Raw genomic sequence first — 57,671 nt, forward strand, 5'->3', positions numbered from 1 at the left:
GGTAATGTTGTTGTCGTATGTCGAGTGGTTGTAGCTGATCGAGTTAAAGATCGAGAGGCCATGCAGCGGGCGCAGGGTCAGACCGGCATCCACGCCGTTCATTGTCACACCGCCGAGGTTTAAAACCGTCGTCTGAGGGTTGGTCTGACTGCCCTGAACCAACGCACCCAGGCGGTTCGAGAAGTTCACGCGATAGGCATTCACTGAGAAATCCACGCGACGCTGTGTGAAGCGGTAGCCGACCGAATAGGCCCAGCTGGTCTCGGGTTTGACGGAACTGCGTGACAGATCAAAGGCGTCCTGCGAGACGGCAAATGGCGATGCAGACAGGTGATAGCCGCTTTGCGGATAGGCGCGCATGTTCTTGGCGATATCGAAATATAGCTCATGATGTGTCACGAAATGCCAGTCTCCGCTGAAATGCGGTAGGAACGCCCCGAATGTCGTCAGGCCTATGCCGCCAGCGAGGGCACTGGTGCCGGTATAGGGTTCGTAATTCCCGGTCTGACTGACACGGGTCGTGCTCAGCATGGATTTGAAGCCTGCATGAAGCGAAAGGTCTTTGACCGGACGCCAGATGTCTTCGATGTAGGTCTGCAGTGTGTTGGTGTTGTAGGTCTGTCCCCAGAGCTTTGCGAAAGGATCGGACCATTTGCGAAAAGGATTGGGCGTCAGGGTCTGTCCTGTTACAAGAAGGGGGTCGTTATAGGCGAACATGTTCGAGATATATTTGTTGTTCTCGTACCAGATGCCGCCATGAATTTCGTGTTTGCCGAGATCATACGTCATGCTTGAGGTGAGGCCGAAACGCTGGATATCAGGCTGCTTGACGATTTCGGAGAGAGGGGCGCCGTTTGCGGAGGCCATCCACGGATCGGACCACTGGGTATTAGCCTTCTGGTTGTGGCCGTACACAACGGAATCCCATCGCAGGTGATCCGCCAGTTTCAGATGGAAATTCAGGCCTCCCAGTAGGTCGCGTGAAGCCGTTGTTCCGGCGTAGTAGGAGACATCCTTCGGGTCGCTGGTCATGTTTTCGCCATGGGAATAGATCCCCTGTGCGGCTTCATAGGCCAAACGATAGTTCGGGTAATAGTTGGAAACGCCGTAGCCAAGCTTCTGAACCGTTTCCAGCGTTTCTGACTGGTAGTTGAACTGCTGCACATCCGCCCAGTCGAACAGGAGCGAAGCACTGCTTTCATTACGGATCGGCTGCACCAGTTTCAGGTTGGCCTGCTGGAAGAACTGGGTGCCATAGCCTTTCCATAGTTTGGTGTCGTTCCGCATGTAGGACACATAGAACTTGGTCCCGGTGGCGTTCAGCTTGCCGCTGTCGATACGGGTGAAAGCGTGCGTAGTAGCATTGCTTCCGCCGGTCGCGGCCAGCGTACCGCCGAACTTGTCCTTGGGGTTCGAGGACGAAATCATGATGGCGCCACCGAGCACATTAGTGCTGGGCATGTCCACGGCGCCCGCGCCCTGTGACATCTCCATATGACCGACATTCTCGGAAGACAGCGCTGCAACGGCATTCAGGCCGTTATAATTGCGATAGACGGACTCACCGAGCGGAATACCGTCCAGTGAAAAGCCAATCTGGTTTTGCGAAAAACCGTGGATATAGAGTTTGACGCCGCCCGTATCGACGCCTTGCGCATCGTCAGATTGAAACAGGACACCCGGTACGTTCTGCAACGCCTTCATTACGGATGTTCCGGCAACGGCGTTTGTAAAAACCTGCTGTGAAATGACGGTCAGTGCGCCGTGGGAGACATGTCGGCCCTGGACTTGCATGAGTTCCGGTTGCATGGGGCGGGTCAGGGTGTGTCGTGCGGTAGGTGTCTGGGAGGCAGACACCGTATGAAGTGGGGGCACCTTTCCTTTGCGAGCATATAGGGGTTTTTCTGCTGCCGATCCGCATGAGGGAATGACGGCCAGCACTGTCGAAAGCAGGGCCATGTGGCGTAACGCGAGTTTGTTTTGTTGGACGATACGCAATGAGATCAATCCTTGCCTTTACACGGGTCTGACGGAGCGACAATCTGGATAACCGGAAAAACGCTACGTTGCGATTTTATAACGTATAAAAGACAATATGAACGACGTCGCTGGGGACTTATATTGAAATCCTGAAGGCCGCCTGTATCGCGGCGGTTCTTGCGAAGGGATTCCTGATGATGCGGGCGGTGCTCTCCAAGCGTTCCTTTAGTATTTTACGTCCTGTCGTGTCGTCGAAATCGCACATCTCAACCGTGTGATCTAGGTCTTATATGTTACATATTCGATATTTTTTTGGACGGTTTTTCAGATTGGTCTCGTTGCTTCGCATCAAACATGATGGGCGAGCCAGTTCCTTTGCTTCGTAACTGGCAAAATCTCCAGGGAAATCGAGAATGAATTCCGCCAGCCGCCGTTCAGCATCCGGGGGCGTCGGCCTGTTATGATACGCCTTCCGGGGCGTACGCCCATTTAGATCCCGCAGAAGGTGCTGGCATTTCTGATGGTCAGGAGGTGGCGCTGTCGTGCACAGTTCTGAAAGTGTTGGCTTACCTTTAATGCCCTTCAGGTCTTTCGAGATAATGATCGAAAAAGCGAATGGTCCAGCCATATGCTGTTAACCAGTCCTGTTGTCGAAGAAATTCATGTCGCTCGCCTGGGAACGTATGGTCTTCGTGCGTTACACCTTGCGCAGTTAATGCTTTTGACAGCACGACTGATTGTTCAAATTCCACGTCGTGATCATCATCACCGTGAACAAGCAACACAGGCGCCTTCCAGCGCGTGATATCTGCCAGAGGCGACGACCGCCATTCGGTCTCATGTTGTTTGCGGTTTTCTTCGGGAGACAGACCGGGATGATCTGGTTCGGTCATGTCGTGAACTCCGTGGAAATCCACACCCGCAGCAAATAATCCGCTATCGCGCGCGAGTGCCAGACCGACAAGATAACCGCCCCAGCTTCCGCCCCAAATCCCGATATGTTGAGGCACGACATCTGACCTTGCCCGCAGATATTGTGCTGCAGCACGAACGTCCTGGTACTCACTGGCTCCAGCGCTTCCAATCCTGTTGGTTTCACGAAACGACTGTCCGTAGCCCGTACCGCTGCGATAGTTCACAGACAATACGACATAACCGTGCGAGGCCAATGTCTGGTTCATCAGATACGCGTTGGAATAATAGCCCATGGCATTGAAGGCAGGAATCATCTGCCGATTGGGTCCGCCATGGACGAACACTAGTGCTGGATGTGGTCCGTGCATGTCTGTCGGTGGCAGGAAAAGCTGTCCGTGAATGTTGGTTCCGTCTTCGCTGTGGAACTGTACGCTTTGTGGCGCAACGAAGTTTATTCCTTTGGGGAGTGCAGGTACGACCGGGACTTTCCATTGGCCATCATGGTGAAGAATGGGGTGGGCCGTCTGCGTGGGACTTGTCATCATAACGGCCAGATCATTTCCAGCCATTGCGAGTGAGCCTGCTTCTGTTGTCTCATCCGTCAGAGCGGTTGCATTGCCGTTCAATGGCCGAGACCATACGCGCCAGTGATCGGGGTTACCGACATTCGAAGTATAGAAAAGGGATTTGCCGTCAGATGACAGACGGTAGGATGAGACCTCTGCTTTTTCGGGTGTCAGACATTCTGGTGTGCCACCGCCCGCAGAAAGGGCGCAGACCCGAAGCCAGCCGCTTCCTTCCCAGGGAAACAGAATCCGGCCATCTGGCGTCCACGTAAGGTCGAGTTCGTCTGCGGCCCAGAACCTGCTTCCCGGTCCTTTGGGGGGTGTCCAGAGGAGTTCTTCCATACCGCTCGCCAGATGGTAGCTGTGGAGCGACCAGAACGTCCCTTTTTCTGGGGATGCCAGTAAAGGAGGCTGCTGCGTCCGGACGAAAGCGAGGCTCTTCCCGTCCGGCGAGAATGTCGGGAGGCGGTCAAAGCCTAAACCTGGTGGAATAAAGCTTAGAACGCTGCGTTTCGTGTTCCATAATGCGATCACGCCGTGTGAGCCACGATTGATCTCCAATGCGACAAACGCGCCATCAGGGGACCAACGGAGGGCTGTGATCATTCCATCTGTCGTCATGACTGCATGGGCAGAAGAACTGGCTGTCCCGAGGAGCAGAGTCCCTCCTTGCGCAAAAGCAAGCTGTCGTCCGTCCGGGGAGAACTCTGGAAGATATCCAGTTCCTGCAATGGTATTCTGTTTTCCATCACGCACAACATGCACTGTGGCTACAGGGCGTTTTGCGTCATTGTCAGGGTTGGGAGCAGGGGCTGCGAGGGCTTCTGGATCTCCTCCTTCTACGTAAGCTAAAGTCTTGCCATCCTCGGTAAGGGTCAGGCCCCAAAGGGAAGTTCCGTCATCCTTCGAGTACGTTGTCGCCTGATGGGGCGTGTTTCCTTCTTCGGAGATTACGACGTTCCTAATGCCGCTGCGTTGTTCCACCCATGCCAGACGGGGTGCCTGTTTTGCCCCTGTCATATCCGTTGCAAAAGGCATGGCCATCAGTTTGGAAAGGCGTGACGATGGCGAACTGTCATCCTGCGCGAGCGCTGTCCATGATGTGCACGAGAGAAGCGACACGACGATGGCGCAGGCGCGGCTTTGAGAGATTGTGATCTTCATTGAACCGCTCCTGAAATTGAGCCTGCGTTTGACAGTGCGTTGAAAATTTCTTCTTCGACATTGGTAAAAGAAGATATTTTTCCCGGTTTTTCTTGGCCGTCCTCAGGAAAGCCGTTGGCAATGAACAGATAACCATCGCGCGTCATGGGATCGAGCCAGAACCCGGATCGCAGGCCGTAAGCATCCCCGAGATGGCCAACCAGTCCACCCTGATAGCCGCGCCATGGTGTTGTCGGATGTCCGGAAGGATCGCGTGCACCAGTCAGTTGAATGGTCGCTAGACCGTAACTTGCGATGGGGTAAGATCCTTCACCATTCTGGCCATCGTAATGCCAGTCCGAATGCAGCATGGTCTGGAGGGACTTGGGTGAGAGGACAGTTACGCTTGCAAGCGTTCCATTTCCGAATACGAACTGTGACAGGCGATAGAGACCGTCAAGAGAAATGCGAAGACCGCCTTGTGGGGAAAAGATCGTTGCGTTGGTTCCGATTCTGTACTGGTCTGACGCTTCCGGAGCGATATGCGCGTCGCTGTCTTTGGCAGGTTCATAACCGTTGACAGTGTGATGATAGAGCGTCGCAAGGCGTTCGGAGTGAGAAAGACGGGCAGGATCATAGCCCCCATCAATGCCAAGAGGCGCCAGAACGTGCTTTTGCTGGTAAAGATCGAAACGCTCTCCGCTGACTCGTTCGATCATGGTGCCGATCAGACCGTAACATAGATTGCAATAGCTGAACCACGACCCCGGTTTCCGATTGGGCAGGAAATGGTAGTCTGCGGCCCCTGGACGACGGGATGCATCGAAAAATTCAGAGACTGCGTGATCTGCCGGTATCACATAATCGTCTGCATCTGCGATGCTTGCGGTGTGGCTGAGCAGCATGCGCGTTGTGATTGGCGTATCAGGAAACGCGGGATTGCGAAGCAGAAAGCCAAGATAGCGAGAAGCATCTGCGTCCAAATCGATCCGACCTTGTTCTACCAACTGCATCAGACCAATCGTTGTGACGAATTTCGAGACGGATGCGATACGAAATAAAGTGTCTGAATGGACTGGAGTGATGTCAGCGCCATTCCTGCGCGCAAAACCACCCACATACCGGTAGGATACAGTGCCGTTATGGATGCGAAGGGCTGCGAGTGCCGCCAGAGGCCGAGCGTCTCCATGCTGTAAGGTCTGTGTCAGCAATGTGTCTGTCGTAGAAGAAGGAACGGCATATGCGGTCGCAACGCTTGTTGCGAGGAGGAGTACAGAAAAGTAATGACGAAAATATACATTCATTTCTGAACCCTATCGGTCTGATCTGTGGCAATTAGCTTGGTGATCCGTGCAGCTGAACCTGCAGCGAGTGTGAAGCCTAATGCGCCGTGGCCTACATTGAGGAGAAGATTGTCATAGCTGCTCCGGCCGATGATCGGAACCCCGGTGGGGGTAGCCGGACGCAGTCCAGCCCAAGGAGAGTCGGAGCTATGATCCGTGTTTGCCTCTGGTAACGTTTGCCGGACGAGACTGCGGAGTGAGGCGAGGCGTTTCGGGTTTGGAATTGTATCTTCCGCTCCGATATCGACCATTGCGGCGACGCGGAGTGTATTGCCAAGACGCGCATACACTACACGGTTGTCATAATCGGTGACGCTGACAGTTGGTAATGTCTCGGCTGGGGGACGGAGCGTTAAACTGTAGCCCTTGAGACCATAGAGTGGCAGATGGATGCCAAGCGGGGCCGCGATCTCACGTGAGTTCAGACCTGCAGCGAGTACAATCTGATCTGTCTTAAAATGTCGACCGCCGACAGTGAGCGTGCATTTGTTGTTCGTGTCAGGTAGGAGCGTGGCTTTTTCCTGAAGGTATTGAAAGCCAGAGGCATTCAGCAGGGCTATTTTGAGGGCCCTGCAAAATAAATGGCTGTCCGCGACCTCGTCTTCAGGAGAGAAAATACCTCCTGCAAGATCAGGAACAAGATGAGCGAAAGCCGGTTCGACCTCGGCACATTCAGCAGGCGAAAGAGCTTGCTCCAAAGTTGTATTCTGTATCCCTGCTACCGCTTTCATGAACGTGGCTGCATTTCGATACAGAACAAGCTTTCCTGGCTGACGCCAAAGGAATCCGCCCAGTCCTTCCGTGCGCCATATTTCCATTTCCGCCTGCCCCTCAAGGCCCAGATGCAAGAGAAATTTGGCATTTCGGCGATTGGTTGTGCGCGTGCAGGCAGAGAGAAAGGAGAGCATCCAGCGCCATTGTCTCGGATTGGCGCGGAGGCGAAGTGAGACCGGAGAGCTGGGTTTCAGCATCCAGCGTAACGCCTGAAATGGAATGCCTGCATCTGCCAAAGGCGTGACATAGCGATAACTGAGTTGACCGCCATTGGCATAGCTTGCACCCAAGCCAACATCCGCATTTTGTTCGATTAGGGTGACGTCATGGCCTGCCCGGATAAGAGCATAAGCTGTCGAAAGACCAATAACGCCGCCGCCGATAACTGCAATATGCTGTTTCACGGGTGTGCCTCGCCGGGCAATGCGTCTATTTTGCGGGGGTGCAGGTCCTGCGCATCGAAACTGAAGTCAGACCCTAGAAGCTGCATCTTCAGACCGGTGACCTTGCCCGTAACATCCCGTTCAAACTGGACGTAAGCATCGTCTTCGCTATCTTCTTCCCGATTGTCCCAGCGCACGACGAAGAGGTCATGCGGAAGAGCGTTCAGTGTCCCGGTCAAACCATCAGCCTTGGAAAATGTGAGTCGTAGATCCTTGCCGTGTTCAGTGACGAAAATTGGTCCGCGCCAATTGTCCTGATAGCGACCCAGGTAGTCCTTGAGCTGTGATGAGGAGAGCGTCACGAAAGGACGAACAGAAGAGCCAGGTCCGGTTGAAATTGCAGCTTTAATATCTTGAGCCTTTGCTTCGTCTTCCTTGTGTTTCCAGTAGCTGATCCAGTCATCGCTATGGCCGGTCGCGATGCGCGCGCTCAACGTCGTGGCCAAGGCATAGGTCGCGTTGTGATCATCATGATTGGTCAGGATCACAACGGCGCTTTTCAGTTCAGGCAGGAACGTGACGTAACTGACCATCCCTCCGATGGTGCCGGTATGCCAGACGCGCTTGTGCCCAAAAAAGTCCTCCATGAACCATCCGTAACCGTAGGCGCGAAAATGCGTTCCGGTTAAAGCTGCCATGTCCGGCAAAGGGAGAAGGGCATGGGGTGCCCAAAGTGTGTCGCGACTTTCGTTGCTGAAAATACGCTTTCCTTCAGGCGTTTGCCCACCTCCCAGATAGATCTGGGCCCATCGTGCCATTCCCTCAGTGCTGCACCATATGCTTCCCGCTGGCGCTACTGCAGGGAAAAGACGTGCTGCTTTTTCGGGGAGGGGCGTATGATCTCCCTGACCGGTCGCAACATCTGTTTCGCCTTTGTAAGGCGGTGTTGACTGACATGCTGCCAAGCCTGATGCGTCAATCAGACGGGTCTGAACCACGTCTTCCCAACTACGGCCTGTTACCCGTTCTACAAGTGCTCCTGCGACGACATAGAGTACGTTATTGTAAGCATACTCCTTCCGGAAAGGGGCGGTGAAAGGCATATACTCAAGTCCCGCCAGTACGTCTTTGCGCGTCAACGTGCTGTGGGAGAAAAGCATCAGGTCTCCTGCGCCGAGGCCCATGCCACTATGATGGGTCAGCAGATCCGAAATACGGAAGTCGCGTGTAATCCATGGATCAGAGACACGAAATTCCGGTAGATGATCAATGACGTGATCATCCCATTTCAGTTTTCCAGCATCTACCAGTTGTGCCAGAGCGGTGGCTGTAAATTCCTTCGTATTTGATCCGATAGCGAACAGTGTTCGGCTATCTACAGGCGCGCTATGGGCATCTTCAGAGCGTCTCCCGTAACCGCGGTTGAAAACAATTTTTCCATCCTGAACGATTGCTATGGCAATACCGGGTACGTCAAAAACCTTGCGTGCCTGTTCTACAGTTGCATCAATATTCTGCGTCGTTTACCCTGAAGGTAGTTCTGCGGCTTCAACGCTATGCGTTGGGTGAAGCATCAACATCCCTGCGAGAAAAGCAGTTCTATACAGGGCACGATGCTTGTTCATAACTGTTCGAAAACTCTCATCTTATGTTGATCAAGAAACGAAATTCTGTGTCAGATGAGAGAAATAAAGCATGGAATTGGGTGAGTGTCCCATGACGAGATATACGTAGGTGATAACCTGAAGCTAAACCATTGCTTCCAGTTCTGCCAGATCGCTATCGAGTTCGTGTCGTAATATGGCGAGAATATCGCGCGAAATATGCGAAAGAGCGTAATCGGCACGGTAAAGGACTGTGCATTTTATGCTGAGAGGTGGCGACAGGATGCAGGGGCGGGGTAGCCCTGGATGATGTAGTACCGTGAGGGCATCAACGATCGCGCAGCCAACACCCAGTCGAACAAGTTCTGCCGCCATGAAATGCGTTCGCACACGAATGGCAGGGGTCGCTGATATGCCTGCTTCGTCAAGCGCCATGTCGAGTAGATCAGCAGTCGGATCTTTTTCGGATAGACCGAGATAACGGTTCTGATCAATGTCCGTCAGCGCTATGGGGCCCTGGTCTTTTTCTTTATCGATCAGGACCAAAGGGATATCACCAATATGCTGAGCCGTTAGACCTTCTCGTAAGTAGTTTCCAAATACAACTCCGAGATCAAGATCATGGTTGAAAATTCGTGACACGATTTCTGAACCATGAAGCGCATCAATCGTGACTTCTGTATCGGGATGATCGGCGCAATAACTTCGAACCACGCGGGGGATCAGGCTTAGGCCAAGGCTTGGGACGCAGCCGATGCTGATGGAATGTCCTGCCCGGGCATAGCGCAGATTATGCGTGAGGCGCCGCAGGTCAGAAAGTTTGCCAAAAATGGCATTCACATGGGGAAGCATGATTTGAGCCTCCCGCGTGGGGACTAGGCGACCGCCTTTGCGCTCGAATAAGGCAAAACCAAGTGAGTGTTCAGCGTAACGCAGAACCTTGCTGGCGGCTGGTTGCGAAACATTCAGGACTTCCGCCGCCTTTCGGAGCGATCCTGTCGTCATGATCGCGTAGAAGACTTCGATCTGACGTAATCTCACGGTGCATAGTCTCCTGAGTGCGAATGGGTAGCGACATTTCCCACTGAAGGGGGAGAAGACCTTACATATCCCTCTTACGAAGGTTTGGAAAATATTGTGCCAAGAGGGCGCGCACGATGCTGGGGATTTAGAACTCGTTGGTATTCTTTATTTCTTAAGGGGTTTCGATGGTGATCGAGAGTTAACCTTAGTCTATCAGATACAAAAATAAAGCAATATAGACGTATAACATATCGTACACGTAACGTGATTTGACCGAAATTTTCTCAGGAGTACGGCGGATGCGTGTTGTGAAATCGTCAGGTAAGCTGAGAAGAAGATCTCGTTATCTGCTCACGACGAGCATCCTCAGCATGGCTGTCGCAAGTGCCGTATCCAGCGGAGCGGAAGCTGCAACGAAATCGCACCATACCGCTAAGGCCCGACCCGCCACGTCACGCTCCGCAGCACAAGTTGTTTCGAAATCTCCGGGACACCACACGGTTGAAGGAACCGATGCGGAATCAATTTCGGTCAAGGTGGCTCGTGTGCGCAGTCACGGACCTGAAATTGCTGTGACACGTAAAGTTATGGACAGATTTGTTGAAGGGACAAACCCGATGCAAATTCTTGCGATGACTACGCCGGGCGCGAATTTTACATCAACCGACGCCTTTGGCCTCGATACTTATGGCAACACGTTCTACGTGCGCGGATTTACCCAGATGCAGATCGGCGCGACGTTGGATGGTATTCCGTTGGGAACACAGGGTTTTGCTAACAATAACGGCGTGTCCATCACACAGGCGATAATCCAGGACGATATCGGTGGCATGACCATGTCTCAGGGCGCAGGGGCATTGGATTCATTTTCTGCTCAGAACCTCGGAGGTGCCATGACATACACGTCCTCTGATCCTAAGGATAAGGCGGGTGGCAAGGTCAGCCAGACTTTCGGTAGTTACAATGCCTATCGCACCTATGTTCGTGCAGACAGTGGTATCCTGAATCCGACAGGTACGAAATTTTATGCTTCTTTTGCTCGTACTGATACCGACCTGTGGAAAGGGGCAGGGGGGCAGAACGAATTACAGGCGGATGCAAAGATTGTGCAGCCTGTGGGGCAACACGGTAAAATCACCGGGTTCTTTGGTTACGGTAATTTTCAGCAAATGAACTATCTGACGCTCACCAAAAACATGTGGCGGCAGATGGGACGCAATACGACTTACCTGAAGCCTGATTACGAAAAGGCTAAACAATGGGCCTATTATGCTCAGTACACCTCCAATGTTCCTCCGGGTTACGAAGGGAAATTGTCGAATGATGAAATCGGTGATTACGCTTGGGATTCTTCCCAGGTGCAGAGAACTTATCTCTCAGCTGTAACGGGTCATTTTGATCTGTCGGAGAAAATCCATTCGGATACGGTTGCATATGGAAATGTCAGCAGCGGTTTGTATGGTGGAACTAATAATTTTGTGACATCACCTAGCTACGGCACACCATCACTGCAGGCCGACGGGTCAGTCACAGGGGTTCCGATGGCGTTGGGTATGTCGCATGCTGATATGCGACGGTTGGGTTTTACGCAGAAGTTCTCGTATGAGGCGCCACATAATAATTATATTGAAAGTGGTTTCTGGTATGAAAATAACCGTTGGATCTACGACTCAATGCTTTATGAAGATGGCCTGACAACTGGTCATAATCCGCTGTCTGGCTTTAAAAAGGGGACTGGCAGCACGTGGTATAATGACGCCTATAATAGCAACACTTTTCAGTTCTTTCTGCAGGATCGCTGGAAGATTATGTCTGGCATGACGCTCCTTGCCGGCTTCAAGTCACTGACACAGACGACTCATGGCGGCACGAAGGCCGACTATACAGACCAGCTTACTGCTGAAGGATGGAATACATATTACCGTCACGCAGCAAGTGGTACGCTTGCGGCTTCCGGGGCTTTTCTGCCCCATTTTAATTTTGACTATCATTTTCTCGATCATCATGAAATTTACTGGGATATTGCCGAAAACCTGCGTGCTTACGACTACTATTCGCAAACATCCAGCACCACCCCGTGGGGAGGCTTAGGTAATTCGTCTCAGCCTGCCCAATCAGTATTTGATGCAAATAAAAAAGTCCTTAAGCCGGAACGGACCTGGAATTATATCGTGGGTTATCGGTACGATTCCCGTTTTTTCTCGGGGAGTGCAGATTTTTACCACACCGATTATTACAACCGTTTGGCATCTATTACGGAAGGGAGCACTGCTACTGCACACAGTGCTTATTTGAACGTCGGGCGCGAAACCATGAATGGCGCTGACGCCATCGCTACAATCCGCCCGTTTCGCGGACTGGAAATTACCAACAGCTTTAGTTGGAATGACGCAGAGTATCAGACGCCTTCAATTAATTATAGCGGTAAGAATTATAGCCTGAAGGGAAGGCACCAAGTTTATTATCCTAAATTTATGTACAAAGCGAATTTAAATTACACTTGGCACCAAGCAATGTTTAATTTTAACGTCAACTACGTTGGCGCGCGTCCGATAACTTATCTTAATGACCAATATGTTCCGTCTTATTGGCAGGCAAACCTTAATCTGGCCTATAATTTCGGCAAGGTTGGCTTCGCGCGGAATTTGAAGGCGACCTTTGGAATTACCAACCTGTTTGATACGAATTATATTGGCGGGATTTACGGGGCGGCGTCAGTATCGGGAGATAACAATGCCAATCTCTTTGTCGCAGCACCACGTCAGTATTTCGGATCGGTCTCGGCTGAATTCTGACAGGATATGATGATGCAGGATTTTCAAGCGTAATATATATGCTGTTTGCGCCGCGCACGCCTTCTTTCTTGGAACGATGATGAAAAAAATTCTTATGATGTCGGCCTGTGCGCTGGCTTTCTCGCAGCCTGTTCTGGCTCAACAGTCTGATAAGTCAGTCTACACGGACATGCCTGTTGATTTTCAGGTTTCTGACGCCAGTTTCGATTATACGCGCCAAGATGTCATGATTCCGATGCGAGATGGCGTGAAGCTACATACTGTCATCCTTGTTCCTAAAGGCGCGCAAAACGCTGGAATGCTCATGACGCGCACGCCCTACAATGCTGCGCACATGGCGTCCCTCGGCTCAAGCAACCATTTAGCGTCGATTTTGCCTGGTTATGACAACATGCCTGATGTCATAGCGGAGGGGGGATATATTCGCGTTCTTCAGGATATTCGCGGCAAATACGGTTCTGAAGGGGTATTTGTAATGAACCGTCCGATGCGGGGTCCACTCAATGGTACTGCAGTCGATGAAAGTACCGATACGTGGGATACTATCGAATGGCTAGTTCATAATGTTCCAAAAAGCAATGGAAAGGTTGGCATTCTTGGTGTGTCATATGATGGATACACGGCGATTACAGCTCTGTTCCACGCGCATCCTGCACTAAAGGTGTCCGTGCCGATGAACCCAATGGTGGATGGCTGGATGGGGGATGACTGGTTCCATAACGGCGCGTTTCGCGAAGAAATGCTCCCTTATATTTACGATCAAGGGGCGACCCGGGGAAACGCGGTCGAATGGTGGAATAGTGCTTATGATTCATACACGCTTTTCCTGAATGGTGTTTCGGCAGGAGCCGTTGGTAAATCCCGTGGAATGGATCAGATTGGCTTTTTCAACCAGATTTTGGCTCATCCTGCATATGATTCATGGTGGCAGTTGCAGGCCCTTGATCGACTTTTGCCAAAAGAAGGGCTGAATGTTCCGACTATGCTGGTTCATAGTCTGTGGGACCAAGAAGATAACTATGGCCCTATCGCGATGTACGAGGCATTGCACAAGAATGCCGAAGCACGATCCAATCTCTGGCTTGCAATGGGACCGTGGAATCACGGTGGTGAAATTCATGCCGCTAGTATGCTCGGGGCGATAGACCTTCACTCGGATACAGGACTGTATTTCCGGAAACATGTTCTGAGCCCATTTCTGGCACATTACCTTAAGGATGAAGCAATACCGTTACCTGCGCGCGTGACGGCCTATCGGTCTGGCGAAAACGAGTGGGAGACGATGGATGCTCTCCCGTCTCCTGACTGTGACAGTCAATGCTCGATCCTGCGTTTTCAGCCGGATCATGGACTTGGTTTTGGCAAAACACCGATTAATGCGGGTCAGTTGACCTATGTTTCTGATCCCGAACATCCTGTTTCCTATGTTCCTCGCCCCGTAATTTCAAAAGGGCAGGCGGGTTCAGAATGGCGCTGGTGGTTGGCAATGGATCAACGTAACGCAGCTTCACGGCCAGATGTACTTTCCCTGACGTCTTCTGCGCTGACAAAACCCTTCACTGTAACGGGTGAGCCTCTCATGCACCTTACGGCCACTACGACAGGGACAGATGGAGATTTTGTTGTCAAACTAATTGATGTTTATCCGGATGAAGTAGCGCAGCAGCCAGCGATGGGCGGTTACCAATTGATGGTTGCCGGAAATATTCTCCGCGGTCGATACCGGAAGAGTTTTGAGCATCCTGAAGCGATTCCCGCCAATGTAAAGCAGGTGTATCCGGTGCGTTTACCTATGGTTAATCATACGTTTCTACCGGGACACCGGATCCAGATTCAGATTCAGTCGAGTTGGTTTCCGCTCTATGACCGAAATCCTCAGACCTACGTAGAAAACATCATGCTAGCGCCTAAAGAGGCATATAAGTCAGCAACGATTTCGGTAGATATTGCGGGGAGTTGGCTGGAAATACATGGCGAAACAAAGCCAGCTTTGTAAATTGAAGAATGAGAAAATTATATTTTATGATATCCTGATTGTGGACTAAATGAGCAGGTATTGATGATTTTTGTTATTTATCTGGAGTAGAGCGGAGAATTCTCCGTAGCACCGATTCTCTTGAAAGAGAAAGATCGGCGTATGATGTGGACAATATTGTCAATTCCGATCTTTATACAGGCTCGGATACTTTTCACTATCCGAATGAACACGCTTTTTCGGATCAGAACGAAAGAACGCTTTGTTGTATAAATAGTGTACGGGGATTCTGATTTTACGTTGAGTTTGTTAGCTGGGCGCGATGAGACAAGCGAAGGCTATTCACTACCGCACGACGAACTGACCCTCCTATAATGCGGCGCTGAAGAAGCGTGGTTCTCTGAATGTGTGGTTTGATCTGTCCGTGACGTGGGAGGGTCTTGCGACGGAGCGTCGTGGACGGTCGGCTTTCTCTTTTGATCGATAGCACCGGGATCAAGATTGAGGTTGAATGGCACACCCGCAAACATGGTGGTTCGAAGCGTCGGATCTGGCGTAAACTCCATATCGGGATCGATGAAGGATCAATGAAAATCAGGGCCGTATTCCCGGGGCGCATCACGCCAAGGCATAACATTGCGGTTAACAAAAAGTGATGCCGCTCAGCACGCGGCGTTCATCAACGCGAGGTTTGCCGTGGCTTTTAGGAGCTAACGGCTGCAGACGCTCCATCTGTTCATCCGTTAGCCAAAACAGGCCGCTTCATCTTCCGTCCCCTTGCAGAGCCTGAAACAGGTTTTTTCCCTCAAAGCAATAGGTCCCGAGCCTAGACTTAGCTATCCAAGTGCACGATATCCAACAGAACCACAAAAACGCTAAGGCGAGTGGTTTCTTTGTGAATATAAAATATTTTAATCAACTAAAATGGGAGTTAACTAATAAAAATAAAAACACATAAAGTAAATATATAGATATATTCTATAAGTTTAAAGACGAAGCACTGAAAATATAAATTTGAATGAATTAATATCAGCTACATACTTCCATTTTTATGTCTGTCTGATCTTCTCTTTCTAACAAGTATGGTGTCCTGTTTCTTCATGCGCTCAGGGAATTCAATTCTCATGCCTTGAAGACGCTCCAGCAAAGCCAGAACAGCAGAAGCATCCTCTGCACTGACAGCAGGTTTTCCATTGGTAGCCCCCAAGGTTTTCCTTGCATTAATGTCTTGTTTGATTTTTTTTCGAAATAGCTAATGTCTGCCACTCTACGGCTTTCATGCCCTGCTTCTGACTCTGTGTAATGACAGTTTGCCGTACATCAGCAGAAATTCCCACGATGTTCCATGTTTTTCGTATTGTCTTCCATATGTTTCCTTCACTGTTCAACCAGTATGACAGCAGCGCAGGCAAGGAAGACTGGACGTTACAAGGAATGGGAAGCCTACTGGTAGGATTACGAGAAAGAATTTTCTCTAGGCTCAGGACTCATTCTTTGAGGTAGAAGATGAAGGTTGCTGCGATATGGATTGCGGACATGAAGATATGAGCGCATCGGTCGTATCTGGTCGCAATACGTCGCCAGTCTTTGAGTTTCGCGAACATGTTTTCGATGAGGTGGCGCTTTTTATACAGATGCCAGTCGTAAGGCAGCTTTGATTTCCGGTTCTTTTTCGGGGGAATACAGGCAGTGATATTGCGTTCTGCAAGCGATAACCTGATCCGGTTGCTGTCATAGCCTCTGTCCCCGATGACTTCTTCTGTCTCTTCGGGGAGATCTGCCAGCAGCACGTCTGCGCCTTTGAAGTCACTGACTTGTCCTGCTGTCAGATAGAGGCGAACAGGCCTGCCCTGACTATCGCACACGGCATGGAGTTTTGAGTTCAGGCCGCCTTTTGTCCGTCCGATATGGCGGGGAAAAGCCCCTTTTTGAGTAGAGACGCCGCCGTTCTGTGTGCCTTGAGGTGTGTTGCATCGATCATCAGGCGCTTTGAACGGCCAGCCTGTTCTGTCAGGGCGACAAAGATCCGGTCGAAGACACCCAGGCGGCTCCAGCGAATAAAACGATTGTATAAAGTCTTGTGCGGGCCATACGCTTTCGGAGCGTCTTTCCACTGAAGCCCGTTGCGGATCACGTAAACGATTCCGCTCAAAACACGCCGGTCATCCACACGGGGCACTCCATGCGGCAGAGGAAAAAACGGCTCAATCCGCTCCATCTGGCGTTCAGACAGCAAAAATACGTCACTCACAGCCTTACCTCCATCGGTAAGCCTGTGAATCACAACGTCTCGCTCAGTTCAATATTTTAATAGGTCCTGAGCCTAGAACAGACCTGTATTTCAGGAGGCAGAAGGCCTCAAACTGCCCTGTCAGTCCCTTCTTCATGCTCTCTTGCGGGAGAGGTATTTCCTGGAACGCAGCAGGATTTGCCACAAAATACGGCGCCCCCAAAGTGCAACCCGATTCGACGGGACAAACAACTGGGAGCGTAAAGCGATGAATCTCTGATGCTTGCGGACAAATGGACGCATCCAGGCTTCAAACATTTGCAGCGCACCATCGATGTCGCGGGGACAAGCTGCAAGGGCTTCACCGAGAGCCTGTCCTCCCATCATTCCAGCCGAAGCGCCCATGCCGGAATACAGGGTCGGACACCACGCTGAATCCCCAAGCAGCACAACACGATCTTTCGACCATCGAGGCATTTTGACCATCTGAACGGAATCAAAAAGGAAGTCGTCCGTTGCTTCCAGATCCTCAAGAGCTTTGGAAATAATCCCGTCCACATCCAGATCGGCAAATATCTGGCGCAGCGTGGGAAGCGGGTCTTTTCTCGAGGCTCGTTCCGGATTTCCGGTTCGGTATGAGAAAAGTGCAGTCGACGGACGTCCTTCCAGCGGAAACACGGTCAAAGTATGCCTTACATCCGCGACCATAAGGCCATCGCCAGTTCTGAAGCCCTCAACGGGCTGTGCCAACGGAAAAGCACACAGCATCGTGCCAATTGAATGGAAGAATGCTTTATCCGGACCAAAGACCAGTCTGCGCACCGTCGAACGGACGCCATCAGCCCCTATCACAAGATCATAGGTTTCCGTCGTTTCCTCACTGCCTTCTGTCCGGAGTGTAACCTGAGCCTGCATGGCGCCATTCACGATCGCCACGGGGACAGTGCTGAATCGGACGTTTAACTTTCCTTCAATTCCGGACCAGAGAGCTTCTTCGATATCCCCTCGCAGCACGGCAATCGGCGCATTTGTCTCTTGCGTCAGATCGGCAATGCGTCTGCGGGTGCCATCCTTACGCACATCCCAGAAACGAATGTTTTCCGGGGTTCTCTTTTCCATGACATCCAGCACACCCAGAGCTGCGGCGGCATTTTTGCCTTCATCGCGCAGACCGATGAAATAACCGCCTTTCCGCCGCTCGGGAGCACGTTCAATAATCACAGGCGTCCAGCCCTGACGCTTTAAGGCAATGGCAGCGGACATGCCGCCAATGCCGAGGCCTACGATCAGTGCGCGTTGTGTCATATAACGTATCCCAGTGGAGTGGCTATCTCCATCTGAACATTGCATAGATAGCGGCAATCATCAATCTGAACGATGTTTATATCAACGCCAAGGAGACGGCATGAGCGCGGCCACACGGAGCAGCTACCATCATGGGGATCTGAAAGCAGCGCTCATTGAGGCGTCGGAAGAGATCATTAGGGCCGAAGGCGTCGAAGGATTTACTTTAAGGAAGGCCGCCAAGTCTGCGGGCGTCTCTCCCGGAGCCCCATCGCACCATTTCAGTGGCACCAGGGGGCTTCTGACAGCCGTGGCCATCCGGGTTTTCAAGCATCTGGGGAGCGAACTGAATGTCCTTTCACACTCTGGCATCCCGGCTCAGGATCTTCGGACTCAGGCTTTGGGGTATGTGAAATTCGCGGCGCGTCATCCCGGACTGTTCCGCCTGATCTGCCGCGTTGACCTGATCGACTTCAAAGACCCTGAGCTGATGCAGGCTTCCTTTGAGGCAATGGCATCATATGGCTATGCCGCTGCCGCATACTTTGGGCACGAACCACCAGATCCGCAGAAACGGATCTTTCATCCACACATGGCCAGCGCGATGGCGACCGCCCACGGGCTGGCGCATATGGTGATAGAAGGGCGGCCTGCGCTCTTATTCGAGACACCCGACCCGATCGGCACCTTTATCGAGACGGCGCTACCCTCAATTCTGCTGGCAACATGGCCAGATCGATATGTCAGGCAAACATAAACTTGTTCGAAACCAATGAAAATTATCGTTTCCATCCAGCGGCAGTAAAGTATGCCGGCGAAAAGCGACTGCCATGGTTTCTTCGGTTTTGTCAGGTTTGTTGAACGAGGCTCTTCAGGGCCAGTTTTCTGATCTTCAACAGTCTGGCGCTTGCGCCATTTTGCAACGCTTTTCGGATCGATCCCGAACTCCTCGCTCAGTGCCGCGAGCGAAGCCTGCGATCGCTGTATTGCTGCTCGCACAACGTGCGTGGTCGTGGCGCTGCCATGACGTATCTGTCCCATAAGGCTTCCTTCCACTCACGTGAAATTATCACGCCATCAAACCCCGGGACCAAACATCTAGCCATTCTGTTGCGGTCTATACGTCGCAAACCTAGCGGATGACGAAACGTCAGGATTTCGACTCTTCTGCAGCCAGACACTACATCATGACATTCTGGGAGAAGTCCGAAAATGACCTAAAGACGCTCCGCCACTTCCCGAACACAAAAAACTGGCGCATGCGACCGGACTGACCGGCGACGGGAAGCTCATGTCACCGAGACCCGGGATGGAATGCTGATCGGATCATTCACACGATTGACCAAAGTCCGCATGAAAGATTTCCGTCTCTTGCTGGAAGAAGAGGCGTCCAAGCCATCACCTATAGATCTTCGACCTGTCGTCAAACGCCTTGAACAACAGGAAACTTCGCATTGACAGTGGGAAGAGCGGAAACGTGTCGTGGAGGACCTGAGCTGGAGTACGCCAGTTCCATTGTCCACACTAGATCGACGGAGGCTTCAGTAGCATGGACGAAGAGAAGTGGGAGATATCCGAAAGTGGCTGCTGACCATAGGCTCACCTTGATACCCTGAACAGTTCAGCGAGGGGTTCCAGATCTATCTGAAAGACTGGAAACAGGAGATGCAGGCTGCCCGAACTGTCCTGAACGCACGACATTCCCTCGAACGGCGTTATGGTCCGGAAAGTCCTTTGGATATCCAGACGGAGTGTATCCTACGGATGATGAGAGACGGGTGGACCATACTGAAGAACGCCAATCAGGCCGTTGACCGGGCGCGACAGGATCCGAATGAACTGGAAGCCCGGAAAAGCCTGTTCTCTCGGAAGAGCAGCACTTCCCAGACAGAGGAACAGTACCGCCAGGTTCTGATCCAGATCCTGTGCTAGCTTGTGCAGTTCATCTTGTATCAGTCGGGGACTGGGCAACCAGAAGCCTGACCCTATCCAGTGTCCGGTGCCGACAGAACGCGAAGCGACATTGCAGGACTACCTGCATGACAGGCGCGAGTTGCTCCAGACCTTGTTGAATGAGAAATTCTGTCGCGTCTGGATCAAGGATCGCTGCCGGGAGGTGGAACACAAACGGGCCCAGAGTATTGCCCAATGGCATACACAGCGTGTGCCGGACTGTGAGCAGGCACAGCAGACCGTTGCTAGGCTTGAGCCTTGAGCGCGTGGCCCGGCTTTGCATGGTAGCTTCCCAAGGATGTTCGCATTGCAGTCAGGGATCTGAAACGGCAGGGGCTCTTGAGGCCTTGAGAGGACTGGATCGCTTTTACGACACGAACACTTCAGCCTCTCTGCCGTTCGACCATCATGCTGACGTCAATCGATAGTCTCAGCCCATGGGGTTAGGGAAGATGCCGTCATGCAGCCTATCGGACGTTGATGAAATACTTTTCATTTCCTGAAACCGGACGTAGTCTGTCGCATGCAAGAGTTGGTGCACTTTGATCCCGATGCTGTTCAATGCCCGCCCAATCAACATATTAAGAAAGGGCATCACAAGGAACGCTTTAAAACCTTGTATTTTTTGAGCCCTCCAGATCACAGCACGGCACCGTCGCAAGTCCAATTTCTCCAGCATATTGTAACCGGTACAGGCGATACCCGCCACTCGTAACTGTTCGCGCACTGGCGGTTACCGCCCGAATAAGCTAACTGTTGCGTCTAAGCCAATCAGGGCAACGTCGGCGCATGAACCCTTCCGAACGTCGGAGCGACAGATAAAAATACCTCACCCCAAGAGATGCGGAAGGCAATGTTTTTCTCCTGTCGGAGTAGTGTGGCCGTCCTGAAGGAAACATTTAAAGCGCCGAAAGGGCACCCCCAAATTCGCGTCAGCCTGACGATCGAAACGGGTTCAGGATCACCAGTCAGAAGTCGAGTAGTTTACAGGAGAAAACGTGTCGCTTTCTGAATACGGTGGGGTCGCCCCACGACAGTTTCTGATTAATGCATTGTGGAACATTTTCGGGCGCGTCGCGCCCGTCTTCGTGGCCATCGCCACCACACCGAAGCTGATCCACATGCTTGGGCTCTCGCGCTGGGGCGTGTTCACCATTCTCCTGACCTTCATTGGCACGTTCGGGATATTCGATCTCGGTCTGGGGCGAGCGCTGTCGCGTGCCGTCGCCACTGGCGATCATGATAAGGAGATGGACGTTGATACGAAGGATCTCGTTTACACCGGGATGGTAACGCTAACAGGGATTGGCGTCATTGCGGCCATCGTCTGCTCCATCATCAGCAGGATTTGGGTGGAACACGGGATGAAAATCCCCGATAGTCTGAAGCCGGAAGTTCTTCACGCCTTCTATGCGTTTAGCGCAACCGCTCCTTTGGTCATCATAAACGCGGTTTTATGGGGTATCCTGACCGGTCGTCAGGCCTACAAGCAGACGAACCTCATCAACATACCTATTTCTATCATGTATTACGTTGGCCCGTTGCTGATGCTGTATGTCTGGAACAGCCTCGTGGGTATCGTCTTTGTTCTGGCGCTCTGTCGGATCTGGATGGCAGTTGCCTATCTTCGCCTGCTCAACCGCCTATTGCCCGAGCTGCGCACTGCCACCTTCCGGGCGCGTCTGCTCAAGCCATTGCTGGAATATGGCGGCTGGATGACGGTCTCGAATATCGTTTATCCGCTACTGGGGTATCTGGACCGGTTTGTCATCTCGATCGTCATTCCAGCCGCGCGGGTCGCGTTCTACACGACGCCATCCGACGCGGTTTCACGCTTTAACATGTTCAGCGGCTCCATCAACGCATCAGCCTTCACGGCCATTTCGTCGAACTATGCCCGTAACCCTACTCGCACCTGCGATCTCTACAAAACCAGCGTCATCTCGATCAGCATCATTCTCATGCCGCTATGCCTGATGACGGCCATGTTCAGCGAGACGATTCTGTCGCTCTGGATCGACCCCGCGTTCGCCGCGAAAAGCGCGCTCGCCATGACGATCCTGTGCCTCGGCGTGTTTCTCAGCGGTGCCGATTCTATCACTGCGACGTTTTTGGAGGCCATCGGCCGGCCGGATATCGGCACTAAGATATCTATCGTCGAGATTCTGCTTTACATTCCTCTGCTCTACATTATGGCTTTTCACTTCGACATCGTGGGCGCATCTGTGGCATGGAGCTTCCGCTACGTTCTTGATTACTTGATACGTCTTTTTATCTGTATGAACGTATACCCTGTCTTGCGACATAATTTTTCGCGCATCTTGGTCACCGTGATCTTGTGCAGCGCAACTATCCTATCCGCACTCATCCCTGCATCGTACTGTTGGCGCGTGGTGCTCAGCGTCAGTGAACTCGCATTCTTTGGTGCCTTCGTCTGGTTTTACGCCCTGACAGTAGATGAACGGGAACACGTCTCAGGCCCGATCGCGACACTGCTCGCTCGCGCACGACGCATCATTAAGCGTGCGTAAGTCGTCTCGACAGTCTTTTTCAAAACCATCATCTGTGAGTCGTTCGGTACATGTCCAGTTTTGTAAACATCGAAAATTGCACCGAGGTAGCATCGGAATATCCGGACTTCGACTTGATCATCATCGGTTCTGGTGCGGCAGGTTTGACTATTGCGCGCGAGCTTTCGGGACCGAATATCCGCATCGCGCTGCTTGAAAGCGGTAGCCGGCAGGAAAGCCTAGAGCACGAAACCCTGAACGCGGTCGAGGCGTCCGGCACGCCCGAGGATGCGGCAGTTCAGAGCGCGCGGCATACTGCCAATCACATCCAGCTCGCCGTTTGGCAAAACATGACGCAGACATTCGGCATCCGCTGCCGAGTTATTGGCGGTTCGACCGCTGCTTGGGCCGGCAAGGTCGCTCCGTTTGATGCGATTGATTTCGAGACGCGACCGTGGATCGAACATTCGGGCTGGCCGGTCACGATCGACACGCTCGCACCTTATCTCAACCGCGCGGCCAGGCACCTCGACCTTGGTCCCCTAGTTCAGGGCGATGCGTTCTGGGCCGCGTCCCAGAATGAAAAGCCCGCAGTCCTTGGGGCTTTGAATAGTTTCGATCCGTTTTTCTGGCAGTTCGCGCGATCGCGAACTGCCTTGACGGACGTGATGCGTTTTGGCCCCGATTTTCTTCACGAGCACCACGAAAACGTCACAGTGTTCCTCAACGCCACCGTCGATCGGATTGTGATCGATGACGGCGCGGCGCGGGGGGTCAATATCTTGCGCTCGCTGAGTGGTGGGTCGTTCGGCACGCTTCGTGCACGGCGGATCGTGGTCGCCGCCGGTGCCATCGAGAATGCGCGTCTGCTGCTACTCTCGCCGGGAGCCGATCACGGGCCGGTCGGTCAATACCTGACCGATCACCCCAGCGTGCCGCTCGGCACGTTCTCGTCCGAGACGATGTATGAGGCTGCTCGTATCTTTGGTTTTTACCCCCTTCGACAGGGCTATCGCTCCTTCATGTATGCCATCGGTCTTGCACTTAAGCCGGAAAGGCAGCGTGCGGACAAGCTGCCCAACATGGCCGCGTTCATCACGTTCGACATCGCGAAGGACGACCCGCTGGAGGCGTTTAAGCGCCTCACGGGGCGTAGAAGCACGGCCCTCCTTACGGATGTCGGGCTCGTAGCGCGTAACGCTAACCTCGTCATATCGGCAGTCGGTAAAAAAATTCTCAACTTTCACCGCATCCCCGAGCGGATACGACGCCTCATGGCCGATATCGCCGTTTTTCTGCAGCCGAACATGGTCGCACGCGAATTCGTCGGCAAGGGACGCGGCCGACGTCTTAATTCGGTCGGGGTGCGCGTAATCGTCGAACAGCCGCCGCTACCCGAAAACCGCATTACGCTGTCGGCGCGCAAGGACCGTCTTGGCATCCCACTCGCGCATGCTACGTGGACGATTTCGGATAGCTTGCGTGCGTCTATCGTTACGTTCGGCCAAGAGTTGGCAACCGATTTCCAGCGTGCAAAAATCAAAGGCTTTAAGCCTGACGATGCCTTGCTGCGCGACAACGGCCGCAGGCTTCTCATTCACGACATGGCCCACACGGCGGGCACCACGCGCATGGGCATCGACCCCGCGACAAGCGTGGTCGATGCCGATCTCGCAGTGCATGGCGTGCGTGGTCTGTATGTCGCGGGCGCGTCCGTGTTTCCCACTAGCGGCCATGCCAACCCGACCCTCGTCATCGCGGGGTTCGCGATCCGGCTCGCCGACCACCTGAGCCGCGAGATTTTCTCCGAAGGTATCGCAGCCATGCCCCACCCCGAGGTCGATGCCAACCGCAAGCTCGCGGTCATCACCGGTGCCACCGGCAATCTCGGGCGTGCGCTCGTTGAACGTTTCATCGAGGCTGGCTACCGCGTGCGCGGGCAGTTTCGCAGTACGTTACCGCGCGACACGCGTGTCGAATGGGTCCATTGTGACTTCGCCGATCCCGCCCTAGAGGTCGGGACGCTGGATCGCCTCGTAAGCGGCGCTGATGTGGTGATCCATATGGCGGCATCTACCAACAAAGTTGTCGAAATGCAGGTTGCAAATGTGACCAACCTCGAACGTCTGGCCCAAGCCTGCACCAGACAAAACGTGCGCTATTTCGGACAGGCGAGTTCAATGGTCGTCTATGGATCGCCTACCCGCGCCGCTGTAGACGAGCGAGCGCCGCTTATTGACCTCCAAGCCCCTCTGGAGCGGCAGTATTTCGCCGAACCTTATATGCGCGACTACGCCGCCTCCAAACTTTGCGGCGAGATGCTACTCCAGAGGTTCGGCGAACGGATGCATGTCGATCTCTACCGGATCGCGGTCGCGGGCAACCCGCCGGAGGATGTCCTGCAATGGGGGTGGGTGAGGCGCATGCTCGTGCTCTATCGCAACACCCACTACATCGCCCCAGACGAAGTCGCCCGGGCCGTTGTCCACCTCGCAACTTTGGCCCCGGACGTTCGAAGTGGTGTCGATGTCTTCAACATCGCCGACAGCAACGCACCGACCTATCTGCAAGCCTACCGCAAGGTCGGTGGACGCCCCCAGTTTCACATCCCATTGTTGTTGGATGTCGTCAAGAATTTCATGATCGCCCGCCGCCCATCCTGTCGTCGCCCGATGGGTGCGTTCCGCCTTGACGATCGCAAGTTGCGCGAAACCGGCTTTGTGCACCGCCGCTGAAAGAAACTCTCGTTCATTCGGACAGTTTTTATGACGCTATTGCAAAGTCGAGCGGCCCTGTTCGAAACTCCTGCCGGTTTTGGTATGAGAGATGGTGGACGTGACGTATGTCAAGTTGAAGGGTGTGTGGAGGTATTTTTATCGGGTGGCCAATAGAGACGTCGATACGATTGATTTCTACCTGTCGCCTATCTGGAACGCCAAGGCTGTCTAGCGCTTTCCGAACAAAGCGGTGCACGCCTTAGGCTCAGGACTTATAGCCAGAAGATGACGGTTGCGGCGAGGCAGATGGCTGAGAAGAAGACGGTCGGGCATCTGTCATAGCGTGTTGCGACCTGCCGTTAGGCCTTGAGTCTCCCGAACATGATCTCGATACGGTGCTGCTGGCAGATCTCCCCGAAGAGACAGAAGAAGTCATCGGGGACAGAGGCTATGACAGCAACCGGATCAGGTTATCGCTTGCAGAACGCAATATCACTGCCTGTATTCCCCCGAAAAAGAACCGGAAATCAAAGCTGCCTTACGACTGGCATCTGTATAAAAAGCGCCACCTCATCGAAAACATGTTCGCGAAACTCAAAGACTGGCGACGTATTGCGACCAGATACGACCGATGCGCTCATATCTTCATGTCCGCAATCCATATCGCAGCAACCTTCATCTTCTACCTCAAAGAATGAGTCCTGAGCCTAGAAAGTCAGCCTGCATATTCGTGGATTCCGTGGTTGTACTTAGTCTGTTTGGGAGCAGCAATACGGAGCGTTGCCACTTACAGCCCCCTTGAATCATGCCCTTGCGCATTTTCTCTTTGGATCGATACTCCTGAACGCCCAAGAGTCCAATACCTCGAGCGTTAGCATGAAGATTATATCAATGAAATCAATATATTTTGGAGAAGCCTCACCGTGCACGCCATCCACTCTAACCAGTTTAGGGCACATCTTGTCTTCATTGATGCGTCGTGACGACGCCAACCACTTGTAAAGGGAGGCTTAAGACACCCCATAACGGTGTACTGCCTTCGTATAAGGTGACAGCAGACGGTTAAGGTTACTTGGATATACGCTTGGCCTACGGCGTGTCGTCAGTTAAACAGGATGATGAGTGATGCGAACTGCATGGCAGCGATGAAAATAGATTTGAGCTTATCGTAGCGGGTTGCGATGGCACGGAACTGTTTGAGTTTATTGAAGAACCGCTCGATAAGATTACGCTCCCTGTAAAGAGCGAAGTCTGTTTTCCGTTGTGTTGTTCTATTGCTTTTTAGCGGAATGATCGGGGTAAAGCCGCGTTGTATCAACCGGTCGATCAACCTGTTCGCGTCATAAGCTTGGTCGGCCAGAACGGCATCCGGATCGATGTTTTCCAGCATCAGCTCCGCCCGGTTGATATCCGCATCCTGACCCGGTGTGATGTCGATCTCCACCGAATTGCCCAGGGCATCGCAAATGGCATGGATATTTGTGGTCAGTCCGCTCTGGGATCGTCCGATGACCTGATCCGCGCGCCCTTTTTGAGGGCTTCGACGCTGTGCTGATGCGCCCGGGCAATGATGTTGCCGATCATCATGTATTCATTGTCATGATCGGCGGCGAGATGGCGAAAGATACGCTCAATCACACCGTTTTCACACCAGCGGCGCAAACGTTGGTGCACGTTTTCCCAGTCCCCGAAACGGCTCGGAAGATCACGCCAGGGGATGCCTGTACGATAGCGATACAGCACAGCTTCTACGAAAAGACCGTTGCCTGCAGCAGTGCCTCCGACATGCCCCCCACAACCCGGAAGAAGGTCTTTTATCCGCTCTCACTGGTCGTTACGTCAGCCATAGCGCCGCATCTGTTTCTCTCCCTCAAAACCGGGAAAACAGTCAGCACAGGGCAACAGAAAGACAAACCTCACGGCACACGCTCAGTGCTTAACTGACGACACGCCGTAGAACCAAGAATTTTTATGTGTCCGACTGTCGGCTTTCTGGACAAAGAAACAGGGTTTGATACGTCTGACATGAAGGCGAGTGCCGCCTGTCTGGTTTCATATTACTGAGCAGACAGGCAGTTTCAGGGGAAAAGCGGCTGTCAGAAGCAACTTGCTAAAAGATATTGTGAAGCTGACGTTCAGGCGGGCACGCGATCAGGGGCTAGTATTGGTTTCTAGCTTTTTGCGATTAAGGAAATCGCTGGCTAAATTGCATGTCCAAAACATGATACCCCCTCCTATAGCGCCAAAAATTTCGGCAATATATGGATAATTACGCATCGGTAACTCTATTAATTTGTAAAATAAAACTCCGAAAAATGCAGGAAGAAAAGCCTTTTTTTATCATAATTGAATTCTTTCTTGCGAGATATGTCCAGACATTAAGAACTCTGACTATGTGATCAATTTGATATACTTCGTAGAGAAAACATAAGGATGAACGACGACTGAATTGCCCCGAGTTTTGTGAAAACTTTTTTATCTGATTAAAGCGGCTAATGCATGTGATTTCTGTTGTGCATAAAAGCCAGCCTTAGCTTCTGCTGAGAGGATGTTTCCAATGGATGCTAGGATGCGTCGATTGTTGAACCCGTCGACCCATCGAAGCATTGCCAGTTCGACAGTTTCCCTGCTTTTCCGTTGGCCCTGCCGATAGATGTCCGCTTTCCCGGCTCCATTCTCTCAAAACTGTCAGACGATTAACAGCCCAGAAGGAGCGCAAGATCGAGTTACTCACGTCCACTATGCAAAAAGGTGTCGACAAACATGCATGTCCGAGATGAGGGCGTATGCAGCCGTCAATCGTGCAATTCTCGGACGCTTACTGTCATTCTCGACCTTGAGGACAAAAAGCTCCCGGAAAACCGGATGCATAGTGCGATCACCGCTTCCCCATCGCTTCTAGGTCAGAGGTGTGACGTGAACAAGAGACGCAGCACTCACCTGTGTCAGGCCCGCATCGAGACGGGCCTGACGGATGGCCTGAGGAGGAATTCCCTCGACGCCGGCCTCCCTCAATAACCCAGCCATGCCCGCGTCAAATGACCTGCCTGCTCCAGTCCGGCCTTTGTCCGGTTGAGGCGTGCTATCAACGTAGCGTCGGCCCGTCTCTGCGGGGAGCGTCAGTCACACACAGCCCCTCGTCTCTCCGGTTTTCTGCGAAAAGCCGGTCTGCAACCCCAGCCAGAAATTTGAGGGAAGATGCTTCCGACGGGGCTGCGTGCGCTGCGGGTGGGAGCGGGAGTGGCATCATGGCATATCGTTCCGAAAGCTGAGAGTACGGGAAGAAGCAGGGGACTGGCCAGGGACTGACTGGTACCCCTGAACGGGCTGCGCGACGCTGCGACGAATGGCGAGCAGATCATCGAAGAAGGTGGTCGCGTGCCTCACCAGGTCAGGATCAAACGCACCACCTGCCTGCTCGTGGAGAAAGGCCTTCACCTGACGCGGCGTCTATCCTGTTTTATAGGCGCGGGTGGAGAGCAGGGCGTCGATCACGTCCACGAGGCCGATGATGCGGGCGGCCAGAGGGATGGCTTTGCCCTTCAACCCGAAGGGATAACCATCACCGTCATAGCGCTCGTGGTGCAGGAGTACGGCTTCATGAACGAGGGTCGGGATATCGGCTGACAGATGAAACAGCGCTCCAAGGCCAAGCAAGGGATCGGGCGATTTGATGTCCCATATTAGGCGGAAGCAGAGGTCCGCTTCCCTTAGGGACTAAACGGACAGGGATTTTGCGCGATAAGCTGGCTTATCTCCTGCTTAATTCTGGAAGGTGCAGGCGGCCATTCCAGTCTTTTATTTAAGCGGTAGAGATAGAGAGCCGCGGTTTCCAGATCGTCGGTATGACCTACGACCTGCAAGACGGCACACCTCCCGCCTGGAATGGTGCTGGACACAATGTCCTCATTGCCTGCTTCGAAGACCCGCTCAGTCCCAACGCATAAATCCAGTCTGTAATCGTTTGGGTTTGTGGTCCGCGGGTCGCAACGGAATATGTTGAACGTCTCGCTACTCCGCGGCACAAGCCCTACCGTTTTTCGCCATCTGATGAACCGTTGAATGGTCGTCCCGATCATGGCGGGAGGCCCACGATGCTCCATGATCGCCACCCGAATGGGTGACACCTCTCGAATGGTCACATCACTTGTGTTGAAAATCTGTTGCATGAGCTTATTCCTCGCATTCATGAGAGGCCCGAAGGCCGTAAGCCACGTCTTCCAGTCAGGAGATTTTCGGAACGATGACGGCGACTGCCCGAACCGTTGCCGAAAAGCGCGGGCAAAAGCATCCGGGGCGTCGTAACCGACATCCATAGCGATCTGCGTGACACTCTGATCATCACGATAGGCCAGCCGAAACGAAGCGCGCTTCATTCGACTAAGTTGAATGTAACGATGAACTGACAGTCCGAAGAACGCCGTGAATTGCCGGTGGAAATGGAACTTCGAGAACGCTGCGACCTTACTTAATGCTTCTAGGTCCAACTGATCTTCGAGATGACATTCGATATGATCGAGCACCCGCCTCATTCTGGCATGGTAGGTTTGGAATGCTTGCGTCACTGTCGGCTCCATCGTGGCGACAGTATCTAGACATGTGGCCGCAAAGTCCGCTCGACCGATCTTGCGGTTTCTGCATTCATGAACAGCGTATTCTCTTGATGGGGTAGTGATCCATTTGCCCGTCTTCCGAAAGGAATGTAGCGTGTTCAGCTTGCGCCTGCGCTATCAGGAGATGGTCAAACGGATCACGATGATGCAGAGGCAAAGACATCAGGATCTGCAGGTGTTCAGGCTGTATTGGCAGCAGAGAGAAACCTTCCACAGGGATGGCTGCCAGAATATCATTCATATCCGCATCCAGCTTTCCGATACGGATTTTGATCGCAATCTCCCACAGTGACACGATACTTACCAGAAGATCGTGGGCCGGATCTGCAATGATCTCCCGTGCATTCTCACCCAGTCGGTCGGAGTCCGAAAGCCACCAGAGCAACGCATGCGTATCGAGCAGAACCTTCACAGGTCGCGTTCCATACTTTCAAGAACCTCGAGAGGTGTCTGATCAAAATCTTCGCTCATTCTGATCCGCCCGCGAAGAGCTCCAGGCTGACGACGCGGTCGATAGGAAGGAGCGGGCGGCCGCAGTTCAGCGACAACCTCATCATGAGACGTCACGAGGATTGTACTGCCCTGTCTGACCTGACGCAGATACGCTGTCAGGTTTCCCCGGAACTCTCGAACCCCGATTTTCTGTGGGGACGGCAAGTTGTCTAAAAGATGCTGACTCATGGTCTCCTCCCTATGTGTCATCATAACATTTACACAGAAGGAGGAGGTAGAGAATTTCCGAGGCATATTCGATTTCAGAGATCCGTAGCTTCAGACAGTGCCAGAGCGTCCTCGACGTCCACCCCAAGGTATCGAACTGTACTATCCAACTTTGTATGACACAGCAGAATCTGCACGGCCCGGATATTACCGGTTCGTTTATAAATCATGGCAACCTTTGTCCGGCGGAGTGAATGAGTTCCATATTCACCGGGGATCAGTCCCACCGCCTGAACCCATTGATCCAGGAGCCGGGAGTATTGCCTTGTGCTCAGGTGAGCTTTGGCGCTGAGGCGACTTGGAAAAACATACTCATTACAAGCCACCACCGCGATGCTCCAGCCACTCCCTTACACTTTCCCGCGTCGTTTCCGTAATCTCAAACTGCACAGGTCGCCGGGTTTTTTTCTGGATAACCATGGCTCGGTGACGCACCTGACCGCTGGTCACGATGTCGCCGATACGGAGGCTGACAAGATCGCAGCCTCTGAGTTTGCTATCAAGAGCAAGATCAAACAAAGCCTTGTCTCTGATACGCTGTTCGCTCCCCAGCCAAAACCGAATGGCCTAGGCTCAGGACCTATTAAAATATTGAACTGAGCGAGACGTTGTGATTCACAGGCTTACCGATGGAGGTAAGGCTGTGAGTGACGTATTTTTGCTGTCTGAACGCCAGATGGAGCGGATTGAGCCGTTTTTTCCTCTGCCGCATGGAGTGCCCCGTGTGGATGACCGGCGTGTTTTGAGCGGAATCGTTTACGTGATCCGCAACGGGCTTCAGTGGAAAGACGCTCCGAAAGCGTATGGCCCGCACAAGACTTTATACAATCGTTTTATTCGCTGGAGCCGCCTGGGTGTCTTCGACCGGATCTTTGTCGCCCTGACAGAACAGGCTGGCCGTTCAAAGCGCCTGATGATCGATGCAACACACCTCAAGGCACACAGAACGGCGGCGTCTCTACTCAAAAAGGGGCTTTTCCCCGCCATATCGGACGGACAAAAGGCGGCCTGAACTCAAAACTCCATGCCGTGTGCGATAGTCAGGGCAGGCCTGTTCGCCTCTATCTGACAGCAGGACAAGTCAGTGACTTCAAAGGCGCAGACGTGCTGCTGGCAGATCTCCCCGAAGAGACAGAAGAAGTCATCGGGGACAGAGGCTATGACAGCAACCGGATCAGGTTATCGCTTGCAGAACGCAATATCACTGCCTGTATTCCCCCGAAAAAGAACCGGAAATCAAAGCTGCCTTACGACTGGCATCTGTATAAAAAGCGCCACCTCATCGAAAACATGTTCGCGAAACTCAAAGACTGGCGACGTATTGCGACCAGATACGACCGCTGCGCTCATATCTTCATGTCCGCAATCCATATCGCAGCAACCTTCATCTTCTACCTCAAAGAATGAGTCCTGAGCCTAGGACTCATTTCGGCCTGACGCATCCGCGTGATCTGCTGACGCAGTTCCTCGGATACCAGTGCGATATGCTTGTACCAGTTGATCGAGTCATTCGGCAGCCAGACGCGGCAGACATCCTCGTAGCCAGGTCGATAGCCGAACCAGCGCCCCATCTGCATCAGCGTATCGTACATCTTGGTGTTGCGGTACATATAGCTGATTGTCAGACCTTCAATCGTCAGGCCGCGTGACAGACTGAGACTCCCGATGGCGATTGCGGTCAGGCCGATGCCATCCTTCTCGTATTTCGCGAAGTCGAGAACCTCATCGCTCTTGCTGTTGATCACATAAGTCCGCGTGTTTTCGAACACACCCCATAGAGCCGCTTTCACTTCATCCCAAGTGTAGTTTCGCCCGCCAAATTCGTTGGCGGCGAACTCAGCGTCGAACGCGGCATGCAGACGGGCCATGTGTTCGTTTTTCGATGATGCGGCTTCCGGCATCATGTAATTGGCCTTCACGGCCTCCCGCATCCGGTCAAGGCGCAGATTGATGAAGCTCCGCACTTCCTTCTGAACGGATACGAACCGGGACACGTTGACCAGCATGGAGCAGTGTTTTCGCTCCTGACCTCTGAGGTTGCGGATGGCCCGCGCCACAATGAACTGATCCAGCGCTCGATAAAGGCTGGGCGGCAGCTCCGCAACCGGCGATCCGTTTTTGTGAGTTAGAGGAAGATATTCTTCGCAATCGGTGATCTGTCGGAGGATTGCACTGCTACTTTCGTCGTTTAGGAGCACCTTTTTAGGCCCGAAATAAGTTGTGGGCGCGTCCAGAGAATAAATGAAGTCTTTTGGAAAGAGTTCCTCGTAAGCCTTTTCATCAAAGGCGTCGGGGTCAATGAATATATTGGCGAACGGCGTGGCCGTGTATCCGACGTAACAGCTTTTCGTAAATAGGCGCAGGATTTTTCTGATCCACGCATTGGTTGCGGTCGGATTGATGTTCGGCTTGTTGGTGTTGATCGATGCGTTGTCAGCCTCGTCGTCGATGACCAGCATTGGGACATCGCCAATTCGGTCTCGCCCCTCGGCGTTCAGCTCCCGCAGCCAGATGTACAGAGCTTCGAGCGTCTTTACATTCTTCTTGATGACGATGATGACGGGCTTTTTGAAATCGTTAAGCTGCGCGCCGCTTTTATCGGCGGTCTGCTTGTTAAAATCGGAGAGGATATTGGTGAGCGTCACCGGGTTGGGGTAGTTTTTGTCTAGTCCTACCCCGATACTCACACGATCTGCCGGATCGCTTTTGCGTCCAACAAACCCCTCGTCGACTCGCTGCTGGGTCTGCTTGCGCAGATTGTTGTGGATGCCTGCGATAACGATAATGAATTTGTAGCCAGCATCCGCTGCTTTGGCGATCGCGCCCATGTAATTTGCTGTCTTACCAGACTGCACATGGCCGATGACAAGTCCGCGTCGACTCCAAGCTCCTTCGCTCGTGGGGTCTTGGAGGAGGCCAAGAATTTTTGAACCATCACCGTTCAGAAGAGTGTTTACAATGTTAGGCTTCCAGCCTTGGCTGCGTAGATAGCCGCCATAGGCGTCCGCATAAGTCGTCTCGATTTCTCGCTTGTGAATCCAGTCCTCATCGTGCGCAGCATCGACATCGATCAGTGATACGCCCGCGTTCATGTGCGATGGGATTGCAGTCTCGGCTTCAGTGACGATGTTTTGAAGATCGCCGGAGTAACCTAGCAGCGGCGCCAGGAGGGTGGCTTTGCTTGCGATCTCGTCGCGTGATGGCAGACCGTCCTGATCGTTAAACGCGCCGATAAGTGCAGCCAGAATAACTTTCTCCTTATCGCTCTACATAATCAAGAAAATCTCCCCTGAATGTAATTCTCAACGATCTCTCCGTGATCGTCAAATAGTCGTGTCGATCTGACAATATCCCTGAATGCGTCCGCGTTCCCTGGTCCGTCACCCCAAAGAGCGTACCTGAGGTCGTCAAGGCGTTCTTTCACGTCATCGACCTGCGGCATCTGGGTCACGTCGCGGGGATGAGTCGAATAATCTGAGTAGATCATCTCGACGGGCAGCGATGCTGAAACTGCTTTCAGCAGAAGATCGAGATGACGCACACCTTCGCCGTCAAGTTTCTCGTATAGGCGCTGTGCCAGCGGATGCATCCCGTTCAGGGCATACCGAATGCCGGTCTTGTCGGCATATCGCTCCCACAGCGGGGCGATGACCTCATGGAAAAGCTTCTGGCCGCGTCCCCGATGAACGGTTGTGCTTGCACCTGAGACTTGGGCGATAATCTGCCGAAGGCGTTCCCGTACTGGCAGCGGGGGACGGGATCGAGACTTCTTGATGTCAATGGTCCATGCCTCATCAAGGCTGTTCGGAAAGTCGATTTGAACACGCGCCAGCTTGGTCGCTTCTCCCTTCGGTATCAGCCGGAACCAATCACCCCATGCCATCAGCCTGCTGTTGCGGTAGATATAGGCTCCTTGATTGGAAATGAAGGCGCTGCGGTTCTGATAGAAGTCGTATTCGCGGGCTGTCAGGTTTGAGTGGTGCGGCAGGATGTAAGGTTGCAGATGCACCGCTGCTGATCCGATCCGAACGATCTCTTCTGGAAGGTGTCTGGTGTGGGTGTTTTTGCGGCAGAAGGGATCAAAGGCTTCGACGGAATGTCCATTCACGCTGATCGCGATACGGCTCCTCCCCCGGATTTCACCGGCTAGGAAACGGTGAAAGACGAGTGCCAGATGCTTCTCTAGAACGTCCAGCTTCTCGTTGACGATCTCATCTCGTCGGTTGCCGGTTTCATCCTCCAGAAGGCGATCCATTTCCCGCCAGATGACTGCGGTGCCGTGTGCGCCAAGCTGGCTCACATAGGGAAGAGCATCAATATCCTTTTCGTCAAGAATGTTCAGAATCCAGTCATCCGTCTCATCGATGACGTCGAGGTTCCATTCAGCCCCGGACAGGCTATCATCCTTTGCGCTCACGACGGTCAGGGACCGGCATTGAGAGAAAGAAGCGGTTTTAAGACCAAGCCCGAACCGGCCCAAGTCGTTGGGGGATCGCTCTGTGCGAGGGTTCATGGCTCCGTGCCGCATAGCCGCCAAAAGCTCGGCTGCGTCCATGCCGCGTCCGTCATCCAGAATGACGAGGACAGGCTGTAGAACTGATGGTTCACAGAAAATATCAATTTTCGATGCGTCGGCGGAAATGCTGTTGTCAATCAGATCTGCCACCGCTGCTTCAAGCGAGTAACCCAGATCGCGCATTGAGGCTGAGAGGCAGGCCGCACTTGGCGGCAGACGTTCAGGTCTTGCCATCAGGTTGCCTTTCTTATTTCGTTGGAGAGCTGATGCACGAGCCGGTCGGCATTAGCTTTTAGCTCGCATTCCCAGACGGTGATGACGGTCCAGCCTGCCGCCTCAAGTGCGGCCTTGTTCCGTTTGTCCCTTGCTACGTTCCCATCGAACTTCGCCTGCCAGAATTCGGTTCTGGTAGAGGGTTTGGTCGCATTCCGGCATCCTTCATGCCGGTGCCAGAAACAGCCATGAACAAAGATGACGGTGTGGTATTTTGGAAGAACGATATCGGGCTTGCCGGGCAGGTCTTTAGTATGAAGCCGGAACCGAAAGCCAACACGATGCAGCAGCGATCGGAGCCGTATTTCAGGGGCGGTGTCGCGTCCCCTGATCCGCGACATGTTCCAGCTTCGACGCTCTGCTGAAATCGTGTCCGCCATCACTGGCCATCCGGTACGGCGTGAAGGACTTCGGCGACGATATCCGCAATCTGTCTGGCGAGCTGCGGCGGCACGGCGTTGCCGACCTGATGATACTGCTCTGTGCGCGGCCCTGCGAAGAAGTAGTTGTCCGGGAATGTCTGGAGTCTCGCTGCTTCGCGTACTGTCAGGCTGCGGCACTAGTGGATGAAGTAATGGCCATCCTTCGAGATGTGGGACGTGATGGTCGTCGCAGCATGGTCTGCGAGCTGCACCCGGAACCTGTCCGAAAACATCTTGCCTGATCGACCTTCCTCGACATTCTTATGATCGGGCAGCAGGCTTGTCGGGAAATCGGCCAGCTTCGGGCTGCGTCCGGTCTTTTCCGCAAATGTTGCAGCATAAAGATAGCGACGGAGGTCGGACGCCATATGGCTTCTCGCTTCATGTGCTGTCAGCACAGACAGTCTGCTGTCGTAGAGGCTTCGCAATACATTATGCGCAGGCTTGCGCATAATGTATCGGGACGACGATATCCCGCGAGGGGAACTAACCTTAGTCAGATTGCGGGAATCCAGCGCCTTCGCAATATCGCCAGCATAGACCGCGCCATTGAGTTGACGGCGGATGTTCATGGTTGAGATAGCTTGAAGCTCACTGAGCCAAGCAGTGGGGCTGTCTTTCGTTTTTGAGAGGCCGCTGCGTATGGAAGGCAGTGACCCTATCGTCTCCTGAACGGTGGGTGCGATCATCTTTTTGAGCGATCCCGGACGGACTTTCAGGTCGCCGCGAATGCCGACAATGAACATTCGGTGCCGCGCCTGCGGGATGCCATACTCTTCAGCGCGGATCACGAAGAGGCGCGGGTCTACATCTCCTTCCGCCATATCCTGCTCGGTAAGCGAATAAAGCTTATAGGAGAGATCGTCCGGCGTTCCGGGAATAGCGGTTCCGGGATGTGAAAGATCGCGAACGATCCGGGTGATCGCCGACTTGCCATTGATGGTCGTGGAAAGCAGTCCCTTTACATTCTCCATAACGAACACCGGCGGCCGGTGATCGACTATGATCTGGAGATATTCCAAGTACAGGGTGTGCCGCTCATCCTCTGCAAAGTCTTTGCGGCCCATCATGCGGGAACGTCCGACCAGCGAATATGCTTGGCATGGCGGTCCTCCGACGAGTGCCCATCGGCGGCTCGAGCCAACGCGATTGCGGATGATTTTCTTCACCTCAGTGCGGGATTCCGGTCCAAGCGAAATCCGCAACGCCGATGAAGCCGCATGGGCATAGGCTTCCGGATGGAGACGATACATCTCCTCGCAGGTCATTCCGCCTTTGAGGAAGGTGTAATATTCGTCTGGCGCTTCGCCCTCCCGGAACTGACGGATGAAATGGCGGAGAAGCAGTGTCTGATGCGAAAATATGTCTCTCTCGATGGAAACTACGCTCTTGAAGCAGGGCCTGCCTTTCTCATTCGAGCTGAGGGAGAAGCCTTCGCCGAGGCCGCCGGGGCCTGCAAATACATCGACTATAGGGAACGCTGCGCCCAGCCACGACGGGCAGAGCTGGTCCATAATGCTATCAGCTCGGGCTGGAAACTTTTCGCTGATAGGCTCAATTGCAAGCATGTCTATGGTCACTCCTCGGTTTTTTCGAGTATTGCACCAGAGGTAAGTGATAGGCGCTGAAACTCTTCTACGCTTACGGCGACAGAGCTGCCGTGCTTTTCCACTTGGACAGATTTCACTTTGGCCCACTCGAGCGGCAGCTTGGAACCGTTTTTGGTGTCCTTTGCGGACATGGTTTGCATGTAGTCTGTTCCTCAAGCATGAGCCATTTTAGTGACTCGGGACGTCCTGGCAACTGAGTTTTGACACTGCCTCAGAACAATCTACGGCCTCAGATTTCTTGTTTCCCTGTGTGACCACATGGTGTGCGAAATCTGATCGATTGACGTCAGCACGATGATCGGACGGCGAAGAGACAAAAGTGTTCCTGTCGTAAAAGCGATCCAGTTCTCTCAAGGCTGCTTGAGCGACTGGCCCGGCTTCCGAGTCAGATCCCCATAATGACGTCAATCGGCCGCCTCAGCCAAGGATGTTACAGAAGATGGCTTCCCGTAGGTCCTCTCCATCTCCATAGGAAATGGGTAAGCATTCGACTGCTTTCGCCTCATCTCGGTCGTAAGAGGATATGTTTGATCATCCGGAAAGCGGACGGTCTGCAATAGCTCTCGTTACCGATCACTGTCCTCCTCCAAACTGCTGATTGCTGCATGTGCAGTTGATCAGGAGAAAGTATCATGGAGAAGAAAACACGTTTTCCATCGCCTACACTGAAGGCGTCCGTGCCCTGGAATGCAGGGAAAATGGCGGGCGCCAAGCGGGCGCTCAAAGAAAAGCACGTCTAGGCTCAGGACTCATTCTTTGAGGTAGAAGATGAAGCTTGCTGCGATATGGATTGCGGACATGAAGATATGAGCGCATCGGTCGTATCTGGTCGCAATACGTCGCCAGTCTTTGAGTTTCGCGAACATGTTTTCGATGAGGTGGCGCTTTTTATACAGATGCCAGTCGTAAGGCAGCTTTGATTTCCGGTTCTTTTTCGGGGGAATACAGGCAGTGATATTGCGTTCTGCAAGCGATAACCTGATCCGGTTGCTGTCATAGCCTCTGTCCCCGATGACTTCTTCTGTCTCTTCGGGGAGATCTGCCAGCAGCACGTCTGCGCCTTTGAAGTCACTGACTTGTCCTGCTGTCAGATAGAGGCGAACAGGCCTGCCCTGACTATCGCACACGGCATGGAGTTTTGAGTTCAGGCCGCCTTTTGTCCGTCCGATATGGCGGGGAAAAGCCCCTTTTTGAGTAGAGACGCCGCCGTTCTGTGTGCCTTGAGGTGTGTTGCATCGATCATCAGGCGCTTTGAACGGCCAGCCTGTTCTGTCAGGGCGACAAAGATCCGGTCGAAGACACCCAGGCGGCTCCAGCGAATAAAACGATTGTATAAAGTCTTGTGCGGGCCATACGCTTTCGGAGCGTCTTTCCACTGAAGCCCGTTGCGGATCACGTAAACGATTCCGCTCAAAACACGCCGGTCATCCACACGGGGCACTCCATGCGGCAGAGGAAAAAACGGCTCAATCCGCTCCATCTGGCGTTCAGACAGCAAAAATACGTCACTCACAGCCTTACCTCCATCGGTAAGCCTGTGAATCACAACGTCTCGCTCAGTTCAATATTTTAATAGGTCCTGAGCCTAGGGAAAGCTCTCATCAGCGGGGCTTATTTTTTTCTCGTTTAGGGGATCAACGGGGGAGGCACTCCCCCTTGCCAGCTGCTCGATGCGCCCCTTTGGGTAGCCATTGAGCACTGCTGGCTCCCGCCTAACTCCAGCCTTTTCTGAAAAGGTTGTCGGGATAAGAAATCGCCTCAACGGTCTGTCTGAGATTGGCCGTCGTGATGCTGCTGAGATAGGTCGAAGTGCCTTGGCTCTTATGCGTCGCCTCGTGGCCCAAAAGCCTATCAATCCAGATTTCCCGAATATCCGCTGAAGCGTTCCGCAGTTGCGTGGAGACGCTGTGTCGGAACGAGTGAAACGTAATTTCTGCAGGAAGTCTGAGGCGCGTTTTCATCGTCGAGAACGACCGCCCAAATATCGTGCCCCGAACGCCATCCTTCGACGTATTGAGGCCGGGAATGAGATACGGGCCGTCCGGTGTGTCTTTCAGGGTAAGAAGTCCCGCTTCAATGAGTTTGGAATGAACAGGAACAATCCGTGTTCCGGCGTCTGTCTTGGGTGACCATCCATCTTTTGTATGAGGCTGGATGACAAAGCAGGGAATGCCGTCAATCGTTTGAAGGTCTTCTGTTCTCAGATGACAGATTTCCCCCAGCCTCAGGCCGGAATACGCCCCTATCATCGTGATGATGCGGAATGTGCTTTCAGGGACAGAACTGCGAGGCCAGTCTCCTGTCATGAGGGTTTGCAATTCCTGAGTGGTCCAGCTTCTACGAATGGTCTTGGACCCAGTCTCAAAGCTCCATCCGGTCCATGGGTTCTTTTTGACCAGTTCGCGTTGCAATAACTGGTTCCACAAGGCTGAGAGCCGCATCATGTGGTTCTTCACGCTCTTGCTGCTCAGGGTGGGGCGTCCGTCCTTTTTGGCACGGTCTGCTTCCTCTGTGAGTGTGAGACTGCTTTTCCGCTTTCCGAGGGACGCAGGCAGGGAAAACAGCAGGTCCCGGAAGGCTCCAGCCTTCTCGCCGCCGATGATAGAGACAGGCGCATCCCCAAAGGCTTGTAGGAACAGCTCTACGGCTCTCTGGGTGGCTTTGCGGGTGTCAGCGCTGGTGTGTGGGTTTTTGAGAACAAACCGCGTCAGAGCCTCAGAAAGAAGTAAGGACTGAGGCTTGGAGGCAGTAACGACTGCCGGAGCCTTCCGCATGTTCTGCGGTCGTGGTCTCGGTCTTGAGACGGGCAAAGGCACCGCTTCAATGCCTGTCGGGGCTTCGAGTAGGCGATGCAGGTCCCTCATTGCGTCCCGCACGTGCGGGATACTCTGACAGTTCTGTCCCTCAGCCAAAACCCGAAAGGTCTCATCAAAGAGTTCGGTCGTTTTCGTATGCAGCAAAGAAGCGCGTTTACGGGCTTCGTTCTGATAGCCTGTTTTTAAAGAAACCCAGATTTCCCGCTGGTTCAGCGCAGAGCGAAGGGCAGGGGGTACGATTCGGCGAAAGTGGTAGGTGGTGCCACGAATACGGAGCATGAGACGTCCTTCAGTGGGGAAGGACGGTGGAGCAAAGAGTGCCTTTGCCCCATTCAGGCCGAAAAACCGTTCATTTCCGGGAAGTCTGTGGTGCGAGCTGCGGGACTCGAACCCAGTGTTGCGGGACGCGTCCCGCAGCCAACCAATTGAAAATACGTCGAAAACGCCGACGCCAGTCTTTCCGTGACCAAATTTGATCCCATTCTCTGGCAAACATTCTGGTAAGGCAAGCCTCTCTCTGAGAGCGGATTTTCCTTGCAGAGGATTGGATATCTAAAATATATAAATGTTTATCCATTAAGGGAGTGCATCATGCAGGTTTCAAAATGGGGAAACAGCCTTGCGGTTCGTATTCCCGCCCATATCGTGCGCCAGCTTGGCTTGCAGGAAGGCGACAACGTCGAAGCCGTCTTTTCTCGCCTGAAAAGCCATGAAGAGGCTCTGCAGTCTCTCAAAACGATAGGCCGTAAATTGCCTAAGGATTTTCGTTTCGAACGTCCTCAAGACTGAGCATGTCTGTTTTTCTTGATACCAATATTCTGCTCTATGCCTGCATGGAGCAGGACGCAGAGAAAATGCGCATTGCCGTCGACCTGCTACGTCAATCGGACTGTCATATCTCGGTTCAGTCTCTCAACGAGATGACGAACACACTGCGACGTAAGACAAAGTTGTCTTTAGACGATATTGGAGAACTGGTTTCCGACATCAGAAGCCTGACTACCGTGCATGACCTTACGACAAGCGTTTACGCCAGAGGCTGGGCGATTGTGCGGCGTTATGGCTTGCAGACTTATGACAGCATGATTTTGGCTTGTGCCATTGAAAACGGGCATGAGACGGTTCTGTCAGAGGATATGCAGGACGGTCTTTCCATCTTTGATATGACGATCATTCGAAACCCTTTTGCATAGGTCACCTAAATCGTTCCAAGCTTTTCTTCGTCGTATACGTTTGCCAATTGAGACAGAGTGGAATTTCCGCTCCTACCTATATTTTAGACATGTTTAACTCACACTCAAACGCTCATTGCTGACGGTTGGAAAACGGCTAGTCTAACGTGTCTGCAATACGCGTGAGCCAGCTAGTCAAGCGTAACATGGAAAGTTATCGTCAATTTAGGATTTCAACTTCTTGGTTGGATAATTGAAATAAAATATTGGTTATATAGCGGAAATTTGCATAGAGAAGTGGACCCTAAGGAGGCGCTTGATTGAGAAATGTCAGATTATCTTATTTCGTAGATTTTATATTAAAAAATCTTATTATGCGGATTAAGTCAATAACGGCGCATTATCTAACATAGATTGATATTGATACAATGGCGTACGATTTAGAAAAACGACTGGTAGTTGGCGTTGCATCCAGCGCGGTTTTTGATCTCAGTGAGTCAGATAGTATTTTTAGACGCGACGGAGAAGAAAAATATAGAAATTACCAGGAGGAAAATCTACATAATCCTCTACCAATGGGTATCGCCTTTCCGTTTGTAAAGCGTCTGTTATCATTAAATGATCTCAGTCTTGATAAGGCAAACCCGCTTGTAGAAGTGGTGTTGTTGTCAAGGAATGACCCCGACACAGGTTTGAGGGTCATGAAGACAATATCTCATTATGGTCTCGATATTACCCGAGCAATTTTCATGCAGGGTAAATCTCCATATGAATACATACCAGCTTTTAATATTGCCTTATTTTTGTCTGCGCATAAGCCGGATGTCGACGCCGCTATTAATCTGGGACATCCAGCTGGGCAGGTACTCGACTCTACATTTCAAGAAGACGAAAAAGATAATACTCTAAGGATTGCTTTTGATTTTGATGGGGTGCTTGCTGGGGATGAATCTGAGGCCGTAATGCAATCTTCCGGTTTGGACGGATTTCATGAACACGAAACGCGGAATGTTATGCAGCCACACAATCCAGGTCCTCTTCAAAAATTTTTAGTGGAAATGTCAAAAATTCAAAAAATAGAAGAAGAGTATAAAAGTACTCATCCTGAATATAAAAACAGGCTCCGCATATCGATAGTCACAGCCCGTAATGCTCCTTCTCACGAGAGAGCACTTCGTACCCTAAAAAGCTGGAATGTAATGGCAAATGATGCTTTTTTTCTTGGAGGAGTCGAAAAAGGAAAAATTTTATCTGTACTTAAACCACATATTTTCTTCGATGATCAATCTGGCCATTTGCGGTCAGCCAGCGCTGTAGCACCTTCAGTTCACATCCCGTTTGGCATTACCAATCAACAGAAGGTCGACTTACCTAAGTTAACTCCTTGAAATAAGGACCACAAAGAAGAAGTTCATCTGTAAACTCTAATGTTATTTTCCGACTTCATAACTGGAAACCTGACCTTCCGCTCCCCCCAGAACCGCCATCACATTGCGTTCTGCTTTAGCAACCCGACGACCTAATCGGCGTTGAAATGTCCCGAAACCGGTCATTTGCGGAATTCTGTCAATAACAGTGTGAGAGAGCCGGTAAGTACTGTCCCTCAACTCCGGGTATTGGAACAGTGCAGGCCGCAGTGAACCGTCCTCCAGACGGTCGTGCGGCTGACCTTGAAAATTCCTGCGATTTCTCCCAGTGACCGCCCAGCAGCGCTCAGCTCTTTGACGTGTTTCCTCTGCCGAACGGTCAAAACAGGCGGTCGCCCAAGCTGTTTCCCGGCCAACCGGATAGCTGCAAGCCCCGCCTTTGTGCGTTCGCGAATGAGCTCCCGCTCAAACTGAGCAAAGCCTGCCAGGATGGTCAGGAACAACTGACCATTCGGGGTGCCCGTCTCAATCCCGATATTGAGAATACGCACCCGAACGCGCCGCTCAGTCAGGTTGCTCACCAACCCCATCACGTCAAGGGTGTTACGGCCCAGCCTGTCCAGACACGCCACAACCAGACTGTCCCCTTCCTTGAGGCGGCTAAGCAGACTGGAGAGGCCTGGACGACTGGCAGCCGGAACGCTGCCGGACACCGTATCAAAAACGATATCGGTCACGCCTTCCTTTTGAAGGGCTGCGACTTGCCCATCGCAAACCTGGTCTCCTGTCGAGACCCGTGCATAGCCATACCGCGTCATCGCCTCTGTCCTCCCGGCATTCCGGAACAGGGTTTCGAAACAGCAGGGCCCACTTTCCCCGCGCTGTCCCAAAACCGACGGATTTTGAAACGCAGGTCAGGTCAACACAGGCATGCGGTATGTTTTCTTCGGGCGAATGCCTCACTCCTTTTGAGGCGGACAGCGTTCGAAAGAGCAGCAGCACATCGGCGCACGCAAACACCCGTATCGTTGCTCTGGATGGCCTACGAGGCATTGCTTGCCTGATGGTCGTCTGTTCGCATTTCTTCTGTGATACGTTTGGGCAGACCGCTGCCTTGATGGACACCCCCCTTATCAAGGCCGTGTTTGATGGCAACCTGGCGGTCGCAGTGTTCTTCATCATTTCAGGAGACGCCCTCAGTTCTGGATTTCTGAGAAAACGGAACGCTGCGTCCATTCTCAGACCAGCCATTAAGCGATATCCGCGACTGGTTGTTCCAACCCTGCTCTCAACAGCCTTCCTCTTCCTGTTGATACGCCTACATCTCGTCTATGAAATCCCCACTCAGGATATTTTAGGAAGCAAATGGCTCTTCCACTGGATTAACGAAGACATCACCCTCGTTGATGTCCTGCGTTTTTCATTTCTGGACGTCTTTCTCAAAAACAGGGCCCATTATTTCAACCCCTTCCTGTGGACGATGCATTACGAAGCCATAGGCTCCATCGTCATTTTCCTGATGCTCGCACTTCTGCATCTCAACAGGAAAGCCTTGCCTGTTTTGTTGGCGCTGACCTTTCTGGTCTTCCATGACGGCAAATCCGTCGTCTTTCTGCTGTGTTTTCTTTTCGGTGCCTATCTGGCGTTTCTACGAACATCGGGAAACATGAGCCGCTTTGAAAGGACAATAGCCTCCAAGGTTCTTTCTCTATCCGCCCTGCCGGTTCTGTTCGTGCTGAGCCTGGTCTTCCCGCATGCCTATTTTCACACGGGATTGTCCCTTATCAAAGCGCCTCTCTTTACATTGGCGTTTTTGGGGAATGCTCAGGGACGGCGTTTTCTGGAAACACGCGGCATTCAGTTCCTCGGAGAAATCTCTTTCCCGTTATTCCTGTTCCAATATTCGGTTCTGATTTCCGTCACGAGCTTTCTTATCGTGACCTATTATCCCCTTCATCACACCGTTGAGATGGCATGCTTCATTGCGACATCCGGTGTTCTGCTCAGCATGATACTGGCAACCGTAACCAGCCCCATGGAAAAGCTGACAAAATCCATATGCAATATCGTCTACGAGAACGCGATGCGTCTGCTGAAAGACGGCGCCGCAATCCGGGAGTGAGACGTGCTGTCGCCTCTTCGTGTTTTACAGCGACGCCTCTTGGACAACGCGATGTACGGTGGTCCGCCCGACACGAAACACGGCGGCAATGGTTCTGAGTGACGCTCCCTCCCGTGCCATTTTCTGAATATACCGACGTTGTGTTGACGTTAGACGTGGCGGCCGTCCAATGCGTTTGCCAGCCGCCCGGGCTGCTGCGATTCCAGCCTGCGTTCTTTCACGGATAAGTTCACGCTCAAATTCGGCCATGGCCATCAGAATGGTCAGAAACAGACGTCCATTCGACGTCCCTGTTTCTATTCCCAGATTCAGGATGCGCAGACGAATATTGCGTTGGTCCAGAAGTCTGACCAGCTCGAGGACGTCGACTGTATCACGCCCCAGGCGGTCCAGTTTAGCAATGGTCAGGCTATCGCCTGACGTAAGCTTTTTCAGAAGAGCAGAGAGTGCTGGACGGTTATGAGCAGGCACAGAACCGGAAACCGTTTCTACAACGATGTTTTCCACGCCTTCATTCGTAAGAGCCAGAATTTGCGGGTCCGTCGTCTGGGCCTCCGTGGAAACCCGTGCATATCCGTATCGCGCCATCGCATTCTCCTAACGGAGCACTTTATATCGTCATATATGGACGAAAGTAAACATATATGGACTCATAATACATTGGAGAGCACTCAAAAATCTCCGAAAAAAACCGTGCAGGATTTTTCTAGACGTCTGTCGAAACCTACGTTTTTGGTGCAGCATGCAGACAAATACGTCGTCCTTCTTTTGTCTTCGGGGTTAAGCTTTTCATGTCTCTACTGGCGTCACAGTGCCGGGCCGCCCGGGCCATGCTGGGCTTCTCACAACGAGACCTGGCGAAACACGCAGAGGTCGCGCACCGGACGATTGCTGATTTTGAGACAGGGTCGCGAACGCCTCATCCTCGGACCCTGAAAGCCATCCGGGAGACTTTAGAAAAAAGCGGCGTGGTGTTCATTGATGCTGACCCGACAGGTCCTACAGCGTTGGGAGCGGGGGTCAGGTTAAAGGCTGCCGAAGTGACACCATCCAAATCCTCTGATGAAGTTTCTGGACTCTCTTCTGAGGATTTAGAGCAATGGTGGGACGAGTTAACGCCAGATAATAACAGTCATAAAAAATGAAAACCATGTAATACTTCAGTTTCGTCCGGCATAGGCTCTCGGGATTAACTATAACTCTTCAGAGGTTATTCTACCCTCAGCCAGCAGTGTCGAATGGCTACCCATTCAACAGCTGGCAAGGGGGAGTACCTCCCCCGTTGACCCCCACAGAAACAGGATGCCCCGTTATGCCTACTGCCCCATCTCCATCCCGTCACCGGTCCTCTCGCCTGTCCGTTCGGGCCTCGCCCGTAGAGCTTGAACGCTGGAACAATGCAGCGCATGCGCTCGGCCATGCCACAACGGCTGCATGGGTTCGGACCTTACTTCACAATGCAGAAGTTTCGCATCGTTATGGCGGGGATATAGGCTCCGAGATCCGTAGCCTGCGAAGTGAACTATCTCGTATCGGTAATAATCTGAATCAACTTGCTCACGCCGCCCATCGTGGGGATGCCGTGGCTTGTGCTGATACGCTGGAGCACATCGACCGCCTCAAGGACCGGACAGATAGTTTGCTGAAAACTCTGCGTCCTGCACATATTCGTCGCGTAAAGCTCCCCTCGCATTCCGTTCCCGTGCACTTGGTGCACTGAACACGCATCGGTCTTCGCAGGTGCGATACGATGATTGTGCAGGAAACCAGAATTAAGAGCACAAGCGGACATCAGGCGGTTTCACGTCATGTTCTGTCTGGCGCAAAAAACGAAGCCATCCGTCTCATCTCGGGCAGCGACTATCTGCTCAAGGATTGGATGAAAGAAGCGAAACGCGAGGGCATTCGATACGGCCTACGCCATATCGCCTTTAATCCGTCTGAACCGATGACAGACCAGCAGCTTTCTGACTTTGCGGAAGACATCTGCCGAGAACTTGGGGCTGATCCCGAACGAATAACCTTCGTGATTCATCAGAAAGACGGGAAAATTCACGGCCATCTCCTGCTTCCCGAGTGGCAGGATTCTCACGTGCTCAGTAGCAAGTTTTCATGGGCCAGGTTGGAAAAACTGGCCCGTCTCGCAGAGGTAAAGTTGGGGCATGCACTGGTGCCAGGAAGGCATGACAAAGCTATCGTCAAAGCCCTCAAAGAGGCTGGAGAGAATGAAGCTGCCAGCAAAGTTGAAGCTCTTATTCCCATGGAGAAAACACCACCTCCCGTTGCAGCCTACACGTCACAAGCAAGGCGGATGACAGAACGCCAGAACTTCGATCTCCCCATTGCCCGACGCGAGATTATGACGTTCTGGGAGAAGTCAGAGAATGATCTGCGGAAATTCAGGCATTTTCTGTCGAGCAAAAACTGGAGCATGCGGGCTGGAGATCGAACAGATCGCAGGCGCGACGCTCATATCATTGAAACTGAAGACGGCTTGCTCATTGGATCATTCACACGGTTGACCAAAGTCAGAATGAAAGACTTCCGACAACTTCTTGAAGACGAAGCTTCCCAGAAGCCGCTTCTGGACCTGCGTCCGATCGCTAAAAAGAGTGAAGCACGAGAGGCCAGACACGCCTCACTGGAACAGCGGGAACATACAGATGAGATGAAGGCAGAACGATTGCGGCTTCAAAAGCGTCTGCCTGTTATTGTGCCCTTTAAAAACCCAGAGCGTTTGAGTGCCGGATTTCAGATTTATCTCAAGGACTGGAAAACGGAGATGCAAGCGGCCCGTGCCGTTTTGAACGCGAAGCATCCTCTTGAGAAAAAATATGGGCCGGAAATACCGCTCGATATTCAATCCCAGCGGATCATGGATCTGATCAAGCAAGGACGAGCGCGCCTGAAGAAGGCCCATGAGGCTGTACAACGTGCACGCGTAGACTTGGAGGAGCTGGAAGCAGGGCGTTGGGTCCTGTTCAAAGGACAGAAAGTCTCGAAAGCAGAAGAGGCTCTACAACAAGCGTTAGCGCAGCTCGGTGAAATTCTGCGCTATATTGTGCAGGCAGTTCTTTATTATCTCGGACTGAGCGGCACGAAGCCTGCACCATTGCAGCTCCCGGTGCCGATTGAACGCCAGATGAGTCGTCAGGAGTATGTGGAGAGCAGGCAGAAGCTGCTCGGCATCCTTCTCAACGACAAAAGCTGTCGAGCCTGGGTGAAAGGGCATTGTCGGGATGCGGAGCACAAGCGTGCCCGTCTTATTGAACAATGGCATGAAGAGCGTGCGCCAGAGGTTGAGAAGGCGGAACAGGCAGTCGTTCAGCTTCAAACGCTTGCACGACCGCCACGCCGTATTCCGGAAGAGGTTAGGGCCCGCATCGTGACACTCAAAAGGTGCGGAGACTTTCACGGGGCTCTGAATGAAGTCAGACTGCTTGACGCTGTACCTCCGTCTCAGTCTGTAGGGCAACCAGTGAATAGGATGCCTCTTCAGCTTCTTGAGAGGGGCCGAAGAGGGCATCAGGAACAGAAGATGTCGCTTCAGTAAGCGGGTGGGCCGCTTCCGCCTCTTGGCGGCCATAGAAGTCGCTACTCGACAATTTCCGAAGCGGACGGTCTGCAATCTCCGCCGTTCAGACATAAGCGCTAAGCGCAACGAATGTCTGCTCTTCGTTTCCCGATCGCGCCTTGATAGGCATCGCAGCTGCCGACAAACTCAAAACTCTTACGGGAAGTCCACCCTCAGACAAAATTCAGAGAGTTAGTCAAATTGACCAATCAACCCAATCTCGAAGCTCTTAATAAAAGATGCGAACGGAGCATAACAAAAATGAGCGACGACGAGGCGCTCAAACATATCGGCCAATTGATCGACGATTCCTGTGACGGGACATTTGAACGCGGCCTGACACGGGCATTCTATTTGCTCGATGATCTTACACAACGGCCGCTCACTGAAGAGAATGCCGTGTTGGCAGAGTATTTCCGGGCTAATGCTTGGGCTGCGCGATCGCAAATCGCTAATATGCGACAATCCTGGTCTTGGGAGAACATAGAACTTCAGGAAGAGATGTTGGCACTCTCGCGGGCAGTCAACCATCCCGGGTTCATTAAGCTCGATAAGATACGCCGCTGCCAAATTCTGACTAATCGTGCCAATCTACTCAGTAGGGTCGGTCGCTCAATCGACGCAATCGCCGGTTGGGATGATGCGCTCTGCATCTGTCCGCACTTCGCGATAACACTTGGTAACCGCGGTGCCGGACTCAGGCATTATGCCGGTATGGTCGAAGACAATCGCGAACGCGCCATTCTGGCGCTCCATGCCTATGACAGTCTTTGCAAGGCGATGGCGCCGGATGCAGTGTATGAGTCTCCTAACTTTCTGCCCCTCGTTGCGCAGTTCAGGAACCTAGCCAACGAACTTGGGAGAAGGCTCGATGTCGATGCAGTGCGGTCGATGCAGCACCTTGATCAGGGTGAGCAGGGCCGATCAAAAACGGAACGCGCCTATCGTCAATGGTGCCTCGATAAGCGGCTGTTTCTTTGTCCTTTGAATGACCTTGGATCGTATCTCGCTGCGGCGACGGACGATTTTATGTTGCCCGGTATCACCGAGAGATTCGACGAACGCCCTGGAGACTATTCACCGCCTCCAATTATCGGCTTTTTCAGCCAGATGAAACAAGAATATGCCTCAGCCCGCTACATGCTATTCGAAGGAGTGAGCAGCACACGGACCCACTTCTCCGACCGCGGCGTCACGCTCATTAACACGCTCGATTATCCACTCTACTCGCTCGCGAGCGAGAGAGTTCGGACAGCATTTCGCATTGCGTATTCCTTACTCGACAAGATTGCCTTTTTGATCGACCACTATTGGAAACTGGGGAAGGTGTCCAAGCATATCAACTTCAAGAACGTCTGGATGGTCGAGAAGAAGCAGAGGCTGCTCCCGCAGTTCGAGGAATCGAACAATTGGCCTCTACGGGGACTCTATTGGCTGTCGAAGGAACTGTTTGACGATCAGCTTAAACAGACAACAGCTGCAGATGCCCACGAACTCCATGCGATCCGCAACGCGCTTGAGCATACCTATCTGCGCGTCAGCATGGGCTGGGCTAAGCCGTTCATGATAGGACAGGCCAACACTAGTGGTTTCGGGATTACCATCGGGAGCGACGAACTGGAATCGAAGGCGATACGGCTAATGCAAATTGCCCGCTCGGCCTTATTTTATGTATCATTCGCGATCGACCATGAAGAGCGTGAGAAACGCCGTGCTAACCCAAATACTATGATTGGATCGATGCCACTTTACGATCTCGAAGATCGCAGAAAGCGCCGCGATTCAAATTAGAAAGACTGTTTCGTCAGGATAATAGTATTTTGGGTCATTAGCCTTTCTGTTTTCTGATTCCCGCAAAGGGAAACTCAAAAATTATCTTTGGTCTGGCTGAATGTCCGCTAATTCAGATTGCCACCTGAAAGCAGACCTTCCGTTCCCCCCCTGATCTGCCTGTCTGCTCAGTGATGCCGGAGCAGACAGGCGGCATTCGCCCTCTTTCACGACATATAGCCCTCGCAGAGCAGGATCCCTTAGCGGACACCCCGACTCTGCAACATTAAACGACGCAATTCCCTCAACGGAAGGCAATGGATTTAAAATAAATTCAGAATTTTATTGATAGAGTTCAAAATATGGAAGATCCCAAAAAGCATTTCATAGGTAATAACAGAAATAGTAATATGCTCTCTCCATGCCAAAAGACCGTTACTATCAAAGACGTATTTTTTTTGGTAACCGTTTTTAATTAAATCCCATCCCGCCCATCCCACAACCAAGAAAGCAACGCCAATGAAGGCAAAGACAAAGTCGTAATGTGGAATGTAGGTTAGCGAAAATACGATAACAGTAACTGCCATGACGAAAATTCCAGCAAGAGAAGGAGCTGCGTCATTCCCGAATTTCTTATCTATCTCTCTTGCTTCGTTGCGAAGGACGAAAAATCCGACGACTGTCATTGCAATGGCGAGAATAGATCCAAAAATATTTTCTTCCAGCATTTTAGATATTACCTATGTTTCTTTCGGTTCTTCTAATTTTTATAAAGTGGAGAATGTACACGAGCAAGAAGCCCTACAACGAGATGTCGTAAGCGTCCAGATCTCGTACACTTGAAGTCCACTTAAGCCTTCTTCGTAGACATTCGATGGTGGAACAGTGATGCCGAAAAAGCAGACATCGGCGGCGCATTACCCACCATTAAAAATAATTATAGGATATAAATCATTATGAATTTTTTATCTAATATTCCAACACTATTATTTAATTTACAAGATCCGGAATGATAATATTATATAAGCATTCATCACAAATTTTGGCTTATTTGTTGTAATCATAGATTGCGAAGATGACATAAACCGTCTTTTTCAGTTTGAAGCTATGTCCGGTATACATTCCGCGCCTCATGAAAACCGACATTCCGCCCCCCCCCCATAACCGCCGTCAGCTTTCCGGAATGTCTAATTGGAATGTCGGGAATTCCAGCGCTTCGATGACGCTTTTCAGGTTCTGCACATCGATTGAGCTCGTGTAGTTCATCGTTCCCTGACTGCGGTGTGACGCCTCATGTCCCAGAACTCGGTCAATCCAGAGTTCCCGGAAACTGGCATTTTGATTCCGCAGTTTCGTTGAGACGGTGTGCCTGAAGCTATGGAACGTAATCTCGGCGGGGAGGTCGAGCTTCGTTTTGAGTTTTGAGAACGCCTGTCCAAATGCAGCCCCCCTGACGCCTTCGCTGGAGGTCGGCAGGTCGGGAAACAGGAAATGCTGCTCCGGTTTCAGAAAGCTCATGATACCCGCTTTAATGAGCCGGGAGTGAATTGGCACCAGCCTCGTTCCTGCCGCCGATTTTGGAGACCATCTATCTTCCGGGTGAGGGCGGACATGGAAGCACGCCACACCTTGGATATTCTCGATGTCTTGGCCGCGCAGATTGCAGATTTCTCCCAATCTGAGGCCCGTATAGAGGGCCATATTCACCATCCCTGCATAGGTCCGACGGGAAATGCCGCGATGCTCCCATTGGTTCGGTGTGAGTAGGGCCAGCTCTTCGTCGGTCCAGCAGCGTCTTTCTGTCTTTTTGGTCGTATTGAAGGACCACTGTGACCACGGGTTTTTGGCAACGATTTCCCGTTGAACGAGTACGGACCAGAGAGACGATAGCCGGGAGAAGTGGTTCTTCACTGTCTTGCCGCTTACGGTCTCAAGCTCTTGCTCTTTCGCTGATTTTACCGCGTCTCGAATGGAAAGACGGTTCTTGGATTTTCCGTGCGTTGCGGGAAGGCCAAGGAGCAAATCGTGAAAGTCGCCAGCCGTTGTGCCTGATATCTGGCTGACAGGCAGATCCCCGAAAGCTTCGATAAATAGGTCGAGCGTTGTTTTTGTGCCTTTGATGGTATCGGCGCTTTTGCTTGCGTCATTCAGGATAAAGCGTTGAACCATGGTGCTAATGGTCTGGGCCTTGGCCTTCTTACGGTTCCCTGGAGACGGCAAGGCTTCAGGCGGTTCGTCTTCTGGTCTCTCCTTAGCAGAGAGGTCAGGTGCAGGCGTGATAGCGCTGCCTGAAGCTTTGATATCGACGACGAGCTTTCGCAAGCCCACGATCTCATCGCGGAGCATAGTCTCACGTGTCTGCGTGACGGCCGTATTCAGTGTCTGTGCCTGCTTCAAAGCAGCGAGAAAGGCGTCGGTCTGTTCGAAATGCCCTGCAATGATGTCCAAAAAATTTTCGACCTGCTCCATGTAAGCTTTCGTCTGGAGCGCCTGCTGGGCCAGTTTAAGGCGGTGCTTGGTCTGTTCTTCTTGCAGCCGGACGTTGTGATAGTTTTCCCAGTCTTTCACGAATTGCTCGTAAAAGCGGATGATATCAGTAGCGGTCAGGGCTTTTTGTGTTGGCTCTGTTGTCATCCGCCGAATCTCCTCAAAGCACTCCCCGGTACGAGCATAGAGCAAGGCCGCCTTTTGTCGTGCCAGCAACTTACTGGGCGTTTTTAGGGGATGCGAGACTTCGCCTCTACCTAACCAAGCTCGGAGGTCTAGCGGGACAGAACGCCTGAAATAATATTGCGATCCGACGATTCGCAGCATGCGTCTAACTCTCCCAGAATGGGAAAGACTGTGGGACAAACGCCCATTTTAACGCCAAGGCGTATTTTTCTTTGTATTTTCAATGGGTTATTGGTGCGAGCTGCGGGACTCGAACCCGCACGTCCTTGCGGACTCGAGATTTTAAGTCTCGTGCGTCTACCATTCCGCCAAGCTCGCACTGCTCTCATGCTGCGCGCAGGAGAGCAGTACCGTTTTCTCTCAACCAGCGTTCCGCTGCAAGACGTCCATTGCGTCCTTCGGGAATAAAACTGTCCACCAGGGCCCAGAAGTCGGGGCCGTGGTTGAAATGTTGCAAGTGCGCCAGTTCGTGGACGACGACATAATCCTGAATATGCGTAGGCGCCATCAGCAGGCGCCAGCTAAGCATGATCCGGCCCTGTTTCGTACAACTTCCCCAGCGTGTCCTTACATCGCGCAGGTCGAGGCGGATGGGGTGCAGGTTCATTTTTGCGGAATGGGTTTGGAGTATTTCGGTCAGGCAATCTTTTGCCAGGATCTGAAGAAAATCGCGGACGCGTCGCGTCGTGTGCGAGGCATCTCCGCTAACGTGAAGTCCGTCTGCATCAAGCCAGCATCCGCGTCTGGCTGTGGGCTCATGGAGAATGGGAATGCGTTTCCCATCAATCATGACGTGAGAGCCTTCTGTCAGTGTGGGCTTTTCCGGTAGTGCCGCAAGGGCCCTTGCGATCCATTCCGTCTGTTGGTGCACGAAAGCCAATGCCCGGTCTTTGGTGACAGTCTGGGGAAGCGTGACAATGACTTCGCCGCGGACAGGTTCGATCCGCAGAGTAATGCGTCTGGCCCGTGCCGAACGCTTCCAGATCAGTGGAACGGTCGGGGGGAGCATGGGTGTCAGGTCTTGCGTTTCAGGACCTGACACAGCGGCGAGCGGTCTGGCCATTCGCCGGGCCAGTCTTCCAGATGGTCTTCCAGAGGGCCTGCACGACGCTCGCTGATGCAGCGGTCCTGAACGGATGCGCGTGAACTGTGGACGCCTTTGTCGTTACCCGTGCGGAGCGGGTGCCAGTCGGGAAGATCAAATCCGTCGCGCAGCAGGCGATAAGAACAACTGGGCGGAAGCCAGTCGATTTCAGCCAGAAGGGCAGGTGTCAGGGTTACGCAGTCGGGGACCTTGCGGTGACGATCCGCGTAGTCGGTGCAACGGCATGTATGGGTGTCGAGAAGACGACAGGCAACGTCTGTGTAAATCACCTCTTCCGTATCTTCGTCGCGCAGCTTGTTGAGGCAGCAGCGACCGCAGCCGTCGCAGAGGGATTCCCATTGTTCGGAAGACATCTGATCCAGAGGAACGGTTTGCCAGAAAGGCGCGGAGGGAGACGTCATGGATGGTCCAGCAGGGCACAGGCAACGCAGAAAGCGGTCGCCAGAAGAATGGAAAGAAAAACGGACGGTAATAGGAGCGGAAACCAGATCAGGCGCAGGCGTGTCGGCAGATCTGCTCCCAGACCGATGGCGGCGCGGGTCGTGCCGGGAGGAAGAGTCAAAAGAGTTGCCCCAATGGGAAAAGCTACTGCGGGGGCGATGAGCAGCCCTTCGAGCCATCCGGGAGCAGAATGAAGGCTGGCTAGCGCAAGGGCCAGCCCTGGTCCGGGCAGAAGCAGTATCAACCCCAGACGGCGCAGAACGGAAGCTGGCAGAACCCGCATGAGGAGTGCGATCAGCGCACAGGCCCCCAAAAGCCCTGTCAGGATCGAGGGAAGATTAAGGCGGAGTGCGAGGGCCATCAGGGCGTCCGGGGAACGAAATGTGCTGCGAACTGCTGTTCAAGCGCGTCGCCATGTAGGGACCAGAACGTGTCGCTGACCGTCAGGAACGTGGGGGTTGCTTCCGGAAGAACAGGAACGGGCATGTCTTCCAGATGAGGAGCGTGCATCCGGAGTTGCTCAAGGGCCCGGTGTGCGTTCTCGGCGGAAACGTTGATGGGAATGGCCCAGAAAAGGGGAGAGCGGAGCACATTCTGTGTCCCGGCAACGAACAGCGATGTCGCCGGGCCTGACGGAGCGCGCGCACTCACGCTGGTGACTTCCGTGGCGGGCGCACTCAGCATAAGAGCGCCGCTCTGCTCCATGATGCGGGCAGCATCAGCGGGGGTTTCCCACCACACGATATAGGGGCGCAGCAGGTCCAGCCTGCGGAACGCACGCTCCACGCCAGCCGGCGTCGAAAGCGTCGCATAGATATTCTGTGGCGCAACGCCGTCAGCCAGCAGGGCGATTTCCAGTGTCGTCCGGGCACCGAAATGCAATCCTCTCCGTCCCGGATGGCGGGCCACATCCCAGAAATCCTGCCAGCTTGGGGCCGTCGTCAGTCGTGAGCGATCCCAGGTCAGGGCAACGTCGCTCACACCTCCGGGAATGCCGCAGGTTGATGTGTTATCTATCGGATGAACCCATTTACCCTCACAGGCCTGAGTCAGCTGCGTCCCAGTGACGAGAACGGCCATCCATGCGGGCTTTGTCGTCTGCATCGCAGTCTGGAGGGTGCTTGTCTTGCCGTCCCATTCCACCAGAGGCAGAGCAGTGTTAGCGGCAGTCAGGGCATGTGCGGCTATTGTTCCTTGGGGAACGCCGAAGCCGGGTTCAGGATGATGGACGGGTTTGCGAACGTGGCGAACGCGTCTGTGCCCATGGGCGGAGGCCGGTGCGGGCACGAAAACCGATGTAATGTCGCGCCTGACAGATGTCAGAAACGTGCCGATACCGCTGCTCTGGTGCGGTGAAGCGGCCTGCACTGCCGAGGTCAGCGATGACAGAATCAGCAGCGCGCAGAAAGACGTCCGAAGCGGGAGGCTCCTGCGGGAGATCCGACCAGATGTCCAAAAGACATGTCGCAAAGGGAAGGCAGGCCGGGTCAGAACGAGAGGATCCTCAGAAAAATTCAGGTGTCCGAAAGGGGCCGTCCGATTATTTCCGGACAGAATGGGCGCACTTTAATACATCCCGGCACCCAGCGGAAAGGCCGTCGCATGAGCAGCAGGCCAGGCAAGCTGTACGGGAGTGCCAGAGGCAGGGATTTTCTGGGCCTGAAGTGGGGGGCGGCGTAACTCGATTTCCGTTCCTTCCGCACAGCGGACGCGCATGCGGATATGGTCCCCGAGATGGGTGCTGTCGGTTAAAACGCCACGCACAGGGATGTCTTCATCGTCGTCCATACCGAGGCTCTGGGGACCGAAAAACGGTGATATCCGGTCCGGGCGAATGCAGACGAGACATTCCTGCCCCTCGCTCAGATCTTCGGAAATCATGGCGTCCACGATGCCACCGCAGGCCAGATGAACACGGGCCACGTCATCACCAATGTCCAGAACCTGTCCTGTCAGCGTATTGGTCTCACCGAAAAGGGTTGCGACTTCCACGCAGGTGGGACGGTCATAGAGGCGGACAGCGTCGGCGCATTGCAAAAGTGCGTTATTGTGAAAAACTGCGATCGCCCCGCCTGAGTGCAGGGCATCTTCCCGACGTGAGACGGCGTGAATGACGCTGAGGTTCAGGGCGCGGGAGAGAGTGCTCAGCAGGATCGGAATGCGGCGTGCGGCATGTGGATCGAGTGCGTGGAGCGGGTCGTCAAGAAGCAAGACGTCAGGCGAAGTGATCAGGGCGCGGGCCAGTCTGACGCGCAGGGACTGTTCCGCATCCAGTTCTGTGGGGCGCCGGTCTGCAATACCATCCAGTCCCATGAGCGAGATCATCCGTCCGGCAGCAGCCCGGGCTTCCTGTCTGCCTTTACGGCTCGCACGCAGGCTGAAGGCGATGTTGTCGCGCAGGTCTAGATGCGGAAAAAGCGGGTCCCGCGGGCTGACGATCCGCATGTGTCGTTCTGCGGCCGGCCGGGACGTCACATCTTCGCCATTGACCATGATGGTGCCGCCCAGATGGGGCAGGAATCCTGCCAGTACGTCCAAAAGGCGCGACAGGGCCGCAGGCTGGTTGCCGAAAAGAGTCAGGGTCGCGCCCGGCAGGAGCGACAGATCGACGGGCGGCGCATCGATGGCTGCACGTAGGCCGATAATATCCAGTACGGGCTGCACGACGGCTTTGGGGCGGGAGGGACGAGTGCTCCCCTGCTTGGGAGCCATGCGGGGAGCGCCTGACAGGCCTGACATGCAACCTCTGGGAGAATGGATCGTTATGAGCGAAACAAAATCAGGCCAGAACGGATCTGACCTGATACTGAAGAAGGGGTTTGAACATGAGCCGTAAAAGCGTCAAGGATAACATTGAAGTTGCAGCCGAAACCACGCAGGCTCAGATCGACGGTCTGCGGACCCAGTTGCAGGAACTCCTGAACAACCGCATTAATCCCGCTCTGCTCGACGCAGCGGACCGCACGGATCATGCCGTTGCAAATGCCCGCAAAATCACAGATCATGAAATTGAAAATGTTTCGACGCGTGTGCGGGCGCGTCCGATTGCAGCCGTCCTGATTTCGGCCGTTGTCGGTTTCCTTGCCGGCCGTTTCTCCAAGTAACAGCCCGGTTCTTTCCAGGCAGGAGACGGACGGCATTGCGTCCGGCTCCGTCCTGAAGAAGAGGCAAACGATTTCCCATGAAGCCCATTGAACTCGGACAGGACGTCCTCTCCGCCCAGGGACAGATCCTTTCCCGCTCTGCCATGCGAATCGGCCGCAGAGTCGCTTACGGTGTTGT

The 57,671-nt window shown here is 53.0% G+C and carries 54 protein-coding genes, 1 tRNA gene and 4 pseudogenes (2 of these 59 only partly in view); 21 read left to right on the forward strand and 38 right to left on the reverse strand.

What is annotated here, in order from left to right; genetic code table 11:
• From ABDK74_RS10545 to ABDK74_RS10570, 6 genes are all read right to left on the reverse strand, one after another.
• Positions 1-1,875: the 5' portion of a TonB-dependent receptor domain-containing protein gene (locus tag ABDK74_RS10545; protein ID WP_346003763.1), read on the reverse strand. 381 nt of this gene lie to the left of the window's left edge; only the first 1,875 of its 2,256 coding nucleotides appear in the window; it begins with the start codon at positions 1,873-1,875; the stop codon falls past the left edge of the window.
• A 677-nt stretch (positions 1,876-2,552) separates the two neighbouring features.
• Positions 2,553-4,625 carry an alpha/beta fold hydrolase gene (locus ABDK74_RS10550; RefSeq protein ID WP_346003764.1) on the reverse strand — a complete coding sequence of 691 codons (2,073 nt, stop codon included), beginning with the start codon at positions 4,623-4,625 and terminating at the stop codon, positions 2,553-2,555.
• On the reverse strand, positions 4,622-5,815 hold the full coding sequence (locus ABDK74_RS10555; RefSeq protein WP_346003765.1) for a serine hydrolase domain-containing protein: 1,194 nt from the start codon (positions 5,813-5,815) through the stop codon (positions 4,622-4,624). Before ABDK74_RS10555 ends, ABDK74_RS10550 begins: the two co-directional genes overlap by 4 nt.
• Positions 5,816-5,904: 89 nt before the next feature.
• Positions 5,905-7,125, reverse strand: a complete 1,221-nt coding sequence (locus ABDK74_RS10560; protein WP_346003766.1) for an FAD-dependent oxidoreductase — start codon at positions 7,123-7,125, stop codon at positions 5,905-5,907.
• Positions 7,122-8,615, reverse strand: coding sequence for a serine hydrolase (locus tag ABDK74_RS10565; protein ID WP_346004210.1), 1,494 nt, complete (start codon positions 8,613-8,615; stop codon positions 7,122-7,124). Before ABDK74_RS10565 ends, ABDK74_RS10560 begins: the two co-directional genes overlap by 4 nt.
• 237 nt (positions 8,616-8,852) lie before the next feature.
• The gene (locus ABDK74_RS10570; RefSeq protein WP_194256167.1) at positions 8,853-9,749 is read right to left on the reverse strand and encodes a LysR family transcriptional regulator; all 897 of its coding nucleotides are present in this window, start codon (positions 9,747-9,749) and stop codon (positions 8,853-8,855) included.
• A 281-nt stretch (positions 9,750-10,030) separates the two neighbouring features.
• Here ABDK74_RS10570 and ABDK74_RS10575 point away from each other — a divergent pair, with 281 nt between their 5' ends.
• The 3 genes and pseudogenes from ABDK74_RS10575 to ABDK74_RS10585 all read left to right on the forward strand — a co-directional run.
• Positions 10,031-12,526 carry a TonB-dependent receptor domain-containing protein gene (locus ABDK74_RS10575; RefSeq protein WP_346003767.1) on the forward strand — a complete coding sequence of 832 codons (2,496 nt, stop codon included), beginning with the start codon at positions 10,031-10,033 and terminating at the stop codon, positions 12,524-12,526.
• A 79-nt stretch (positions 12,527-12,605) separates the two neighbouring features.
• A complete protein-coding gene (locus ABDK74_RS10580; protein WP_346004211.1) occupies positions 12,606-14,522 on the forward strand; it encodes a CocE/NonD family hydrolase in 1,917 nt (638 codons plus the stop codon).
• Positions 14,523-14,883: 361 nt separating this feature from the next.
• Positions 14,884-15,106, forward strand: a pseudogene (locus tag ABDK74_RS10585) (hypothetical protein); the annotation flags it as partial.
• Here ABDK74_RS10585 and ABDK74_RS10590 read toward each other — a convergent pair.
• The 3 genes and pseudogenes from ABDK74_RS10590 to ABDK74_RS10600 all read right to left on the reverse strand — a co-directional run.
• Positions 15,098-15,233 (reverse strand): annotated as a pseudogene (locus tag ABDK74_RS10590) (transposase); the annotation flags it as partial. The pseudogenes ABDK74_RS10585 and ABDK74_RS10590 sit on opposite strands and share 9 nt — an antisense overlap.
• A 755-nt stretch (positions 15,234-15,988) precedes the next feature.
• Positions 15,989-16,752, reverse strand: a protein-coding gene (locus ABDK74_RS10595; RefSeq protein ID WP_346002506.1) for an IS5 family transposase whose coding sequence is annotated in 2 segments (ribosomal slippage) — positions 15,989-16,419 and positions 16,419-16,752 — 765 coding nt in all. Because the reading frame shifts where the segments join, the coding sequence is not laid out codon by codon here.
• 132 nt (positions 16,753-16,884) lie between these two features.
• Positions 16,885-18,036: an FAD-dependent monooxygenase gene (locus ABDK74_RS10600; RefSeq protein WP_346003768.1), complete on the reverse strand. Its 1,152-nt coding sequence runs from the start codon at positions 18,034-18,036 to the stop codon at positions 16,885-16,887.
• Between the two features lie 100 nt (positions 18,037-18,136).
• Here ABDK74_RS10600 and ABDK74_RS10605 point away from each other — a divergent pair, with 100 nt between their 5' ends.
• On the forward strand, positions 18,137-18,772 hold the full coding sequence (locus ABDK74_RS10605; protein WP_346003769.1) for a TetR/AcrR family transcriptional regulator: 636 nt from the start codon (positions 18,137-18,139) through the stop codon (positions 18,770-18,772).
• Positions 18,773-18,805: 33 nt separating this feature from the next.
• Here ABDK74_RS10605 and ABDK74_RS10610 read toward each other — a convergent pair.
• Positions 18,806-19,056, reverse strand: a pseudogene (locus ABDK74_RS10610) (IS481 family transposase); the annotation flags it as partial.
• Between the two features lie 624 nt (positions 19,057-19,680).
• Here ABDK74_RS10610 and ABDK74_RS10615 point away from each other — a divergent pair.
• The 5 genes from ABDK74_RS10615 (at position 19,681) to ABDK74_RS10635 (ending at position 25,427) form a co-directional block, all read left to right on the forward strand.
• Positions 19,681-19,947 (forward strand): hypothetical protein, encoded by a 267-nt coding sequence (locus tag ABDK74_RS10615; RefSeq protein WP_346003770.1) that lies wholly within the window; start codon positions 19,681-19,683, stop codon positions 19,945-19,947.
• Positions 19,948-20,014: 67 nt separating this feature from the next.
• Complete coding sequence (locus tag ABDK74_RS10620) at positions 20,015-20,230, forward strand: hypothetical protein (protein ID WP_346003771.1); 216 nt, start codon at positions 20,015-20,017, stop codon at positions 20,228-20,230.
• A gap of 736 nt (positions 20,231-20,966) precedes the next feature.
• Positions 20,967-22,499: a flippase gene (locus ABDK74_RS10625; protein ID WP_346003772.1), complete on the forward strand. Its 1,533-nt coding sequence runs from the start codon at positions 20,967-20,969 to the stop codon at positions 22,497-22,499.
• A gap of 50 nt (positions 22,500-22,549) precedes the next feature.
• Entirely contained in the window at positions 22,550-25,213 is a 2,664-nt protein-coding gene (locus tag ABDK74_RS10630) for a GMC oxidoreductase (RefSeq protein WP_346003773.1), read from the forward strand.
• A gap of 91 nt (positions 25,214-25,304) precedes the next feature.
• Positions 25,305-25,427: a DDE-type integrase/transposase/recombinase gene (locus ABDK74_RS10635; RefSeq protein ID WP_346003774.1), complete on the forward strand. Its 123-nt coding sequence runs from the start codon at positions 25,305-25,307 to the stop codon at positions 25,425-25,427.
• Positions 25,428-25,467: 40 nt separating this feature from the next.
• On the opposite strand, the pseudogene ABDK74_RS10640 reads toward ABDK74_RS10635, so the two are convergent.
• Positions 25,468-25,599 (reverse strand): annotated as a pseudogene (locus ABDK74_RS10640) (transposase); the annotation flags it as partial.
• On the opposite strand from ABDK74_RS10640, the gene ABDK74_RS10645 reads away from it, so the two are divergent.
• Complete coding sequence (locus ABDK74_RS10645) at positions 25,591-25,893, forward strand: transposase (RefSeq protein WP_346003775.1); 303 nt, start codon at positions 25,591-25,593, stop codon at positions 25,891-25,893. The pseudogene ABDK74_RS10640 and the gene ABDK74_RS10645 sit on opposite strands and share 9 nt — an antisense overlap.
• A gap of 404 nt (positions 25,894-26,297) precedes the next feature.
• Here ABDK74_RS10645 and ABDK74_RS10650 read toward each other — a convergent pair.
• From ABDK74_RS10650 to ABDK74_RS10690, 9 genes are all read right to left on the reverse strand, one after another.
• Positions 26,298-27,013, reverse strand: a protein-coding gene (locus tag ABDK74_RS10650) for an IS5 family transposase (protein WP_346004212.1) whose coding sequence is annotated in 2 segments (ribosomal slippage) — positions 26,298-26,719 and positions 26,719-27,013 — 717 coding nt in all. Because the reading frame shifts where the segments join, the coding sequence is not laid out codon by codon here.
• Positions 27,014-28,093: 1,080 nt separating this feature from the next.
• Entirely contained in the window at positions 28,094-28,222 is a 129-nt protein-coding gene (locus ABDK74_RS10655; protein WP_346003776.1) for a hypothetical protein, read from the reverse strand.
• A 219-nt stretch (positions 28,223-28,441) separates the two neighbouring features.
• Complete coding sequence (locus ABDK74_RS10660; RefSeq protein ID WP_346003777.1) at positions 28,442-28,633, reverse strand: hypothetical protein; 192 nt, start codon at positions 28,631-28,633, stop codon at positions 28,442-28,444.
• 12 nt (positions 28,634-28,645) lie between these two features.
• Entirely contained in the window at positions 28,646-28,852 is a 207-nt protein-coding gene (locus ABDK74_RS10665) for an HD domain-containing phosphohydrolase (RefSeq protein WP_346003778.1), read from the reverse strand.
• Positions 28,853-28,905: 53 nt separating this feature from the next.
• The gene (locus tag ABDK74_RS10670; RefSeq protein ID WP_346003779.1) at positions 28,906-29,760 is read right to left on the reverse strand and encodes a GyrI-like domain-containing protein; all 855 of its coding nucleotides are present in this window, start codon (positions 29,758-29,760) and stop codon (positions 28,906-28,908) included.
• A 76-nt stretch (positions 29,761-29,836) separates the two neighbouring features.
• Positions 29,837-30,220, reverse strand: coding sequence for a type II toxin-antitoxin system VapC family toxin (locus ABDK74_RS10675; RefSeq protein ID WP_346003780.1), 384 nt, complete (start codon positions 30,218-30,220; stop codon positions 29,837-29,839).
• Entirely contained in the window at positions 30,217-30,555 is a 339-nt protein-coding gene (locus ABDK74_RS10680) for a prevent-host-death protein (protein ID WP_346003781.1), read from the reverse strand. The genes ABDK74_RS10675 and ABDK74_RS10680 overlap by 4 nt, the downstream gene beginning before the upstream one ends.
• A gap of 8 nt (positions 30,556-30,563) precedes the next feature.
• On the reverse strand, positions 30,564-30,857 hold the full coding sequence (locus ABDK74_RS10685) for a tyrosine-type recombinase/integrase (protein ID WP_346003782.1): 294 nt from the start codon (positions 30,855-30,857) through the stop codon (positions 30,564-30,566).
• Entirely contained in the window at positions 30,844-31,047 is a 204-nt protein-coding gene (locus ABDK74_RS10690; RefSeq protein WP_346003783.1) for a hypothetical protein, read from the reverse strand. Before ABDK74_RS10690 ends, ABDK74_RS10685 begins: the two co-directional genes overlap by 14 nt.
• 124 nt (positions 31,048-31,171) lie before the next feature.
• Here ABDK74_RS10690 and ABDK74_RS10695 point away from each other — a divergent pair.
• Positions 31,172-31,935, forward strand: a protein-coding gene (locus tag ABDK74_RS10695; RefSeq protein ID WP_346002506.1) for an IS5 family transposase whose coding sequence is annotated in 2 segments (ribosomal slippage) — positions 31,172-31,505 and positions 31,505-31,935 — 765 coding nt in all. Because the reading frame shifts where the segments join, the coding sequence is not laid out codon by codon here.
• Here ABDK74_RS10695 and ABDK74_RS10700 read toward each other — a convergent pair.
• The 8 genes from ABDK74_RS10700 to ABDK74_RS10735 all read right to left on the reverse strand — a co-directional run bounded on the left by ABDK74_RS10700 (position 31,920) and on the right by ABDK74_RS10735 (position 40,444).
• Positions 31,920-33,620, reverse strand: coding sequence for a Z1 domain-containing protein (locus tag ABDK74_RS10700; RefSeq protein ID WP_346003784.1), 1,701 nt, complete (start codon positions 33,618-33,620; stop codon positions 31,920-31,922). The two genes, ABDK74_RS10695 and ABDK74_RS10700, sit on opposite strands and share 16 nt — an antisense overlap.
• Positions 33,621-33,802: 182 nt before the next feature.
• On the reverse strand, positions 33,803-35,278 hold the full coding sequence (locus ABDK74_RS10705; RefSeq protein WP_346003785.1) for an ATP-binding protein: 1,476 nt from the start codon (positions 35,276-35,278) through the stop codon (positions 33,803-33,805).
• A complete protein-coding gene (locus ABDK74_RS10710; protein ID WP_194261754.1) occupies positions 35,278-35,697 on the reverse strand; it encodes a very short patch repair endonuclease in 420 nt (139 codons plus the stop codon). The genes ABDK74_RS10705 and ABDK74_RS10710 overlap by 1 nt, the downstream gene beginning before the upstream one ends.
• Positions 35,697-35,867, reverse strand: a complete 171-nt coding sequence (locus ABDK74_RS10715) for a DNA cytosine methyltransferase (RefSeq protein ID WP_346004213.1) — start codon at positions 35,865-35,867, stop codon at positions 35,697-35,699. The genes ABDK74_RS10710 and ABDK74_RS10715 overlap by 1 nt, the downstream gene beginning before the upstream one ends.
• Positions 35,868-35,876: 9 nt before the next feature.
• On the reverse strand, positions 35,877-37,307 hold the full coding sequence (locus ABDK74_RS10720; protein WP_346003786.1) for a DNA cytosine methyltransferase: 1,431 nt from the start codon (positions 37,305-37,307) through the stop codon (positions 35,877-35,879).
• A gap of 8 nt (positions 37,308-37,315) precedes the next feature.
• Positions 37,316-37,489, reverse strand: coding sequence for a type II toxin-antitoxin system Phd/YefM family antitoxin (locus tag ABDK74_RS10725; protein ID WP_346003787.1), 174 nt, complete (start codon positions 37,487-37,489; stop codon positions 37,316-37,318).
• Between the two features lie 609 nt (positions 37,490-38,098).
• A protein-coding gene (locus ABDK74_RS10730; protein WP_346003788.1) for an IS5 family transposase occupies positions 38,099-38,862 on the reverse strand; the annotation gives its coding sequence in 2 pieces (ribosomal slippage) (positions 38,099-38,529 and positions 38,529-38,862; 765 coding nt in all).
• A gap of 199 nt (positions 38,863-39,061) precedes the next feature.
• Positions 39,062-40,444: a DUF6538 domain-containing protein gene (locus tag ABDK74_RS10735; protein WP_346003789.1), complete on the reverse strand. Its 1,383-nt coding sequence runs from the start codon at positions 40,442-40,444 to the stop codon at positions 39,062-39,064.
• 312 nt (positions 40,445-40,756) lie between these two features.
• Here ABDK74_RS10735 and ABDK74_RS10740 point away from each other — a divergent pair, with 312 nt between their 5' ends.
• From ABDK74_RS10740 to ABDK74_RS10750, 3 genes are all read left to right on the forward strand, one after another.
• On the forward strand, positions 40,757-40,954 hold the full coding sequence (locus ABDK74_RS10740; protein WP_008851648.1) for an AbrB/MazE/SpoVT family DNA-binding domain-containing protein: 198 nt from the start codon (positions 40,757-40,759) through the stop codon (positions 40,952-40,954).
• A 2-nt stretch (positions 40,955-40,956) separates the two neighbouring features.
• Positions 40,957-41,358: a PIN domain-containing protein gene (locus tag ABDK74_RS10745; RefSeq protein WP_346003790.1), complete on the forward strand. Its 402-nt coding sequence runs from the start codon at positions 40,957-40,959 to the stop codon at positions 41,356-41,358.
• Positions 41,359-41,765: 407 nt separating this feature from the next.
• Positions 41,766-42,725 (forward strand): 5'-nucleotidase, encoded by a 960-nt coding sequence (locus ABDK74_RS10750; protein WP_346003791.1) that lies wholly within the window; start codon positions 41,766-41,768, stop codon positions 42,723-42,725.
• A gap of 215 nt (positions 42,726-42,940) precedes the next feature.
• Here the strand turns inward: ABDK74_RS10750 and ABDK74_RS10755 are convergent, their stop codons facing one another.
• Positions 42,941-43,522: a recombinase family protein gene (locus ABDK74_RS10755; RefSeq protein ID WP_346003792.1), complete on the reverse strand. Its 582-nt coding sequence runs from the start codon at positions 43,520-43,522 to the stop codon at positions 42,941-42,943.
• A 119-nt stretch (positions 43,523-43,641) separates the two neighbouring features.
• On the opposite strand from ABDK74_RS10755, the gene ABDK74_RS10760 reads away from it, so the two are divergent.
• Complete coding sequence (locus ABDK74_RS10760) at positions 43,642-44,826, forward strand: acyltransferase (RefSeq protein WP_346003793.1); 1,185 nt, start codon at positions 43,642-43,644, stop codon at positions 44,824-44,826.
• Positions 44,827-44,850: 24 nt separating this feature from the next.
• Here the strand turns inward: ABDK74_RS10760 and ABDK74_RS10765 are convergent, their stop codons facing one another.
• A complete protein-coding gene (locus ABDK74_RS10765) occupies positions 44,851-45,414 on the reverse strand; it encodes a recombinase family protein (RefSeq protein WP_346003794.1) in 564 nt (187 codons plus the stop codon).
• Between the two features lie 203 nt (positions 45,415-45,617).
• Here ABDK74_RS10765 and ABDK74_RS10770 point away from each other — a divergent pair, with 203 nt between their 5' ends.
• The 4 genes from ABDK74_RS10770 to ABDK74_RS10785 all read left to right on the forward strand — a co-directional run bounded on the left by ABDK74_RS10770 (position 45,618) and on the right by ABDK74_RS10785 (position 50,191).
• Positions 45,618-45,971, forward strand: coding sequence for a helix-turn-helix transcriptional regulator (locus ABDK74_RS10770; protein ID WP_346003795.1), 354 nt, complete (start codon positions 45,618-45,620; stop codon positions 45,969-45,971).
• A 167-nt stretch (positions 45,972-46,138) separates the two neighbouring features.
• Entirely contained in the window at positions 46,139-46,546 is a 408-nt protein-coding gene (locus tag ABDK74_RS10775; RefSeq protein ID WP_346003796.1) for a MobC family plasmid mobilization relaxosome protein, read from the forward strand.
• 30 nt (positions 46,547-46,576) lie between these two features.
• Positions 46,577-48,379 carry a relaxase/mobilization nuclease domain-containing protein gene (locus tag ABDK74_RS10780; protein ID WP_346003797.1) on the forward strand — a complete coding sequence of 601 codons (1,803 nt, stop codon included), beginning with the start codon at positions 46,577-46,579 and terminating at the stop codon, positions 48,377-48,379.
• A 282-nt stretch (positions 48,380-48,661) separates the two neighbouring features.
• Entirely contained in the window at positions 48,662-50,191 is a 1,530-nt protein-coding gene (locus tag ABDK74_RS10785) for an LA2681 family HEPN domain-containing protein (RefSeq protein WP_346003798.1), read from the forward strand.
• A 302-nt stretch (positions 50,192-50,493) separates the two neighbouring features.
• Here ABDK74_RS10785 and ABDK74_RS10790 read toward each other — a convergent pair whose 3' ends face one another.
• From ABDK74_RS10790 to ABDK74_RS10825, 8 genes are all read right to left on the reverse strand, one after another.
• Positions 50,494-50,898: a hypothetical protein gene (locus ABDK74_RS10790; RefSeq protein WP_346003799.1), complete on the reverse strand. Its 405-nt coding sequence runs from the start codon at positions 50,896-50,898 to the stop codon at positions 50,494-50,496.
• A gap of 442 nt (positions 50,899-51,340) precedes the next feature.
• On the reverse strand, positions 51,341-52,984 hold the full coding sequence (locus ABDK74_RS10795) for a tyrosine-type recombinase/integrase (protein WP_346003800.1): 1,644 nt from the start codon (positions 52,982-52,984) through the stop codon (positions 51,341-51,343).
• A gap of 91 nt (positions 52,985-53,075) precedes the next feature.
• Positions 53,076-53,161 (reverse strand) — tRNA-Leu (locus ABDK74_RS10800).
• 7 nt (positions 53,162-53,168) lie between these two features.
• A complete protein-coding gene (locus tag ABDK74_RS10805) occupies positions 53,169-53,852 on the reverse strand; it encodes a SprT family zinc-dependent metalloprotease (RefSeq protein ID WP_346003801.1) in 684 nt (227 codons plus the stop codon).
• A gap of 5 nt (positions 53,853-53,857) precedes the next feature.
• The gene (locus ABDK74_RS10810; protein WP_346003802.1) at positions 53,858-54,349 is read right to left on the reverse strand and encodes a YcgN family cysteine cluster protein; all 492 of its coding nucleotides are present in this window, start codon (positions 54,347-54,349) and stop codon (positions 53,858-53,860) included.
• Positions 54,346-54,750 (reverse strand): hypothetical protein, encoded by a 405-nt coding sequence (locus tag ABDK74_RS10815; RefSeq protein ID WP_346003803.1) that lies wholly within the window; start codon positions 54,748-54,750, stop codon positions 54,346-54,348. The genes ABDK74_RS10810 and ABDK74_RS10815 overlap by 4 nt, the downstream gene beginning before the upstream one ends.
• Positions 54,750-55,757 carry an extracellular solute-binding protein gene (locus ABDK74_RS10820; protein WP_346003804.1) on the reverse strand — a complete coding sequence of 336 codons (1,008 nt, stop codon included), beginning with the start codon at positions 55,755-55,757 and terminating at the stop codon, positions 54,750-54,752. The genes ABDK74_RS10815 and ABDK74_RS10820 overlap by 1 nt, the downstream gene beginning before the upstream one ends.
• A gap of 198 nt (positions 55,758-55,955) precedes the next feature.
• The gene (locus tag ABDK74_RS10825; protein WP_346003805.1) at positions 55,956-57,128 is read right to left on the reverse strand and encodes an ABC transporter ATP-binding protein; all 1,173 of its coding nucleotides are present in this window, start codon (positions 57,126-57,128) and stop codon (positions 55,956-55,958) included.
• Positions 57,129-57,214: 86 nt separating this feature from the next.
• Between ABDK74_RS10825 and ABDK74_RS10830 the strand changes: the two genes are divergently transcribed.
• Complete coding sequence (locus tag ABDK74_RS10830; protein ID WP_099287712.1) at positions 57,215-57,493, forward strand: hypothetical protein; 279 nt, start codon at positions 57,215-57,217, stop codon at positions 57,491-57,493.
• Between the two features lie 77 nt (positions 57,494-57,570).
• Positions 57,571-57,671, forward strand: the 5' portion of a protein-coding gene (locus tag ABDK74_RS10835) for a hypothetical protein (protein WP_346003806.1). It continues 334 nt past the right edge of the window; the window shows 101 of its 435 coding nt (coding positions 1-101); the start codon lies at positions 57,571-57,573; its stop codon lies off the right edge, out of view.

Origin of the sequence: Gluconobacter sp. OJB (genome assembly GCF_039638275.1) — a bacterium.
Taxonomy (GTDB): Bacteria; Pseudomonadota; Alphaproteobacteria; order Acetobacterales; family Acetobacteraceae; genus Gluconobacter; species Gluconobacter cerevisiae.

What these genes read in the sequence shown, in the direction of transcription:
- ABDK74_RS10790 (WP_346003799.1), bottom strand. Translation starts at nt 50,898, where the DNA reads ATGCTGGAAGAAAATATTTTTGGATCTATTCTCGCCATTGCAATGACA.
- ABDK74_RS10705 (WP_346003785.1), bottom strand. Translation starts at nt 35,278, where the DNA reads ATGGCAAGACCTGAACGTCTGCCGCCAAGTGCGGCCTGCCTCTCAGCC.
- ABDK74_RS10740 (WP_008851648.1), top strand. Translation starts at nt 40,757, where the DNA reads ATGCAGGTTTCAAAATGGGGAAACAGCCTTGCGGTTCGTATTCCCGCC.
- ABDK74_RS10735 (WP_346003789.1), bottom strand. Translation starts at nt 40,444, where the DNA reads ATGCTCCGTATTCGTGGCACCACCTACCACTTTCGCCGAATCGTACCC.
- ABDK74_RS10795 (WP_346003800.1), bottom strand. Translation starts at nt 52,984, where the DNA reads ATGCTGCGAATCGTCGGATCGCAATATTATTTCAGGCGTTCTGTCCCG.
- ABDK74_RS10605 (WP_346003769.1), top strand. Translation starts at nt 18,137, where the DNA reads ATGAGCGCGGCCACACGGAGCAGCTACCATCATGGGGATCTGAAAGCA.
- ABDK74_RS10770 (WP_346003795.1), top strand. Translation starts at nt 45,618, where the DNA reads ATGTCTCTACTGGCGTCACAGTGCCGGGCCGCCCGGGCCATGCTGGGC.
- ABDK74_RS10745 (WP_346003790.1), top strand. Translation starts at nt 40,957, where the DNA reads ATGTCTGTTTTTCTTGATACCAATATTCTGCTCTATGCCTGCATGGAG.
- ABDK74_RS10750 (WP_346003791.1), top strand. Translation starts at nt 41,766, where the DNA reads ATGGCGTACGATTTAGAAAAACGACTGGTAGTTGGCGTTGCATCCAGC.
- ABDK74_RS10580 (WP_346004211.1), top strand. Translation starts at nt 12,606, where the DNA reads ATGAAAAAAATTCTTATGATGTCGGCCTGTGCGCTGGCTTTCTCGCAG.
- ABDK74_RS10575 (WP_346003767.1), top strand. Translation starts at nt 10,031, where the DNA reads ATGCGTGTTGTGAAATCGTCAGGTAAGCTGAGAAGAAGATCTCGTTAT.
- ABDK74_RS10765 (WP_346003794.1), bottom strand. Translation starts at nt 45,414, where the DNA reads ATGGCGCGATACGGATATGCACGGGTTTCCACGGAGGCCCAGACGACG.
- ABDK74_RS10760 (WP_346003793.1), top strand. Translation starts at nt 43,642, where the DNA reads ATGTTTTCTTCGGGCGAATGCCTCACTCCTTTTGAGGCGGACAGCGTT.
- ABDK74_RS10805 (WP_346003801.1), bottom strand. Translation starts at nt 53,852, where the DNA reads ATGCTCCCCCCGACCGTTCCACTGATCTGGAAGCGTTCGGCACGGGCC.
- ABDK74_RS10755 (WP_346003792.1), bottom strand. Translation starts at nt 43,522, where the DNA reads ATGACGCGGTATGGCTATGCACGGGTCTCGACAGGAGACCAGGTTTGC.
- ABDK74_RS10725 (WP_346003787.1), bottom strand. Translation starts at nt 37,489, where the DNA reads ATGCAAACCATGTCCGCAAAGGACACCAAAAACGGTTCCAAGCTGCCG.
- ABDK74_RS10680 (WP_346003781.1), bottom strand. Translation starts at nt 30,555, where the DNA reads ATGCCTCGGAAATTCTCTACCTCCTCCTTCTGTGTAAATGTTATGATG.
- ABDK74_RS10810 (WP_346003802.1), bottom strand. Translation starts at nt 54,349, where the DNA reads ATGACGTCTCCCTCCGCGCCTTTCTGGCAAACCGTTCCTCTGGATCAG.
- ABDK74_RS10780 (WP_346003797.1), top strand. Translation starts at nt 46,577, where the DNA reads ATGATTGTGCAGGAAACCAGAATTAAGAGCACAAGCGGACATCAGGCG.
- ABDK74_RS10825 (WP_346003805.1), bottom strand. Translation starts at nt 57,128, where the DNA reads ATGTCAGGCCTGTCAGGCGCTCCCCGCATGGCTCCCAAGCAGGGGAGC.
- ABDK74_RS10815 (WP_346003803.1), bottom strand. Translation starts at nt 54,750, where the DNA reads ATGGCCCTCGCACTCCGCCTTAATCTTCCCTCGATCCTGACAGGGCTT.
- ABDK74_RS10785 (WP_346003798.1), top strand. Translation starts at nt 48,662, where the DNA reads ATGAGCGACGACGAGGCGCTCAAACATATCGGCCAATTGATCGACGAT.
- ABDK74_RS10615 (WP_346003770.1), top strand. Translation starts at nt 19,681, where the DNA reads ATGCAGGCTGCCCGAACTGTCCTGAACGCACGACATTCCCTCGAACGG.
- ABDK74_RS10630 (WP_346003773.1), top strand. Translation starts at nt 22,550, where the DNA reads ATGTCCAGTTTTGTAAACATCGAAAATTGCACCGAGGTAGCATCGGAA.
- ABDK74_RS10830 (WP_099287712.1), top strand. Translation starts at nt 57,215, where the DNA reads ATGAGCCGTAAAAGCGTCAAGGATAACATTGAAGTTGCAGCCGAAACC.
- ABDK74_RS10655 (WP_346003776.1), bottom strand. Translation starts at nt 28,222, where the DNA reads ATGGCTGGGTTATTGAGGGAGGCCGGCGTCGAGGGAATTCCTCCTCAG.
- ABDK74_RS10720 (WP_346003786.1), bottom strand. Translation starts at nt 37,307, where the DNA reads ATGCTTGCAATTGAGCCTATCAGCGAAAAGTTTCCAGCCCGAGCTGAT.
- ABDK74_RS10700 (WP_346003784.1), bottom strand. Translation starts at nt 33,620, where the DNA reads ATGAACGCGGGCGTATCACTGATCGATGTCGATGCTGCGCACGATGAG.
- ABDK74_RS10775 (WP_346003796.1), top strand. Translation starts at nt 46,139, where the DNA reads ATGCCTACTGCCCCATCTCCATCCCGTCACCGGTCCTCTCGCCTGTCC.
- ABDK74_RS10550 (WP_346003764.1), bottom strand. Translation starts at nt 4,625, where the DNA reads ATGAAGATCACAATCTCTCAAAGCCGCGCCTGCGCCATCGTCGTGTCG.
- ABDK74_RS10600 (WP_346003768.1), bottom strand. Translation starts at nt 18,036, where the DNA reads ATGACACAACGCGCACTGATCGTAGGCCTCGGCATTGGCGGCATGTCC.
- ABDK74_RS10710 (WP_194261754.1), bottom strand. Translation starts at nt 35,697, where the DNA reads ATGGCGGACACGATTTCAGCAGAGCGTCGAAGCTGGAACATGTCGCGG.
- ABDK74_RS10635 (WP_346003774.1), top strand. Translation starts at nt 25,305, where the DNA reads ATGGTGGACGTGACGTATGTCAAGTTGAAGGGTGTGTGGAGGTATTTT.